The sequence below is a fragment of the Staphylococcus sp. SM3655 genome (assembly GCF_016917315.1).
GTDB lineage: Bacteria > Bacillota > Bacilli > Staphylococcales > Staphylococcaceae > Staphylococcus > Staphylococcus aureus.
This window is the reverse complement of the sequence record NZ_CP070305.1, coordinates 288358-346028: the sequence shown is the minus strand read 5'-3', so window position 1 is coordinate 346028 and position 57671 is coordinate 288358. Positions and strand designations below refer to the sequence as shown.

Sequence of the window (57671 nt, the reverse complement as noted above, 5' to 3'; positions counted from 1 at the left end):
TATTATTTTGAGAAATCGCCAGTATTTAAAGCGATGATGCATTTCTCATTGCCAATGATGATAGGGACTTTATTAAGCGTTATTTATGGCATATTAAATATTTACTTTATAGGATTTTTAGAAGATAGCCACATGATTTCTGCTATCTCTCTAACACTGCCAGTATTTGCTATCTTAATGGGGTTGGGTAATTTATTTGGCGTTGGTGCAGGAACTTATATTTCACGTTTATTAGGTGCGAAAGACTATAGTAAGAGTAAATTTGTAAGTAGTTTCTCTATTTATGGTGGTATTGCACTAGGACTTATCGTGATTTTAGTTACTTTACCATTCAGTGATCAAATCGCAGCAATTTTAGGAGCGAGAGGTGAAACGTTAGCTTTAACAAGTAATTATTTGAAAGTAATGTTTTTAAGTGCACCTTTTGTAATTTTGTTCTTCATATTAGAACAATTTGCACGTGCAATTGGGGCACCAATGGTTTCTATGATTGGTATGTTAGCTAGTGTAGGCTTAAATATTATTTTAGATCCAATTTTAATTTTTGGTTTTGATTTAAACGTTGTTGGTGCAGCTTTGGGTACTGCAATCAGTAATGTTGCTGCTGCTCTGTTCTTTATCATTTATTTTATGAAAAATAGTGACGTTGTGTCAGTTAATATTAAACTTGCGAAACCTAATAAAGAAATGCTTTCTGAAATCTTTAAAATAGGTATTCCTGCATTTTTAATGAGTATCTTAATGGGATTCACAGGATTAGTTTTAAATTTATTTTTAGCACATTATGGAAACTTCGCGATTGCAAGTTATGGTATCTCATTTAGACTTGTGCAATTTCCAGAACTTATTATCATGGGATTATGTGAAGGTGTTGTACCACTAATTGCATATAACTTTATGGCAAATAAAGGCCGTATGAAAGACGTTATCAAAGCAGTTATCATGTCTATCGGCGTTATCTTTGTTGTATGTATGATTGCTGTATTTACAATTGGACATCATATGGTCGGACTATTTACTACTGATCAAGCCATTGTTGAGATGGCGACATTTATTTTGAAAGTAACAATGGCATCATTATTATTAAATGGTATAGGTTTCTTGTTTACTGGTATGCTTCAAGCGACTGGGCAAGGTCGTGGTGCTACAATAATGGCCATTTTACAAGGTGCGATTATCATTCCAGTATTATTTATTATGAATGCTTTGTTTGGACTAACAGGTGTCATTTGGTCATTATTAATTGCTGAGTCACTTTGTGCTTTAGCAGCAATGTTAATCGTTTATTTATTACGTGATCGTTTGACAGTTGATACATCTGAATTAATAGAAGGTTAAATATTTCGTACACTTCTGGCTGAGTATATTTCGGTCGGAAGGGTATTTTTCGAAAAAAATAAATATATGATACGATTATGAAAAAATAAAGTGAGATTGGCATATGTACAAATCTAAAATACTGTTGAAATATATTTTTAGTGAAGAATCAGAAGTTAAAGATTTAACTGAAGAAAAATATAATCAAGATTACGAAGCATTAACATTTAGCTTTAAAGAGGAAACATATCAAAGTAGGTTAGCTAAGAAAACACCGACTAAAGCAGGGTATTTTGTTACATGTTGGACGAAAGACGAGAACAATTGTAATCAACCATACTCGAAAGAGGCATTTGCAGATTACTTAATGATTATAGTTATTGATGAAGAATTAAGCGGTTATTTTTTATTTCCTAGGGAATTATTGGTAGAAAAAGGTATCTTAACTACATTTGAACATAAAGGTAAGATGGCTTTTAGAGTTTATCCTAAGTGGTGTAATCAATTGAATAAAACAGCAGGGCAAACACAAAAGTGGCAATGTAAATATTTTTTTGAATACTAATAAAAAGTCATATGGTTGAACTTATAAGAGATGAATATATCATCTTTCGATAAGATAACCATATGACTTTATTTTTTATCATTTAATGATGAACGGTTTCTTGTCCTACTTTATTCCAAGTGAGGATAAAGCTCAACATTGCAAACACACTGATTGCTGTTAATAAAATAAAACCGACATCCCATCCGAATTTATCAACTACAGCACCTAAGACGATGTTGGCCATTACAGCACCAAACAGATAACCAAATAATCCTGTTAATCCAGCTGCTGTGCCAGCTGCTTTTTTAGGTACATAATCTAATGCTTGTAAACCAATTAACATAACTGGTCCATATATTAAGAAACCAATGGCAATTAATGAGACATTGTCTAACCAAGCATTGCCTGGAGGATTTAACCAATAAATTAATACAAATACTGTGACACCTAACATAAAGAAGAAACCTGCAGGTCCACGACGACCTTTGAATAATTTATCAGAAATGTAACCACATAATAATGTACCAGGAATTCCAGCCCATTCGTATAAGAAGTATGCCCAACCTGATGCTTTTAAGTCGAAATGCTTTTCTTCACTTAAGTAGACTGGCGCCCAATCAAGTACACCATAACGCACGAAATAAACAAATATATTTGCAAAGGCAATTGCCCATACCCATTTATTGTTTAGTACATATTTAAATAAAATTTCTTTTGTAGTTAATTCTGTTTCTAATGTTTTCTTATCGCTTGTAGCAAAGTCATTTTTATAAATTTCGATTGGAGGTAAACCTTGAGATTGAGGTGTGTCTCTAATCAATACGTATGAAATTGCGGCAATGATAAGTGCTAAGAGTGCAGGGTAAATGAATACACCTTCGAAACCTTTTAAATAACCAAAGTTGATAAATGCTGTTGTTGTAATACCCCAAGCAGCAATAGGTGCCATAATACCTCCACCAACATTATGCGCAACGTTCCAAAGGGCAGTCTTACTTCCGCGTTCACTTACACTAAACCAGTGAACGAGAACACGGCCTGAAGGTGGCCAGCCCATACCTTGAAACCATCCATTTAAGAATAATAGGACAAACATAATACCGATACCTGATGTAAAGAACGGTACAAATCCCATTAACAAATTGACGATAGCAGTGAGTGCTAATCCAAGAACTAAGAATATCCGAGCATTGCTCCGATCACTTACAGTACCCATAAAGAACTTACTAAATCCATATGCGATGGAAACAGCAGAAAGTGCAAAACCTAGTTCCGCTTTTGTAAAACCTTGCTCTTGCAATGCTGGCATCGCTAATGAAAAGTTTTTACGTAATAAATAGTACCCAGCGTAACCGATGAAAATACCAAGAAATACTTGGAGACGTAATCGTTTATAGGTATCATCTATCTGATTTTCTGGCAAAGGCTTAATATGCTTTGCAGGTTTAAGAAAATTCATAAAATCCTCCTTAATATGTATTTATATGCATTTTGTGCGATAAACTTATATTAGACATGTATGAAAGCGTTGTCAATATACTTTTGTGAAATCTTGCATATTTAGTTATTGAAGTATTTTATAAACATTTAGAAAAAATAAATTGCTACACATAAATTTATAATTATGCAATTATTATGTCGTTATACATACTAGCTGTGTATCTACGAATGAGTACAAACATATTTTTATTTGCAGAAAAGGGGTAAATGGCATATAACTATCTTTTTTATATAAGTTAGTATAAAATTTATACTAATAGGAGGGATAGTATGAATATAGTAGGGCATCATCACATATCCATGTATACAAAAGATGCAAAACGTAATAAGGATTTTTACACAAATGTCCTTGGATTACGATTAGTTGAAAAGTCGGTTAATCAAGACAATCCTTCAATGTATCATTTGTTTTATGGGGACGAAGTAGGTACAGCCGGAACAATTTTAAGCTTTTTTGAAATTCCCAATGCGGGTCATAAGCAGCCAGGTACTGAAACGATTTATCGATTTTCATTATTAGTACCAAATCAAGCGGCACTTCATTATTTTGAAAAACGTCTTGAGAATAATGGTATTAAGTCTGAACGTTTGTACTATCTTGGACAAGAAGGTATTGTCTTTAAAGATGAAGACGACTTAGAAATCATATTGCTTGTTAATGATAGTTTTGAAGTACCACATCAATGGCAACATAACGCTTATAGTGAAATACCTCAAGCATATCAAATTTTAGGAATAGGGCCAGTCGAATTAAGAGTTAGAAATGCAGCGCGTACGGTAGAATTTTTGGAAAATGTCTTAGGTTATCGTAAAAGAGATAATAAATCATTCGATGTGCTGACATTAGCACCACAAGGTTTATATTCGGATTTTGTAGTTATTGAGCAACAGGGACAACGTGAAAGACCTGGACGAGGTTATATCCATCATATTGCAGTTAATACATCACTAATGAGTGATTTAGATACAATTTACAAGAAATTACAACAACAACCACAAAGTAATTCAGGTATAATTGATCGCTATTTCTTTAAATCATTATACTATCGCCATAATTCAATTATGTATGAATTTGCGACTGAAGCGCCTGGATTTACTATTGATACACCTGTTGAACAATTAGGAAGTCAATTGAACTTGCCTGACTTTTTAGAAGCAGAACGTGAACAAATTGAAAGTAAGTTACACGAAATATAAAGGAGAATGTTTAATGGCCAAATTAGAAATGAATAAAAATACGCCTCTTGAGTTTGGTTTGTATTCCTTAGGTGATCATTTATTGAATCCATTTAAAGGTGAAAAAATTAGTTATGAGAAACGTATTAATGAAATTATTGAAGCAAGTAAATTAGCAGATGAAGCAGGTATTGATGTTTTTGCAGTTGGTGAAAGTCATCAGGAGCATTTTACAACACAGGCACATACGGTTGTGTTAGGTGCAATTGCCCAAGCGACAAAGCATATCAAAGTTTCAAGTTCTTCAACGATTATTAGTGCAACAGATCCTGTAAGAGTATTTGAAGACTTCGCGACATTAGATTTGATTTCTCATGGTAGAGCCGAAATTGTAGCTGGCAGAGCATCAAGAACAGGTATTTTTGACTTGTTTGGCTATGATTTAAAAGACTATGATGAATTGTTTGAAGAAAAATTAGGTTTACTTTTAGAGTTAAATAAAACTGAGCGTATTACTTGGTCTGGAAAATATCGTTCAGAACTTAGAAATATGAAAATATTCCCAAGACCAATCGATAATACATTGCCAATATGGCGTGCTGTTGGTGGTCCACCTGCAAGTGCTATTAAAGCGGGAAAACAAGGTGTGCCAATGATGATTACAACCCTTGGTGGCCCAGCAATGAACTTTAAAGGTTCTATAGATGCTTATCGTCAAGCAGCAACTGAAGCAGGTTTCGATGCTTCGCCTAAGTCTTTACCAGTAAGTACAGCGAGTCTGTTTTATACAGCTGAAACAACTCAGGATGCTATGAGAGAATTTTATCCACATTTGAATACAGGGATGTCATTTATTCGTGGCGTTGGTTATCCGAAACAGCAATTTGCTAATTCACCAGATTATAGAGAAGCGCTAATGGTTGGAAGCCCGCAACAAATTATTGAAAAGATATTGTATCAACACGAGTTGTATGGTCATCAACGTTTTATGGCACAGCTTGATTTTGGCGGTGTGCCATTTGAAAATGTTATGAAGAATATAGAGTTAATTGGCAACGACATTATACCGGCGATTAAAAAGCATTTATCAAAATAGGAGGGGCGTCATCATGAATATTGTATTATTGTCAGGTTCCACAGTAGGTTCTAAAACGAGAATTGCTATGGATGATTTAAAAAATGAACTAGAAGTCATCAATGAGGGACATCAAATAGAGTTGATGGATTTACGAGAACTTGAATTAGAATTTAGCGTTGGAAAGAATTATCTAGATACTACAGGAGATGTATATAAATTAACGACGTCGTTAATGCAGGCTGATGTGATTTTTATTGGTTTTCCAATTTTTCAAGCTTCCATCCCTGGTGCTTTGAAAAATGTGTTTAATCTACTTCCAGTCAATGCGTTTCGTGACAAGGTAATAGGACTTGTAGCGACAGCAGGTTCTAGTAAACATTATTTAATTCCTGAAATGCATTTAAAACCAATATTGAGTTACATGAAAGCACATACGATGCAAACGTATGTATTTATTGAAGAGAAAGATTTTTCAAATCAACAAATTGTCAATGATGATGTTGTATTTCGGTTAAAAGCGTTGGCACAATCCACAATGCGAACTGCCAAAGTACAACAACAAGTGTTTGAAGAAGAAAACAACCAATACGACTTTTAAAGTATAAAAATAAGACGCTCGGCACACTAAATTTGTAAGTGTTTGAGCGTCTTTTCATATTAACTATATAGCCAATGAACGACGATAAAGGCAAGTGATGACAAGCATATTGAGGTAATAATGATTGTCATAAGCGGTTTAAGTGCGCGATTTTTAAGATCTTTAAATGCAACATTTAACCCTAAAGCAACCATGGCCATTAATAAGCAAATTGTTGATACAGTATTTAAAATATTTAGCAATGCTGACGGAATAGTTACATATGTATTCACTAAGGCCATAATGACAAATCCAATTAAAAAGTATGGAATGCTTATTCGACCCTTGCTAGATGATTCTGATGAACGGAAACGCATAATTAAAATAAGTACGATGGTTAATGGAATCAGTAAGAATACTCTGCCAAGTTTACCAAGAAGTGCAATTTTAAGTGCATCACTACCACCAAAGCCACCAGCTAGGACAACGTGTGCAATTTCATGAAGACTAACGCCAGACCAAGCGCCATAAACAGTTGTCGTCATTGAAAAGATAGCGTAGATAGCTGTATATATAAGTGAGAATATCGTACCAATCAATGCGATGATACCGATACTAATAGCTGTATCCTTTTCACGTGATTTGAATATTGGAGCGACTGCGGCAATAGCAGCAGCACCACAAACGCCTGTGCCGACACCTAGTAATAATGCGATGTTTTTGTCACCATGCAACAGTTTGTTGACAAAGAGCATCATTACAATACTGAAAATAACGACACCTACATCGATGGCTAATAGTTTACTACCTTGACCGATAATATCGAATATATTGAGTTTAAGTCCATATAGGATGATTGCAAATCTTAATAAATATTTAGATGAAAACGTAATACCTGAGCTATATTGTTCAGGATATCCTCTAAAGTGACGAAATAGAATAGCGATTAATATCGCGATAGTTAATGCGCCAACCTTATCTAAGATTGGCAATTTAGCTGCTAAAAAGCTAAATAATGCGACTATAAATGTTAGTGTTAGTCCAATCATAAAATGCTTATTTTTCAATGATGCCATGAGCAGTGCCTCCTTTAATAGCATTTTAGCACTGTTTTGTCGTATTTTTAAATATAAATTTGGAATGGTTAATAAAGTAGAGATTAAATTAAGTTGTGTGATAGGTATCAAGGACATCAATCAAAGTAATAGGCACTACAACGCTTATTGGCGGGGCCCCAACAAAGAAGCTGACGAAAAGTCAGCTTACAATAATGTGCAAGTTGGGGATGGGCCCCAACATAGAGAAATTGGGTCCGTAATTTCTACAGACAATGCAAGTTGGCGGGGCCCCAACATAGAGAATTTCGAAAAGAAATTCTACAAGCAATGCAAGTTGGCGGGGCCCCAACAAAGAGAATTTCGAAAAGAAATTCTACAAGCAATGCAAGTTGGGGAAGGACAACAAATTTAAGATACAAGGCGTAATATTAATATGTTATTATTATGATAATTTACAAAATTATATGAAAAATAAATGAGGGTGTGATGGTATGTTTGGAATGAAAGTGAATGAACAAATAATATTAAAAATTTTAGAAGCCCATGACACAGAAGCGCTTTTCAATTTAGTCAATCGTTCAAGAAATTCACTTAGGGAATGGTTACCTTGGGTAGATGCAACTGAGCAACCATCAGATACGCGTGCGTTTATTAAAAGAGGACTTTTGCAATTTTCTGATGGTAATGGATTTCAGTGTGGCATTTGGTATGAAGGAACGCTAGTTGGTGTCATCGGTTTACATGAAATTAATCACATGCACAGAAAAACTTCATTAGGATATTATTTAGATAAACAATTTGAGGGTCATGGGATTATGACACAAGCAGTTGAGGCATTGATAAAGTATTGTTTCGAAGAGCTTGACTTAAACCGAATTGAGATTAGTGCCGCAGTTAATAATGAAAAAAGCCGAGCTATTCCTGAAAGGCTGGGATTTACTAGAGAAGGTATGTTACGTGACAATGAATTACTAAATGGTATTTATTCATCGAGTTACATCTATAGTTTATTAAAATCAGAATACGACCAAAAATGACAAATTAGACTTACAAAAGAGTGATGACATTTAAAATGGCATCGCTCTTTTATTTAATTTTTGAAAATAAAAGGTTGTTGACAGTATTATTTTATAACAATATAATGATTTTGATAATTATTATCAACTAGATAATGTTCATGGGAGGATGCCTTAAAATCATCATTTTAAGAGCCACGTATTATCTTGGCATTTAGGGAGTGTGAGATAGTACGAATGAGGGCATGTCTATGGGGATAATAGAATTTCTATAATGAGGTGTCAAAATGAAAAAGTTAACAACGCTATTATTAGCATCAACGTTATTAATTGCTGCATGTGGGAACGACGATAGTAAGAAGGATGATTCAAAGACATCGAAAAAAGATGATGGTGTTAAAGCAGAATTAAAACAAGCAACAAAAGCATATGATAAATATACTGATGAACAGTTAAATGAATTTTTAAAAGGTACAGAAAAATTTGTTAAAGCGATTGAAAATAATGATATGGCCCAAGCAAAAGCGTTATATCCAAAAGTTCGTATGTATTATGAACGCTCTGAACCAGTTGCAGAAGCATTTGGAGATTTAGATCCTAAAATTGATGCACGTCTTGCAGATATGAAAGAAGAGAAAAAGGAAAAAGAATGGTCAGGATATCATAAGATTGAAAAAGCATTATACGAAGATCAGAAAATTGATGATGTGACTAAAAAAGATGCACAACAATTATTGAAAGATGCAAAAGAATTGCATGCCAAAGCTGATACATTAGATATCACACCAAAATTAATGTTACAAGGTTCTGTTGACCTATTAAATGAAGTTGCAACTTCTAAAATCACAGGTGAAGAAGAAATTTATTCACATACAGATTTATATGATTTTAAAGCGAACGTTGAAGGCGCACAAAAAATTTATGACTTATTTAAACCTATTTTAGAGAAAAAAGATAAAAAATTAAGTGATGATATTCAAATGAACTTCGATAAAGTGAATCAATTATTGGATAAATATAAAGATAACAACGGCGGTTATGAGTCATTTGAAAAAGTATCGAAGAAAGACCGTAAAGCATTTGCGGATGCTGTTAATGCATTAGGAGAGCCACTAAGTAAAATGGCTGTGATTACTGAATGACAAATTATGAACAAGTTAACGATAGTACGCAATTTTCAAGACGTACATTTTTGAAAATGTTAGGTATTGGCGGTGCCGGTGTTGCAATTGGCGCAAGTGGTGTTGGTAGCATGTGGTCTTTCAAATCAATGTTCAATACACCAGAAGATCCGGAAAAAGATGCGTATGAATTTTATGGTAAAGTGCAACCAGGCATTACCACACCCACGCAAAAAACATGCAATTTCGTTGCGTTAGATTTGAAGTCAAAAGATAGAGATGCAATTAAGGCAATGTTTAAAAAGTGGACGGTTATGGCTGATCGTATGATGGATGGTGATACAGTTGGCAAGCCGAGTAACAATCCTTTAATGCCACCAGTAGATACCGGTGAATCGATAGGATTAGGTGCAAGCAAGTTAACGATTACCTTTGGGATTAGTAAGTCTTTGATGAAGAAAATTGGGTTATCTAGTAAAATTCCCGATGCCTTTAAAGATTTACCGCATTTTCCGAATGATCAGTTAATAGACGATTACAGCGATGGTGATATTATGATTCAAGCATGCTCAAATGATTCGCAAGTATCCTTTCATGCGGTTCATAATTTAGTTCGTCCATTTCGAGATATTGTTAAGGTACGTTGGGCGCAATCTGGTTTTATCTCTGCTAAAGGTAAGGAAACACCTAGAAATTTAATGGCATTTAAAGATGGAACAATTAATCCTAGAAAGAGTAATCAACTTAAAGATTATGTGTTTATTGATTACGGATGGGCGAAACATGGAACTTATTGTGTTGTCAGACGTATTCAAATACACATTGAAACGTGGGATCGTACTGCACTGGAAGAACAAGAGGCTACATTTGGTCGGAAACGACATAGTGGTGCGCCGTTAACAGGCGGGAAAGAGTTTGATGAAATTGACTTAAAAGCGAAAGATAGTCATGGCGAGTATATTATTGATAAAGATGCCCATACGAGACTAGCGAAAGAAGCAAATACGTCAATTTTACGTAGAGCCTTTAATTATGTTGATGGCACGGATGACCGCACAGGTAACTTCGAAACAGGCTTGTTGTTCATTGCTTTTCAAAAAGCGACAAAACAATTTATCGATATACAAAATAATTTAGGTAGTAATGATAAATTAAATGAATATATTACACATAGAGGTTCTGCTTCATTTTTAGTATTACCAGGTGTTAGTAAGGGAGGATACCTTGGTGAAACATTATTTGACTAAATTTGTAGCAATGCTAATAACTGCTGCTATGGTGTGTAGCTTTGGGTTACTGAAAAGTCAGGCAGCAGAACAACAAAGTATTAGTGATGTATATAGTGTGATAACGGATGCGAAATCTGCACTTTCTAATAATTCGATATCGAATGACAATAAGCAGAAAGCAATTGAGCAAGTGGTAAGTGCAGTTAAGAAATTATCGCTTGAAGATAATAGTGAAAGTAATGCTGTCAAATCAGATGTGAGAAAGCTTGAAGATGCAAAAGCGAATGATGATCAAAAAGATACACTTTCGCAATTAACGAAGTCATTAATTGCTTATGAAGAGAAATTGGCTAGTAAAGATGCGGGTTCTAAAATTAAACTATTACAACAGCAAGTCGATGCCAAAGATGCTGCGATGACAAAAGCGATTAAAGATAAAAATAAAGCGGAATTAGAATCTTTGAACAATAGTTTGAATCAGATTTGGACAAGTAATGAAACAGTGATTCGCAATTATGACGCAAATCAATATGGACAAATTGAAGTCGCATTATTACAACTTAGAATTGCAATTCATAAATCACCATTAGATACGGCAAAAGTGTCACATGCTTGGACAACTTTTAAATCAAATATTGATCATATCGATAAAAAAAGTGATACGTCTGCAAATGATCAATACCATGTATCACAATTAAATGATGAGTTAGAGAAGGCGATTAAAGCTATCGACGACAATCAATTGTCGGATGCTGATGCTGCGCTTACACATTTTATAGAAATTTGGCCGTATGTTGAAGGTCAAATTCAAACTAAAGACGGTGCTTTGTATACGAAAATTGAAGATAAAATACCATATTATCAAAGTGTATTAGACGAACATAATAAAGCACATGTGAAAGATGGTTTAGTAGATTTAAATAACCAAATTAAAAAGGTTGTTGGCCATAGTTATAGCTTCGTCGATGTGATGATTATCTTTTTACGTGAAGGGCTAGAAGTGTTATTAATTGTAATGACATTGACTACTATGACGCGTAATGTCAAAGATAAGAAGGGTACTGCAAGTGTGATTGGTGGTGCAATTGCCGGACTTGTACTGAGTATTATCTTAGCAATTACGTTTGTAGAAACTTTAGGGAATAGTGGCATTCTTCGTGAAAGTATGGAAGCGGGATTAGGTATCGTTGCGGTCATATTAATGTTTATCGTTGGTGTTTGGATGCACAAACGTTCAAATGCAAAACGTTGGAATGACATGATTAAAAATATGTATGCTAATGCGATTAGTAATGGTAATTTGGTATTGTTAGCGACGATTGGTTTAATATCTGTGTTGCGTGAAGGTGTCGAGGTTATCATTTTCTATATGGGGATGATAGGTGAGCTAGCGACCAAAGATTTTATTATTGGTATTGCTTTAGCTATCGTTATTTTAATCATCTTTGCATTATTATTTAGATTTATAGTTAAATTAATACCTATTTTCTATATATTTAGAGTGTTGTCGATCTTTATTTTTATTATGGGATTCAAAATGCTTGGCGTAAGTATTCAAAAGTTACAATTATTAGGTGCGATGCCAAGACATGTTATTGAAGGATTCCCAACGATTAACTGGTTGGGCTTCTATCCAAGTTATGAACCATTGATAGCACAAGCTGCTTATATTATGGTAGTTGCTATCTTAATCTTTAAATTTAAAAAATAAAAAACAGGCCGAGTGCCTGTTTTTTTTGTTGCGATGTTGGAAATATTCGGTATTGCAGTATAACGATAATCACAGCATTAATTCTTATAAGATTAATGTGTTGGCGGTTTGCCTCGGTATGTAAATTTAACGATGAACGTACTGAACTCAAAGAGCAATATGAGTGGCAATGTAAGTAATATATTTAATGTTAAATCGGGTGGTGCAATGATACTTGCCAGCACAAAGCAAGCGAAATAAATATATTTTCGATAATGCTTCAATGATGTGATATCTATAAGACCGAATTTTGCAAGTCCTATGAATAATATTGGCAATTGGAATAAAATGCCAAAAGTGAAAAGCCAACGGATAAGTTCAACTAAATACGCTTTAAAGCCAATGACAGGCGAAATGTTTAAAGTTAATGATAATTTTAACGCGAATTGAATGATTATTGGAAAGCCAACATAAAATGCAAAAGCGACGCCAGCACAGAATAATAACACGCTGAAAAAACTATATTTATAAATAAATTGACGTTCATTATTATGTAATCCAGGTGCAATGAATGCCCACAATTGATAAAACATGACTGGTGAAATGAAACAAAACGCGATGAAAAATATAATCATCACGTATATTTGGATCATTTCTGTGAATGAAAATGCATGTAAGGACACATGTGCACGGGTAATATACGTTATGAATGGTGTCATCCACCAAAATGATGAAACATATACGACGATGACTGTGACGACGAACGACAATAGTATTTTAACTAAACGATGACGTAGCTCGCTAAAATGAACTAGTAAGGTGTGGTCAGTGCTATTGCTCTCGCTGTTGTTTCGATTTCTTACTGGGTGTGTCGTGAGACTCTTTGTCTAAATCTTCTGTTGCAGATTTAAATTCTTTTAAAGTAGAACCGATAGCACGACCAAATTGTGGTAATTTTTTCGGACCAAAAATAATTAAAGCGATAATGCTAATGACGACAAGACTTGTTGGGCCTGTGATGCCTAAAATAAAAGTGTTAGTTATCATGATAATCAACCTCACTCATAAGTAGTATATAGTATTTACTTTATACCGAACGATAATGATTATCAATAAAATTTTATGAAATAATTAAAATATTGCTATAAATACAAATTGCTGAGGTATTAATTCTGAAATAACAGCTTGGTCTTGCAAGTCGATATAAGTACAAGTGCCCGCTTGAATATCGATATGCCATTTATAAATGCCAGCTTCAGCCATTTCATCACAAAATGTTTCAAAATCTGTTTGCCCTTGTTGATGTCTTGTTAAGACGTCTTGAACTATTGTTTTGTTTGATTTTTGAGCAACAGGAATCGTACTTTTCACAGATGACGTAACGATATCATCTTCTGATTGATGTACGTATGTTGCAGTGCCATCTTGAATGTTGACGATATTGTAAGTCATCCCCATATCTTTAAAAGCTTTGAATAGTTTTGGAAAGTCAACACCAGTAAATTGTTGATGTGCTTGTTGAATTGCAGATAATGTAAATGCCATAATAATCTCCTTTGAATGGTTTGATTTAGTGAAAATGCGTGCATCATACTAAAATTAGAATGCTGTTAATTATGAAGGAAGGTGTAACGAAAGTAAACAATTATGACTTGTAAGCGTTGAGGTGTTGTTTCAAAATGTCATACATAGGTGGACAATCATATTTTTTTGTGTAGATTTGACAAATATAGTTGTCAAAAAGACGCATATCATTTACAGTGTAATTAAGGAGTTGATGCGATGTGCGTAATCGATTGAAAGAATTACGAGCACGAGATGGCTTAAACCAAACGCAACTTGCTAAACAAGCGGGCGTTTCAAGACAAACCATATCGCTAATTGAGCGAAACAATTTTATGCCATCAGTATTAACGGCAATAAAAATTGCTCGCATTTTCAATGAAACGGTGGAAACGGTTTTTATTATTGAGGAGGATGAAGCATGAAAATACTAAGATATATCGGATATCTTTTACTAGGTGGAATTGTAGGGGGTATCATTGGTGGAATTTTAGGTAACTTTGATGGATTTGGTATTGAGAACTTGACGTTTGCGACATATAACAATGTCGTTGTAATATCGATAGTTGCGACGATTATCATCATATTGGTAGAAGGCATTATTTTGATGAATCAAAGACGTGCATTGAAGTATAAGCAACTTGTAGATAAAGAGGTAGATATCGATGCAACAGATCAATATGAGTTGCTTGCTAATCGTTATGTTTTAAATGGAAGTATATTAAGTATTCTGCAGACAGTTATTGCTTTTTTAGTATTGCTTATTTTTGTGGTAGGGCACGCTGCAGCAAATGCAATACTATTCTTTTTAATACCATTTTTTGCTAGTGCTATTTTCAATACACAATTTACGCTGTTTAATAGAAGATTTGATGATAGAATGCCAAAAATTGCTGATAAGAATTACACTGAAAAGCGATTGGAAATATTGGATGAGGGTGAACGCCATATAGAATTAATTGCATTATTTAAAACATATGCGATCAACTTATCCATATTGATACTAGCCATTATTTTTATAGGGTCTTATTCAATTGCTACAGGAATTAATCAAAGCTTTAGTTTGCTACTTATCATTGCTATTTTCATATATAACGCCTTTAGTTATTTATTGAAGAGAAGACGTTTTTATTAAAATTAAACAAAGAGGAGCATGGATATGACAACATTGTTAAACGTAGATCGTGTGAACAAACAATACAAAGATTCGGATTTTAAATTACAAGATGCATCTTTAACGATTGCTACTAATGAGACAGTAGGATTAATCGGGAAAAATGGCTCGGGTAAATCGACATTAATTAATATTTTAGTAGGCAATCGACTTAAAGATAACGGTAGTATTGCATTTTTTGGAGAAGAACATGCTATGGATGATGTAGAATATAAAGAACACATAGGTGTTGTGTTTGATGATCTGAGAGTACCTAATAAATTGACTATTAAAGATATTGATAAAGTATTTCAATCTATTTATACGACTTGGAATAGTCAAAAATTCTTTGATTTAATCAAATATTTCGAGTTGCCACTACAAACTAAAATTAAAACTTTTTCAAGAGGAATGCGAATGAAGATAGCTTTAACGATTGCGCTTTCTCATGATGTGAAGTTACTAATCTTAGATGAAGCAACTGCGGGTATGGATGTTTCTGGACGAGAAGAAGTAATGGAACTATTAGAAGATTTTGTCACACAAGGTGGAGGTATCTTAATATCATCGCATATTTCTGAAGATATAGAACAATTAGCGGATAAATTAGTGTTTATGAAAGATGGACGAATGATTTTAACTGAACAGAAAGATATACTTTTAGCACAATATGGAATTGTTACGACAGGAGATAAAGATGTTGAAATTCCTAAGCATTTAATCATTGCTTCTAGATTGTCAAAGGGGAAATATCAAATTTTAGTTAAAGATTATGCAGAATTTGAAAATGCAGAACCTTTAAAACACATTGATGACGCTACGAAAATCATAATGCGAGGTGAAGTATAATGAAAGGTATGTTCCTAAGTAGTTTTTATGCAACGAGAAAGCAAACATATATTTATTTTATAGTCGCTATCATAGCTGCGGGATACTTTGCAGTATTTAATCCGTTGATGAGTTCGGCAATGGCTGGGGTTATGTTAATCACACCCATTACTGATAATATTAAACATGAAAAAGACTCAAGATGGATGTATTATGTATCTACTTTACCGGTTAAACGTAATGATTATATTAAGTCATACTTTGCCTTTTATTTAATCTTATTCGGTGCAAGTTTAATGATTGGATTAGTTGTGACTACAATCGTGACCCAAAGTGTGATGATTGGTATTATGTCAGGTTTAATGAGTTTTGGTATCATAGGGGCATACTCTATCATTTTCCCATTGACATTTAAATTTGGCGCTGAAAACTCCAATGTCATTATGATATGTGCATCTATACTACTACTTATTTCTTTCGTGGTCTTTTTCTTTATATATGGTATGGTTAGTGGTGCATCTGCATTAGAATTTGAAAAAATTAGCACTGAAGGATGGCTAGTTGTCATAGCATATGCGGTCATTGGTATAGTTATAACGAGCGTTTCTTATATATTGTCTATTAAAATTTTTAACAAACAAGAACTATAATCAATATTCTTGGTGTGAAGCTAGTCCTTGAAATAATATTTAGAGCAGGTGATAAATCAATACGATTATCATCTGCTCTTTTTGGTGTGGAATGAAATGCAGGGTGATAAGTATAGGTGACATATCTAGATTGATTCATTTGTTTTGAGGTGGTTATGTTGTGTGGGAATTATTTCCTTTTATAGTGAGGATTAACGTGTATATATTATTTAGTATGTTGCTGAAATTTATTTGTGTGTATCAATTGATGATGGTATATGCCAATGATTTCCTTGGAAATATTTAAAAACCTCGATCATGTAGCATAACTGAATCCAAAAGTATAATGTGAAGTTCGACACTTTTGGATTCAGTTCAAATACTTTGACCGAGGTGAATACTATTTATTCATTTTTATTACGTAGACGTTGATTTTTAAAATAAATCAGCATGATGCAGAAAGTCGCAACGGATACCGAGATAATCATTACTTGGTCATGCCCTTTAAAGATAAGGCTGATGATATATGATACTACAAGTATGCCAAGTGAAGAAGAAATATATTTTGCGTTTGTCAGTTCATTATGGAAATAAGGGGTGATTAACCATAATCCAATATAGAATATTAAAACACTGATATACATCATATTAATTTCAAACAAGTCATTTAGTTTATTGTTATTACTAAAAACAATTGCAGCATTAATCACACCTAAAGCGATATTGATTAATAGATGCGTATACGATAAACGGAAACCGATAGATGACAATTTATGATTAATGTAATTTTCAGTAATGATCCAATATACACCGAAAAGACTAATTAAAATCATAAATTGGAATATATAAATGTAACTAAAATGATCAATGCTAAATGATGACGAAGCTAAACCAACCAGTACCTCGCCAAAGATAATAATTGTTAGTAACGAAAAACGTTCTACTAAATGCATCATATTAACAGGTGATAATACAAGATATTTCTGAAATGGAATAAGTCCTGTCGCTGCAATGAATACGCCTAAAAATCCAGGGATGTAATGGATACTTTGTGGTAGTACTAATGATAGAAATGATAAAAATGAAATCACAAAGGCTACGCTCGCAAAAGCTTGACATGTACGCTTATCGCCATAATCTAACCCTGTACGTATATGTAATAAATACTGTAATCCGATACTTAAATACATAATTGCCACGCATAAGAAGAATGGGAAGAATGTCTTTTCAAAGTCCGGATATAGGCTGTTAGATAGGAAGACCATGATGAACATATTAAACATCATAAACGAGACGTCTTTGAATGTAACTTGACCAAATCGATTTGTAAAAAATGTTTGATGAGACCACATTAACCATAAGAACAAACTCATGGAATCCTGCACGCTTTTCAGCTAAATGTTTTGGTGTTAATGCATTAACCATAAAATTTTAACTCCTTTAAGATGTGTAATTAATTTACTAAGTATACTATTTATTTTTTCTAGTGAATAGGGGCAGATTTGGCGATGAAGTGGAAGGAGAGGTGACTGCAAGGTAATTGTGGAATTAACAATCATCAGCGATTTAATATTTGACTGGAGATGTAATGGTAAGAAAAAGTTGATGAGAAATTGATGGTGAAACCAGCTGTGAATAGCGATGCAATGATAGATAGCATTTAATTAGAGTCATTACGCGAAATGATTAATGATAATTTGTGGTAAATCAAAGCATAATTTTGTACTATAGATGAGGATGATAGAGCATATTTAAGAGTGTGAAATGTTATAGTGAAACCGTTTACGTTTCCGATTGCCCAAACAAATTACATCATTGTATAATATGATTTGTTAAATGCATAACAAGAATGAAAATGTAACATACGTAGCAATTGGTTTCATAAATTGGATGTTAGTGGCGTATTGGTTCATTAGACGTATTAGTAATAAAATTGTATATATCATAAGGAGATGAATATGACATGACGAGAGTCGTATTAGCAGCAGCATACAGGACACCTATTGGCGTTTTTGGAGGTGCGTTTAAAGACGTGCCAGCCTATGATTTAGGTGCGACTTTAATAGAACATATTATTAAAGAGACGGGTTTGAATCCAAGTGAGATTGATGAAGTTATCATCGGTAACGTACTACAAGCAGGACAAGGACAAAATCCAGCACGAATTGCTGCTATGAAAGGTGGCTTGCCAGAAACAGTACCTGCATTTACGGTGAATAAAGTATGTGGTTCTGGGTTAAAGTCGATTCAATTAGCATATCAATCTATTGTGACTGGTGAAAATGACATCGTGCTAGCTGGCGGTATGGAGAATATGTCTCAATCACCAATGCTTGTCAACAACAGTCGCTTTGGTTTTAAAATGGGACATCAATCAATGGTTGATAGCATGGTATATGATGGTTTAACAGATGTATTTAATCAATATCATATGGGTATTACTGCTGAAAATTTAGTAGAGCAATATGGTATTTCAAGAGAAGAACAAGATACATTTGCTGTAAACTCACAACAAAAAGCAGTACGTGCACAGCAAAATGGTGAATTTGATAGTGAAATAGTTCCAGTATCGATTCCTCAACGTAAAGGTGAACCAATCGTAGTCACTAAGGATGAAGGTGTACGTGAAAATGTATCAGTCGAAAAATTAAGTCGATTAAGACCAGCTTTCAAAAAAGACGGTACAGTTACAGCAGGTAATGCATCAGGAATCAATGATGGTGCTGCGATGATGTTAGTCATGTCAGAAGACAAAGCTAAAGAATTAAATATCGAACCATTGGCAATGCTTGATGGCTTTGGAACTCATGGTGTAGATCCTTCTATTATGGGTATTGCACCAGTTGGCGCTGTAGAAAAGGCTTTGAAACGTAGTAAAAAAGAATTAAGCGATATTGATGTATTTGAATTAAATGAAGCATTTGCAGCACAATCATTAGCTGTTGATCGTGAATTAAAATTACCTCCTGAAAAGGTGAATGTTAAAGGTGGCGCTATTGCATTAGGACACCCTATTGGTGCATCTGGTGCTAGAGTATTAGTGACATTATTGCATCAACTGAATGATGAAGTTGAAACTGGTTTAACATCATTGTGTATTGGTGGCGGTCAAGCTATCGCTGCAGTTGTATCAAAATATAAATAATAAGAAAACAGGTTATCACAACAGTATTAATTACATGTTGGCATAACCTGTTTTTATTTGTTTATGGATTTATTGGGTAATATTAGTCATTTGATGGTTTAATTGCAAATGCTCTAACAGGGAACCCAGGTGCATCTTTTGGTTTAGGGCTGATAGCGTAAATGATGGCGCCACGAGTTGGTAATTGATCTAAATTAGTTAATAACTCGACTTGGTATTTATCCTGACCAAGAATATAACGTTCGCCAACTAAATCGCCATTTTTTACAACGTCCACAGATGCATCGGTATCGAATGTTTCATGACCAACAGCTTCAACACGGCGTTCTTCAATTAAGTACTTCAAAGCATCTAATCCCCAACCCGGTGCATGTTGTTGTCCGTTCGCATCTTTGTTTTCAAACTTTTCAATATTAGGCCAACGTTTTGACCAATCGGTACGAAGTGCAACAAAAGTGCCAGGTTCAATAGTACCATGCTCTTTTTCCCATGCTTCTATATGCGCACGTGTTACGATGAAATCATTGTTGTTCGCTACTTCTGTTGAAAAGTCTAATACAATTAACGGCAATACCAATTCTTTTAAATCAATGTCTTCTAAATAACGTTTATTCTCGACAAAGTGAATTGGTGCATCAATGTGAGTACCATATTGCGTTACAATATTCCAACGTTGCACATAGAAACCATGATCTTTAACCGTGAATAAAGTTGAAACTTCGCCTTTTTCAAACTCACTAAAACGTGGTATTTCCGGATCAAATGTATGCGTTAAATCAACCCAAGTTGCTTGTTTTAAAGTATTTAATTGTTGCCATAAAGGATATTGTGTCATAAAATCACCCGTTTTTAGTTTATTATATGATAAATGCTGCGATTATTCTTGGCGTTTAGCTTTAACAGCATTCACAAGCACAGTCAATGCATCTTTAACTTCTTCTTCTTTTCGCGTTTTCAAACCACAGTCAGGGTTTACCCAGAATAATGAGCGGTCGATTTGTTGTAGTGAACGATTGATTGCTGTAGTAATTTCTTCTTTTGTTGGAATACGTGGACTATGAATATCATATACACCTAGACCGATACCTAAATCATAATTAATATCTTCAAAGTCTTTAATTAAATCACCATGGCTACGAGATGTTTCAATTGAAATAACATCAGCATCTAAGTCATGAATAGCATGAATGATTTGACCGAATTGAGAATAACACATATGTGTATGGATTTGAGTTTCATCACGAACTGAAGACGTTGCAAGTTTAAATGATAAAACAGCATCTTTAAGATATTGTTCGTGATATTCAGAGCGTAATGGTAAGCCTTCACGTAATGCAGGTTCGTCAACTTGGATAACTTTGATTCCTGCAGCTTCAAGTGCTAATACTTCTTCGTTGATTGCTAAAGCAATTTGATCTTGAACGACTTTACGTGGTAAATCAACACGTTCAAATGACCAGTTTAGAATTGTTACAGGTCCAGTTAACATACCTTTAACTGGTTTATCTGTTAAGCTTTGTGCATAAACTGTTTCATCAACAGTTAAAGGCGCTGTCCATTTTACATCACCATAAATGATTGGTGGTTTTACGGCGCGTGAACCATATGATTGCACCCAACCGAATTTAGTTACTAAGAAACCTTGTAATTTTTCTCCGAAGAATTCAACCATGTCATTACGTTCAAATTCACCGTGAACTAATACATCTAAGCCGATGTCTTCTTGAATTTTAATCCATCGAGCAATTTCATTTTTTAAGAATGTTTCATATGCTTCGTCTGTAATGCGTTTGTTCTTCCAATCTGCACGGTATTTTCGAACTTCTCGGCTTTGTGGGAATGATCCAATAGTTGTTGTTGGTAAATCCGGTAAGTTCAAACGTTTTTGTTGTTGTTCAATACGTTGCGCGAATGGTGATTGTCTTGAAGTACGCACGCTTTCGAAATCATAATCTAAGTTTTTGAATGATTGATTTTGGAAACGCTCATAACGTGCTTTTAATTTATCATATTTAACACTATCGTTTTGATTCAATAGGCGACGCAATGCATCTAATTCGTCTAATTTTTCAGTTGCAAAGCTTAAGCCTTCGCCAACACTTGTATCTAATGTTTCATCATCTAAAGATACTGGAACATGTAATAATGAAGATGATGGTTGAATGACAAGCTCATTAGTGTGTGCTAACAATTTGTCGATTAAGACTTTTTTAGCTTCAATATCACTTGCCCATACATTACGACCATCAATAATTCCAGCGTATAATGTTTTTGATTTATCAAAATCTCCTGCTTCAATTTGTTTAAGGTTATAGCCATTATCATGGACAAAGTCTAAACCTAAACCACCAACAGGTAAAGAACTTAAGAATTTAAGATGTGCACGTTCAAAGTATGTTTGAATGACTAATTTTTTAGCAACACCAGCTTTTTCGAAATAGTCATAAGCTTCACGTGTAATATTTTCATAGCTTTCGCTGTCGTCTGTAACTAAGATTGGCTCATCAACTTGAATGTACTCAGCACCTGCATCAATTAATGATTCAAACACTTCTTTATAAAGTGGTAATAACGTTTTAACTTTTTCTTCAAAAGTTTGGTGACCGCCTTTTGATAATTTAACAAAAGTAATCGGACCAACAATGACAGGGTGAGCGTTAACGTTTAAAGATTGGGCATATTTAAAGCGATCTAATAATACATTGCGACTCACTTTAGGCTCAACATTGTCCCATTCAGGTACGATGTAATGATAGTTAGTGTTAAACCATTTTATAAGTGCACTTGCAACATGGTCTTTATTACCGCGAGCAATATCAAATAATAAATCATCATCAATAGTTCTTCCTTGGAAACGTTCAGGGATGATGTTGAATAATAATGACGTATCTAATATATGGTCATATAAAGAGAAATCACCAACTGGGATGCTATCTAAGTGATAGTACTTTTGTAATAATAAATTTTCTTTATGTAGATCAGTTAATGTTTGATCTAATTCTTCTTTAGAAATCTTCTTTGCCCAATAACTTTCGATGGCTTTTTTCCATTCTCTTTTTCTACCTAATCTTGGGAATCCTAAGTTTGATGTTTTAATTGTTGTCATAATATTGCCTCCTTGTGAGCAGTAATAGATTTTGAGTATGCTGCAAGTTCTAATGAATCTTCGACATTTTGAAACGGTGTGATAATGTATAAACCATTAAAATATTCATGAACAGTATCGATTAAATCCTTTGAAAGCTTAAGACTTAGTTCTCGTGTTTTGGCTTTATCATCTTTAACTGCTTCAAATTGTTGTAAAATTTCATCTGACATCTTGATTCCTGGCACTTCATTATGCAAAAAGAGTGCGTTTTTGTAACTTGCGATAGGCATAATGCCTATGAAAAATGGTTTGTTCAAGTGCTTAGTGGCATGGTAAATTTCAATGATTTTCTCTTTGCTGTACACGGGTTGTGTTATAAAATAAGACATTCCGCTTTCTATCTTTTTCTCTAATCTTTTGACGGCACCATCTAATTTACGAACATTAGGGTTAAAGGCGCCAGCGATGTTGAAGTGTGTACGTTTCTTCAGCGCATCACCGTCAGTGTTAATACCTTGATTAAATCTTAGAGCGAGTTCAGTTAATCCTTTAGAATTAACATCATAGACATTGGTTGCACCTGGTAAGTGACCAACTTTTGAAGGATCACCAGTTATGGCTAATATTTCGTTAACGCCAATGAGCGATAATCCAAGTAAATGGGACTGCAAGCCGATTAAGTTTCGGTCTCGACATGTAATATGTACGAGTGGTTCAATATTGTAATATTGCTTAATTAAGCTAGCAGCAGCAATATTGCTAATTCTGACAGTTGCCAATGAATTATCTGCGAGTGTTACCGCATCTACTTTAGCTTTATCAAGTTTAGCGATATTTTCAAAAAATCTATCCGTGTCTAAATGTTTCGGTGTATCCAATTCGATAATAACGGTTGGACGTTCTTGAACCTTAGATGTTAATGATTGTCTAACTTTATTTTGAGATGGATTGAAAAGTGCTTTCGTTGGTATCGGAATCACTTTTTTGTCATTAACAGGTTTAAGTGTCTGAATAGATTCTTTAATAAATTTGATGTGCTCTGGCGTTGTACCACAGCAACCACCAATTAAACGAACACCTTCGCGAATTAGATTTTGAGCAACTTGACCGAAATATTGTGCATTGTCACTATACTTAAATTCACTATTTTCAATATCTAATAAGCTGGCATTTGGATAACAAGATAAGAATGCGTGCTCTGGTAATTCAATATGTGTGAAAGACTCTTGCATATGGTGCGGGCCATGATGACAATTGAGTCCCACGATGTTTGCACCACATTGAACGAGTTGTTTTAATCCTTCATTGATTGCCTGACCATTAACTAAGTAATTTGTGTTTGAAGCGGTTAATTGAGCAATGATTGGAATGTCGTATTTCTTTCTCGTTCGTAAAATGACATTTGTTAACTCTTCTAGGTCGTAATACGTTTCGAAAAGTAGCGCGTCAACGCCTTCTTCAATTAAGGTGTCTATTTGAATTTCAGTATGATAAAGAATAGTTTGTAAGCTGATATCCTCTTGTTTGATACCTCTAAACCCACCAACTGTGCCTAATATATACGTATCTTTATTTGCTGCTTTTTTTGCGATGCGAACGGCGGCTTGATGTATTGCTTTAACTTTATCTTCAAGACCGAATCGTTTTAACTTTTCAAAATTTGCACCATAAGTATTGGTTTGAATGACATCAGCACCGGCTTCAATATATGAACGATGGATGCGTTCAACTTTATCTGGATGGCTAAGATTATATGCTTCTGGACAGGTGTCTAATCCTTCAGAGTATAAAATGGTTCCTATAGCGCCATCAGCTACTAAAACATTATCTTTCAATTGTGTGAGGAATTGACTCATTGAATGCCTCCTTTAATGCGTATTTGATGTCTGCAATGAGTTCATCAGGATCTTCGAGACCAACACTTAATCGGAATAGACCGAAAGTGATACCACGTTCTTGCCTCACTTCTTCAGGTAGTGTTGCGTGAGACATTGTTGCTGGGTGCGAAAGTATTGTTTCCACACCACCTAGACTCACTGAAACGAGTGGTAATGTCAGTGCATCGACAAATTGTTGTGCTTTAGACTCATCAGCTAAACGTAAGCCAATAACGGCACCGCCATTTTTAGCTTGTTCTAAATGAGATGCAGTAAGTCCCGGATAATAAACTTCTGAAATTTCATCTTGCTTTATTAAAAATGACACGATTTTTTGCGCGTTTTCGACAGATTGTTTAAATCTGATTGGAAATGTTTTTAAATGTTTAGCAAGTGTCCAGCTATCTTGAGCAGATAACATATTGCCTGTACCATTTTGTATTAAATAAAGAGCTTCACTAATTGCCTCATTATTAGTAATGACAGCACCAGCAATTAAATCGCTATGTCCACTTAAAAATTTTGTAGCACTATGAATGACAATATCAGCGCCAAGTAATAAAGGTGATTGACCTAACGGTGTCATGAATGTATTGTCCACAGCTACCAGTAGTTCATGCTTTTCGGCTATTTTAGAAACAGCTTTGATATCAGTAATTTTAAAACAGGGATTCGATGGTGTTTCGATATAAATTAATTTTGTGTTTGATTGAATGGCACCCTCGATTTGTTCGAGCTTGGTAGTATCTACGGTTGTAAATTCAATATTAAATCGATTCAAAATTTGCTCAGTGAGGCGAAAAGTACCGCCATATACATCATCGGGTAAGATGACATGATCACCAGATTTGAAAGTCAAAAGTACTGCTGAAATCGCAGCAATACCTGATGCAAAAGCAAAAGCGAATTTCCCCTGTTCTAATCGTGCTAACTTCTCTTCTAAAAGTTCACGGTTAGGGTTGCCACTTCGTGCATAATCATATTTAACATCGCCACCAAGACTTGTTTGATGGAATGTTGAAGAATCATAGAGTGGTGGGTTAGCTGAATGATATTCCACACCTCTACGCCAATCGAATATCACTTCTGTCTCTTTTGAAAGTGTCATACAATCTCTCCAATCTGAGCTTTATCTAATGCTTGGATGATATCGCGTTCGATGTCTTCATAATTTTCAACACCTAGTGATAAGCGGATTAAATACTCATCAATGCCACGTTTATCTTTTTCAGCATCTGGCATATCAACATGTGTTTGGGTGTAAGGGAAGGTCACTAATGTTTCAGTACCTCCTAAACTTTCTGCAAAAATGCAAATGTCTAAATTTTCTAATAATTTAGCGACGCTATAGGCCTTGTTAAGTCTTAAACTAAGCATGCCAGTTTGCCCGCTATATAGTACTTCGTCAATTGCTTGAAGTGACTGACATTTTTTAGCAAGTTTTCTAGCGTTTGATTGCGCACGCTCAATGCGTAAATGCAAAGTTTTAAGTCCACGTAACAACAAATAACTATCTATTGGTGAAAGTGTTGCGCCAGTCATGTTGTGAAAATCAAACAACTGTTGCGCGAGTGATTCACCTTTGACGGTTACGACACCTGCTAGTACATCATTATGTCCACCAATATATTTCGTAGCTGAATGTAAGACTATATCAGCACCTTCTGCTAATGGTGTTGAAAGATAAGGTGTTAAAAATGTATTGTCGATAATTGACAATAAGCCTTTAGCTTTACAAAGTTGATAGTACGGCTTTACATCAATAGCAATCATTTGTGGGTTAGATATTGGTTCAATGAATAATGCAACTGTTTTATCAGTGATTTCTTTTTCAACTTGTTCATAATCTGTAAAATCAACGTACTTAAATTTGATATTGTATTGTTGCTCATAAAATTCAAATAATCTAAATGTGCCGCCGTATAAATCGAATGAAACTAAAATTTCATCGTGTGGTTTAAATAAATTACATATTAATTGAATGGCTGACATTCCACTTGATGTAGCGAATGATGCAATACCATGTTCGAGTTTGGCAAAACAGGTTTCAAATGTTGAGCGTGTAGGATTTTTAGTACGTGTATAATCAAAACCTGTCGATTGTCCTAGTTTTGGATGCTTGTAGGCAGTAGATAAATGGATTGGATTCGCTATAGCACCGGTTGAATCATCGGTTAATGTGATTTGGGCTAACTGTGTATCCTTCATATTAAGACCCTCCTATAAGAAAAAATAAAAAAAGCTTCCGTCCTTCGTACCCGAATGAATCGGATAAAAAGGACGAAAGCTTATGTTTCGCGGTACCACCTTTATTTGTTATTCCATCGCTGAAATAACCTTATTCAGTACGCATTAAAAGTAAATATGCTTACTGAACAATTATCACAATTAAAGTCAGTAAGTAAGGATATAGTAATGTGCTATCCCATACTTATTAACAAAAAATCGTGCGTAAAGAATCCAGTACGCCATTTAACATCAATGTTAATACTGTATCGCTATAACGGGCGAACCCGTAGACACCTCATATTGGCATCAACACTCCAAGGCCATTTTCAAACACGCTTTCAAAATCTTCTCTCAGCTACTAAAGACTCTCTGTATAAGCAGGGTGTGTTTTACTTTCCTCTTTATTGTGTTTACGTTTCATTAAACTGTTATAAGATATTAATTAGCTTACAGAGTAAAAAAAGATTTGTCAACAATTATTCAGAAAATTTTGATTTAAAAGTTAATTTGTTTGTGAAATTGTAATTGGTATCTTGAAGTTGAAAAATGAATTATTTTTTAAATAAAGTGTGGTTAATGGTTGTCTGACTCATTTAGAATACATAAAATATATTTAACTGTTGTTATCAAATAAAAAGTGATGTGAGTGAATTGTCAAAAAGTGAAGATCAACGTATTACTAAAACAAAAGATGAACAAATTAAGCAAATAGATATATCGGATATCAAACCGAATCCGTATCAGCCCCGAAAAACTTTCGATGAAAATCATTTAAATGATTTGGCAGATTCAATTAAGCAATATGGAATTTTGCAACCAATTGTGCTTAGAAAAACAGTTCAAGGTTATTACATTGTAGTTGGTGAAAGAAGGTTTAGAGCTTCGAAAATTGCTGGTCTAAAATACGTATCAGCGATTATCAAAGATTTAACAGATGAAGATATGATGGAACTGGCGGTCATCGAAAATTTACAACGAGAAGACTTAAATGCGATTGAAGAAGCTGAAAGTTATCAACGTTTGATGACAGATTTGAAAATTACACAACAAGAAGTAGCGAAGCGATTGAGTAAGTCGCGCCCGTATATAGCGAATATGTTGAGGTTATTACATTTGCCGAAAAAGATTGCTGACATGGTAAAAGATGGGCGACTGACAAGTGCACATGGACGAACGTTATTGGCAATTAAAGATGAACAACAAATGCTTAGGTTAGCGAAACGGGTTGTTAAAGAAAAGTGGAGTGTTAGATATTTAGAAAACCATGTTAATGAATTAAAAAATGTTTCGTCAAAGTCGGAAACAGACAAAGTAGATATAACTAAGCCTAAATTTATAAAGCAACAAGAACGACAGTTGCGAGAACAGTATGGTACCAAAGTAGATATATCAATAAAAAAATCGGTTGGTAAAATCTCATTTGAGTTTGATTCACAAGAAGATTTTCTAAGAATAATTGAACAATTAAATCGTAGGTATGGTAAATAGTTACACAATTTTATATAATAACTCTTTGTGCAAGTGTAAATAAATTGTAATCAGTGAACATTTGATTCTAGATATATTGAGACTTTCGTAGGTTGGAAGTATATAAAAATATGAATACAATATTGATATATCATATAGAAGGGAGTAACGCTTATCATGAATCAAGTCATGAATATTATTTCATCTCTATTTGAGCCATTAACAAAAATAGAAACATATGAAAACATTGCAACTAAAATCGCTATGATTGTTATTTATATTATCGTAGCCCTCATAGTTATTAAAATACTGAATAAAATGATTGAACAGGGATTTAAGATTCAAAATAAGAGTAAAAAGAGTAACAAAAAGCGCTCTAAAACTTTAATATCTCTTGTTCAAAATGTAGTGAAGTATATCGTTTGGTTTATAGTTATTACGACGATTTTAAGTAAATTTGGCATTAGTGTTGAAGGTGTTATTGCAAGTGCTGGTGTCGTAGGTTTAGCAGTAGGTTTTGGTGCTCAAACCATTGTTAAAGACGTTATTACTGGATTTTTCATTATATTTGAAAGTCAATTTGATGTAGGTGATTATGTTAAAATAAACAATGGTGGTACGACTGTGGCAGAGGGAACGGTTAAATCAATAGGACTTCGTTCAACACGAATCAATACAATTTCAGGAGAATTAACAATTTTACCAAATAGTAGTATGGGTGAAATAACGAACTACTCAATTACAAATGGTACAGCTATCGTTAAAATTCCAGTGTCTGTCGAAGAAAACATTGATAATGTTGATAAAAAACTAAACAAACTATTTACTTCTTTACGTAGTAAATATTACTTATTTGTTAGTGATCCGGTTGTTATTGGTATTGATGCTATTGAAGATACAAGAGTAATATTGAGAATATCTGCAGAAACAATTCCAGGTGAAGGATTTGCTGGAGCTCGAATTATTCGCAAAGAAGTACAAAAAATGTTTTTACAAGAAGGTATTAAAACACCTCAACCAATTATGACTGCTTATAATCATAGTGAAAACGGTGTTTAGTAGTTTATAATACATGGAGGTCATATTTAATGGCGTCAAAATATGGAATAAATGATATAGTAGAAATGAAAAAACAACATGCGTGTGGAACAAACCGTTTTAAGATTATTAGAATGGGTGCAGACATAAGAATTAAATGTGAAAATTGTCAAAGAAGTATTATGATTCCACGTCAAACGTTTGATAAAAAACTTAAAAAAATCATCGAATCTCATGATGATACACAAAGATAGGAGAATGATTAATGGCTTTAACAGCAGGTATCGTTGGATTGCCAAACGTTGGTAAATCAACATTATTTAATGCAATAACAAAAGCAGGTGCTTTAGCAGCGAACTATCCATTCGCTACGATTGATCCTAATGTAGGGATAGTAGAAGTGCCAGATGCTAGATTACTTAAATTAGAAGAAATGGTTCAACCTAAAAAGACATTGCCGACTACATTTGAATTTACAGATATCGCTGGTATTGTGAAAGGTGCTTCAAAGGGAGAAGGGTTAGGTAATAAATTCTTATCACATATTAGAGAAGTAGATGCGATTTGTCAGGTCGTTCGTGCATTTGATGATGATAACGTAACTCATGTTGCTGGTCGAGTAGACCCTATTGATGATATTGAAGTTATTAATATGGAATTAGTACTAGCGGACTTAGAATCTGTTGAGAAACGTTTGCCTAGAATTGAAAAATTAGCACGTCAAAAAGATAAGACTGCTGAAATGGAAGTACGTATTTTAACAACTATTAAAGAAGCTTTAGAAAATGGTAAACCCGCTCGTAGTATTGACTTTAATGAAGAAGATCAAAAATGGGTGAATCAAGCGCAATTACTGACTTCTAAAAAAATGCTTTATATCGCTAATGTTGGTGAAGATGAAATTGGTGATGATGATAATGATAAAGTAAAAGCGATTCGTGAATATGCAGCGCAAGAAGACTCTGAAGTGATTGTTATTAGTGCAAAAATTGAAGAAGAAATTGCTACATTAGATGATGAAGATAAAGAAATGTTCTTAGAAGATTTAGGTATCGAAGAACCAGGATTAGATCGATTAATTAGAACAACTTATGAATTATTAGGATTATCAACATATTTTACTGCTGGTGTGCAAGAAGTACGTGCTTGGACATTTAAACAAGGTATGACTGCACCTCAATGTGCTGGTATCATTCATACTGATTTTGAACGTGGATTTATCCGTGCCGAAGTAACAAGTTATGACGACTATGTACAATATGGTGGCGAAAGTGGCGCTAAAGAAGCGGGCAGACAACGATTAGAAGGTAAAGAATATATTATGCAAGATGGCGATATCGTTCATTTCAGATTTAATGTATAAACGATAGAGTGAAGTTAATTAAATAGTATATATGGAGAAGAGGCGGAATCAATTGTTCGCCTCTTTTAATTATGCGTATAATTTATTAAAAGAATGGAATAATTTTACTCGCGTTAATAATATCTTGAGTGCTGAAAAATTGTTTGCCTTCGCCAGTATAAGCAGGCTCTAAAACAAGATTAGCCTTTGCACAATAAAGCCATTCAGGATGAATGCCACTATTAAGTATCTCTTGGAATTCTTGAAAATCTTTAGACCAATCAATATTTAAATTCATTCCTTACCACCTCACAACTATTATAGAACACGTGTTCGCTTTTGTGAAGTGTATTTTTAAAAATATCATAGAAAATTTCAAATGAATTAATGTCAAAAATGATATGAAGAGTAGTTTGAATTATTATTGTAAAAAGTAATGGCGCATGATATAATTCTTTATTGTGAGTAATGAAAATTATTCCTTGCTTATCTGTTTTAAGATTGATAAGCCGTATAGACCACAAGGAGGTGCAAATATAAAATGAGAACATATGAAGTTATGTACATCGTACGCCCAAACATTGAGGAAGATGCTAAAAAAGCGTTAGTTGAACGTTTCAACGGCATCTTAGCTACTGAAGGTGCAGAAGTTTTAGAAGCAAAAGACTGGGGTAAACGTCGCCTAGCTTATGAAATCAATGATTTCAAAGATGGCTTCTACAACATCGTACGTGTTAAATCTGATAACAACAAAGCTACTGACGAATTCCAACGTCTAGCTAAAATCAGTGACGATATCATTCGTTACATGGTTATTCGTGAAGACGAAGACAAGTAATAATTAGAGGGGGCGTTTAAATGCTAAATAGAGTTGTATTAGTAGGTCGTTTAACGAAAGATCCGGAATACAGAACCACTCCCTCAGGTGTGAGTGTAGCGACATTCACTCTTGCAGTAAATCGTACGTTCACGAATGCTCAAGGGGAGCGCGAAGCAGATTTTATTAACTGTGTTGTTTTTAGAAGACAAGCAGATAATGTAAATAACTATTTATCTAAAGGTAGTTTAGCTGGTGTAGATGGTCGCTTACAATCCCGTAATTATGAAAATCAAGAAGGTCGTCGTGTGTTTGTTACTGAAGTTGTGTGTGATAGCGTTCAATTCCTTGAACCTAAAAATGCGCAACAAAATGGTGGCCAACGTCAACAAAATGAATTCCAAGATTACGGTCAAGGATTCGGTGGTCAACAATCAGGACAAAACAATTCGTACAATAATTCATCAAACACGAAACAATCTGATAATCCATTTGCAAATGCAAACGGACCGATTGATATAAGTGATGATGACTTACCATTCTAAGAAAAATTAACGAAATTAAAGCGAAAAAATTATCAAAGGAGGCACACAATCATGGCAGGTGGACCAAGAAGAGGCGGACGTCGTCGTAAAAAAGTATGCTATTTCACAGCAAATGGTATTACACATATCGACTACAAAGACACTGAATTATTAAAACGTTTTATCTCAGAACGCGGTAAAATTTTACCACGTTGTGTAACTGGTACTTCAGCTAAATATCAACGTATGTTGACTACAGCTATCAAACGTTCTCGTCATATGGCATTATTACCATATGTTAAAGAAGAACAATAATATATAATTTATTGTCAAACCCCGTAGGCATAGGCTTACGGGGCTTTTTGTGTTTTGGGGTATAGACAAAGGGCAAAAAAGGATGATGTGAATGTTTTGTGTTCGGAATTTGCACAAAGATATATTTATATTGCAAAAATAATATGAATTTAGATGCATAAAAAAAGAACTACGCATTTTAAATAAAATGCATAGCTCTTCTTTTTCTTGCATACGAATTAAAATAACTCGCGAGACCTATAAGTCTCTTTCCTCACTAGATAGTTTATACTTTTGGTCTGTTGAAGTCAATAATTTTATCTAAAGCTATAAAAAATCTTTTGATAGCTAATGCATTATTATAATAGCTTTCGTTTCTTTTATATCGCTTTTGAAGTTGGTCCAAATCGTGATATCTTGCTTGGATAATTGCATTACTACAAACTTGATTATGTAATTCTAGCGTAGCGAAAGTATCTATGAAATTTTTTATTCCGAACATGTTTCTAGATATGCCTATATTATTCCCTTTTTCAAATAAATATTGAGGAGATCTACTGTCATAATTTAGATTTGCTATGATGGGTTGGTTATGAGCTGATTTGTTTCTTATATTTTTAACTAAAGGCATTAAAATATTAGCAACTCTCAATTCTTCGTCATTGTACTTCTTGTAATAGAAGTTGAGAAACGAAACGAATTGACCTAGTTGCATGAATTCAATGCAAACCCATGCGGGTGGATTTTGATAGTATTTATTCAACTTCTCGGGTAGTTGTCCTCGTTTATTCATATGCTTGAATATTTCGTTTTTATTTTTGATTTTGGTTTCCATAACTTCTTCTGGTGTTCTTGAATTTGTGTCAAAATTTGAATTGCTATATGATTTATCAATACATAAGAACTCATCTATTATTTTATAACCATCTTCTTGGTTATTTTCTGTTATTAGTTTTAAGACTAGACACTTTAAACTATGTTCAATATCTAAAGTTAAATGCAACATTGTGTATCTTAATTTCATATCTATAGTTGCTAAATCTGATAAATAAGCAAATTCTATGAAATAGCCGCCATTCTTTTTTTCGAAATTTTTTCGGAAATAAGCTAGTTTGAAAAAGTAATTATTTTTTCTAAGAATTTCATTTGCTTTTTCGGTGTCAATAATATTAAAAAATATATTCATCTGTTTTAATTTCGCTATTTGCTCATCAAAATTGAGCATAGGCTTAATTTCTGCTAGTGTATCATCTTTTTCCAATTTTAACTCCCCAATCGTTCAAATTTATTCATCATATCTTTCGCCATCTGATTAGTAACATGTGTGTATATCTCTAGATTTTTTTATAATCTGAATGACCTACATGCTCTTGCATTGCTTTTAAGTTAATTCCTAATTGAGCAAGTGTAGATATATGCGAATGATGTAATGTATGCGTTGTTATAGGTTTCTTAATAGGACTAATATCAGCGCCCCCCTTTAATAATGTGGCTAATTTTGTTCGAGTCGATAGGGCTACCAGCCGTATTTGTGAATATGTACTCTCTATCAATAAACTTATCATTCCAAGCATAAGTGTTCTTAGTAAGTCGATGCTTTGGGTAGTGAGCCCTATGGCCTTATAGCTATTACTTCTTTCAGTTGTCTCCTTTACTCCGAATGCTCCCGTCTTTTTTCAGTTTCCCAATTAACTTTACCGTCGATATCTAGCTTTTTATCTTCATAGTTTATATTTACTCTCTTTATTGCAAGTAGCTCACCGATACGCATGTCATTAGCAATTTGAAACTGTACCATAGCTTTTACAATTTTATAATTACGTTTTGTCGTTGGATATTTTTATGCTGAATTAGATAGTCGAAACAATCCAGTAACTCCTTAACTTCATTATCTTCTAAAGTGTTATTATGTTTAGCTAGTAACGCATCACTATAGGGATATCTATTTTATCTATTACACATATAACTTTGAATTGCTTGCTATTTTAAATTAACAAATTTTATTCTCTTAGATTTAGTCCAATTATGTGTAGACGATTTATAGTTATTAAAGACAAAGTGATAGAAAATTAAAGTTAATCAAGAGTTAAGATGAATTTAATTCATGAACACGTCTATTATTTTTATAATTGTAGCAAATAAAGCTTTACATCAAGGAGGTAGTTAAATATGTTCAAAAAACATCATTCGAAAAATTCAATCGTATTAAAATCTATTCTATCGCTAGGTATCATCTATGGGGGAACATTTGGAATATATCCAAAAGCAGACGCGTCAACACAAAATTCCTCAAGTGTACAAGATAAACAATTACAAAAAGTTGAAGAAGTACCAAATAATTCAGAAAAAGCTTTGGTTAAAAAACTTTACGATAGATACAGCAAGGATACAATAAATGGAAAATCTAATAAATCTAGGAATTGGGTTTATTCAGAGAGACCTTTAAATGAAAACCAAGTTCGTATACATTTAGAAGGAACATACAGAGTTGCTGATAGAGTGTATACACCTAAGAGGAACATTACTCTTAATAAAGAAGTTGTCACTTTAAAAGAATTGGATCATATCATAAGATTTGCTCATATTTCTTATGGCTTATATATGGGAGAACATTTGCCTAAAGGTAACATCGTCATAAATACAAAGAATGGTGGTAAATATACATTAGAGTCGCATAAAGAGCTACAAAAAGATAGGGAAAATGTAAAAATTAATACTGATGATATAAAAAATGTAACTTTCGAACTTGTGAAAAGTGTTAATGACATTGAACAAGTTTGAAATTAAGTTAAATTAGTATATATAGTGTTTTATCGCTAATACTTTGAAAGTTAGGTATCTAAAGGTGCCTAGCTTTCTTTGTTATGATTAGCACCATCATATAGAAAATTCTTTAATGACTTTTATGCCGAAATCTACAAAAATAATTTCTCTTTTATGGTTAATCAATATGTTTTTACATTCGACAACCTTAAAATTAACTTCTTTCAATTCCATAATAAAGTCTCTATAAAATAACTTATTTTAAAAACGATTCGTATCTTTCAGATTCAAATACCATCATTTTCTCCTAATACTTACACTTTAATTACAATTATGTAAGTTGTTTTCAGAGGCATCCTATTTTATATTTTGTCAGAGGTGATCTTTTGAAAACGATTTTAAAAACAATAACATATCTTGCACTTACTATCATTGGCGCTTATGCTGCTTTATTCATTTTAAAAACAATAGACTCTCATGGTATAACAGATCAATTTAACCCATTAGTAAAGGAAGATGATTCTTATGTTAAAACGACAGAGGTGTCTACTAGAATGGATGATCAACTCCGAAGTTATACTCAAAGTGCTTTTAATAAAGAAGGGAAAGAGACGCAATTAATGTATACTGCTACATTTGATGTTAAACCGCATAGATACTTGAAAATTACACATAAAGGTCATCATGTAGAAACTTTTGAAGAAGTTGAAAAGGAAGAAGTACCTAAAAAAGCATTAGACAAACTGAGTCGATAATAGCATGCTTATATTACATGGTTCAATTATAAAATGAGTACGAACGAAAGTAACACATGATGATTAATTTAAAAATATTTGTAATAATTATGAATAAAATTAAAAACAAGGGGTAATACAATCTATATAGCATATAAGCTTTTGTTATGAGTTTCAAAAATAGGAAGAGAGAGTGATATTATGAAATTAAAATCATTAGCAGTGTTATCAATGTCAGCGGTGGTGCTTACTGCATGTGGCAATGATACTCCAAAAGATGAAACAAAATCAACAGAGTCAAATACTAATCAAGACACTAATACAACAAAAGATGTTATTGCTTTAAAAGATGTTAAAACAAGCCCAGAAGATGCTGTGAAAAAAGCTGAAGAAACTTACAAAGGCCAAAAGTTGAAAGGAATTTCATTTGAAAATTCTAATGGTGAATGGGCTTATAAAGTGACGCAACAAAAATCTGGTGAAGAGTCAGAAGTACTTGTTGCTGATAAAAATAAAAAAGTGATTAATAAAAAGACTGAAAAAGAAGATACAGTGAATGAAAATGATAACTTTAAATATAGCGATGCTATAGATTACAAAAAAGCCATTAAAGAAGGACAAAAAGAATTTGATGGTGATATTAAAGAATGGTCACTTGAAAAAGATGATGGCAAACTTGTTTACAATATCGATTTGAAAAAAGGTAATAAAAAACAAGAAGTTACTGTTGATGCTAAGAACGGTAAAGTATTAAAGAGTGAGCAAGATCACTAAAAAGATTCGTTGCATTAACGCTTGTAAAATGTCTTAATTTATATTAATTAATAAAATACCCTCACAACGTAATGTAATATATCCAGTATAGATTTGAAAGGATATATGCCAAACGTGTTGTGAGGGTTTATTTGCATCTATTTATCCATGCGAATATCGACTTCTTCTAAATGTTTCTGATATTCTTTAACCTTACTTTCTAAAAACATTTCATATGGTGCATCAAAGAAGTCAGCTAAATGCATGGCATCTTTAAATTTAGGTTCATGGTGATGATTCTCCCATTCCCAAATTTGATGTGCTTCATATTTAGTACCATATTTCTCATTTAATTGCTGTGCTAATTCGTCAATTTCTAAATTATGTTTAGTTCGTAAGTTATATAAAATATGCATATTCATTGTTCATTAACCTCGCTTCTTGATTTAAAATTCAAAGATGCTCTAATAATATGTGTATATTCTAGTCCTATAACATAAAATAATCAAGCTATGAATTCGGCAGAAAAAATAATGTAAATGTATATGATATTACCGGTACAGAGACTTTAAATAACGATAGCTACATTGAATAAAATTGATATTCAATTACTACTTTTAAAAATATTTGGATAAAAATAATTTGAATTTGTTTTAGAATTGTAAATAAGGGGTACTACTTAGAATAACGCAAAATAAATAGAAAAAGGAGACTGAAAATTATGTTTGGATTTATTGGAATGTTAATTGTCGGTGGCTTAATTGGATGGGCTGCTGGTGCTATTATGGGTAAAGATATCCCAGGTGGTATTTTAGGTAATATTATCGCGGGTATTATTGGATCATGGGTAGGTGGCAAACTATTCGGACAATGGGGTCCTGAATTAGGAAGTATTTACATCTTACCAGCTTTAATTGGTTCAATTATCTTTATTGCAATTGTAACGTTAATTTTAAGAGCTGTTCGTAAAAAATAAAATATTCAACTTAGGTTGAATTGAAATAAAGATGGCATTCAGTTGTCATCTTTTTTATTTGCGTGAAAATGGTCAATATGTATTATAATATTTGAAAATGTAGGTAAGATAGGATTAAAAAGTAATAAATTAACATGAGGAGAGGTTGGAAATAAAAAAGCGAGTATTTGACAAATAAAAAAAGGATGACGTTGGGTTGCGCCATCCAGGAGTATTATGTTCATGAATATAAAAGACTGTGTAGTCATTTAAGAACTACACCCATATAGTAACACATCACTTGATTAAAGACAATACTATTTTTAGAGTCATTAATTTAAAATATGAATTAATTCTTTTTTAGAAAAGACTATTAAGATTGATGCCGATTAAGTGGTCAAAGTGTTATGGTAGATATGAAATACATAAGGTAAGGAGTAATAGCATGACGATTTATTTAGTTAGACATGGTGAATCACAATCGAATTATGATAATAAACATTTTAGATCTTATTTTTGTGGACAATTAGATGTGCCGTTAACGGATAGTGGCACAAAAAGTGCAGACGATTTATGTGATTATTTTAAAGAGAAACAGATTAAACATGTATATGTTTCAGACTTATTAAGAACACAGCAAACGTTTGAACATATTTTTCCATATGACATTGCATCAACGACTACGCCTCTATTAAGAGAACGTTCACTTGGCGTATTTGAGGGTGAATATAAAGATGAAATCAGTGCGAATCCGAAATATGAAAAATATTTCAATGATCCAAACTTTAAAGACTTTCGTCATAGTTTTTCACAAAAAGCGCCTGAAGGAGAAAGTTATGAAGATGTATATCAACGCGTCGAACATTTTATGAATCATGTTGTCAATGAAGATACACAAAAAGATGATATCGTCATTGTTGCACATCAAGTTGTCATTCGTTGTTTAATGGTTTATTTTAATAACGTTTCACGGGAAGAAGCTGTGGATTTAAAAGTTGAAAATTGCAAACCATATATCATTGAATAGAAGTATAGAGGTTCTGAAAAGCTGTGTTTTATAGCTGCCTTCAGAACCTTTTTTGTATTTGGAATTTAATGGGAATCATTCTTATCAACAGACTTACCACCAATAGATAATGTGATAATTGTGCTTGCGAACAAAATAATTGAAGTTATAAATGACGCTAATGTAAAAGGTGTAAATTGAGTGAGCGATAATATCAATGATAAAAAGAACCAAGAGATAGCCCCTAGAAATTGTAAAATAGCAGAAGAAATTCTAAAACTCATATAATCATATATAGCTAAAACAATTGAAGGTAATGCGACTAATACCATTATAATGATGTTGAGGGTGAATAAATATGGCTGTTCAAAAGTTACTGTGTTTGGACCTGTTGGATGCATGGCTGCTAAAAATAAGCAAACAATCGTTGATAAAATTGATAAGATAATAAAAGTAATTCGAACTTTCATCATGACCATCCTTTGTTTATAGAGTCAATATAAGTATGAAATATGTTAGATATATAGTCAAATGCGTCAACTAATGGGAATTTTGGCATAGATAGAGAATTTAAGACCAATAAAAAAGCATCAAACAGTAAAAAGCTGCTTGATGCAAAATGGTATGGTTTTGGTTAAAATGTATTGGCACAAAGATTAGTCACTTTTAAAGATAAAGAATTGTCATGAATTAAAGCACATGTAATGATGTGTTACATGTCGCAATGATGGCTTTCAGTTATTTATCGATAACATCACTCTTGATACCTTTAGATTTTAAGAAATCTTTAATTTTATCTTGTTGCTTTTTATTAACATCACCGGCATATTTTGTTGGCACGTCGACAACATTGATTTTATTTTGCGGTTGATAGCTAAGCTTTTCAATATCTTCATCAACATTGGCGATTGTACTATTTAAAGCTTTGAAGTAATTCATCATTAATTCAACGGGTTTCTTATATTCTTTAGGAATATTGTTTTCAGTGACAAATTTCTTGAAATGCAAATCGTTTTTAACAGCTAAGTTAGATAAGTGGCTAAGTGTTTCTGCTTGTTTTTCAGTCACTTTTGTTTGACTGTCAATTTGTTTATCTAGTTTATGTTGCATAATATATTTGTTATCAAGTATATCGCTATTTACAGACAAATACTTTTCTATAGCTTGCTTCATCTCTGCATCACTAATATCACTATTTTTCTTATCTGAGTTAAAGATATCTTTTGTTTCTAATTTTTTAGCGCTTTTAGGTGCATGGATGCCAGTACTTGTATGATGATCTTCGTTATCAGATTGATCGGACGCGCAACCTGTAAGAATTAATGTCGATGCTAAAAATGTACTTAGTAGTAATCTCTTTTTCATAATGTAATATAACTCCTTAGTTTATCTTTAATTGAAAAAATATGTATTCATGTTTAATAGAGTAACATTGAATTAGTTTGGAATGTCACGATGACCTTGCAATGACCATAGACGCAAATGATTACGTGCATGAGTTACTTTTTCTATCAATAATGCGTCGTTTTGAACATTGTTAAGGATAGCATTATCTATAAATAACTGCATAATTGGTTGTATCAATTTAGATGTAGGTATCGTACGTAAAAGCATAATGATTTCGTTCACATACTTTTCCTTCTCAATATCATTTTTCATATTGATTTGTTTGCGTAGATAACTGGTAAACTCTTTAATTGCTTGATCAGATTTCAAATAGTGATGTCTATCATAATAGATTAATTCTTCAACCGAAGCTGGTACATAATATCCATCATCAGAAATATCAATGCCAGACGCCTCAGACTCGACAACATCAAATAACACAGGGTGAAACACGAAGTCATCTTCAATATAATATAGCTCAGTACCAGCTAAAGTATCTAAGCTATATTGCAACTCTTCTTTACTAAAAGTAGCGTCATAAAATCTTTGTGTGAGATATAGTAGATGATTAGTTGATAAAATACCATACAAGTTTACAGAACCAAGTATAATACGAAGAGGTAAAATATCTTTTTTATCTATTAATCCTTTCTTAATCTCAGAAATCAATTGAGTGATTGCATCACTTCTTAAGCTATCGGTTGTACCAAAATCTTCAAAGTCATCATCTTTAAGTAACATATCTAAGTCAACTTCGTCGTCCATAAATGATAACTCTAACGCGTTTTCAAACTCTGCTAAACTTTTCTCAATTGTTTGCTCATCAACAAACTGATTTACAGCTTTCTCAAAATCACCATTGCCGACTTGATTCACGAAATTTTCAATATGTTTACGCACATCATTTGGCAAAATAAGACAATCATATTCAAAGTCGTAATAATAATAAAAATGACTAGTTAAAAAGTTGTCAAAATTTATTAATTGTAGCTTTTCAAATTTAGTTAGTTCATTGTTTAATCGGTAGTTAGCATCACTTTCAAGTATGCTAGAAAGAATGTCAAACTCAAATAGAGTAGTATTAGAAAACACTTGTTCAATGATGTGATTATTATTGAAAAATGCTGTCATAATTAATTCAACAAGATTTTGTTTGTTTTTATTTGAGAATCCTTTGATACCATACTGCCTGCATATTGTTTTTAGCTCGTCATTAGTTTTTAACAGTAAAGCATGTTCTAATGTGACATCGTTTAAGCGCGTATGTTGTCTTACACGTAACACTTCTTCATTTAAATTCATATGGTTTATTGTATCTAACGATTCGAATTCACCATATGCATTATCTAGTACCTCTGAATTGATATATCTTAAAAAGAAATTATTTACAAAGAACTCATCTTCGTTAAGTTGATAAACAAAACCTAGGTGATTTGTTAGCTTTAAAATATTAACATCACGGCTATTTACGATTGTGACAGGGTTACCCTTAGATATTAATGTTTCTATAAATCTTTGTTCTGAATTATCCATATCATGATAAATTTTATGTATATTTTCAGGGCGTAAAGCATGCATCGTGACTTCAAATCCTTCTTTTTGGGTCGGTAAATTAAAATATTCGCATGCGTTTTGTAATTTTCTTGGGTATATAAAATGAACATCAAGCATTTTTGCACACCTCGTTGTATATATTAAGTTTATCATAACATGATTTTATGTCGGGATAAAAAAATAACAGCATCTTAACAAATGTAAGATACTGTCAGTGAAATGAATGAAACTTTAGTTTCTGATAATATAGTCAAAGGCATTTAATGCTGCATTTGCACCAGCGCCCATTGAAATGATAATTTGTTTGTTCTTCTGATCTGTGACATCGCCAGCAGCAAATATTCCAGGAACATTCGTATTATTGTTACGATCAATCACAATTTCACCACGTTCGTTTAATTCAACAGCATCTTTTAACCATGATGTGTTTGGAAGTAAACCAATTTGAACAAAGATACCATCTAAGTTAAGTAGATGTTCTTCGCCGGTGCTCATGTCTTCGTAACGTATACCTGTAACATGGTCTTCTCCGACAACTTCAGTAGTTTTGGCATTTGTTTTGATATCAACATTTGATAAAGAACGTAAACGATCTTGTAACACGTTGTCTGCTTTTAATTCGCTAGCGAATTCGAATAATGTAACATGATTAACGATACCAGCAAGGTCAATTGCTGCTTCAACCCCAGAGTTACCGCCACCGATAACTGCTACGTCTTTATTTTCGAATAGAGGTCCGTCACAGTGAGGGCAGAATGCAACACCTTTATTAATCAATTGCTCTTCACCTGGAATGTTTAGCTTACGCCAACCTGCACCAGTAGCAATAATGACTGTTTTACTTTCTAAGACAGCACCGTTTTCTAACGTAACTTTAATTGCTTCGTCAGTCTTTTCGATATCTGTAGCACGTATACCTGTCATTGCATCAATGTCATATTGATCAATGTGCGCTGCTAAGTTAGAAGAAAATTCAGAACCAGTTGTTTCTTTAACAGTAATGAAGTTCTCAATACCAGCAGTATCATTAACTTGGCCACCGATACGATCAGCAACTATACCAGTACGTAAACCTTTACGTGCTGTGTAAATCGCTGCACTACCACTAGCAGGACCACCACCAACGATTAAGACATCATAAGGTTCTTTATTTTCAAACTCAGATGCATCTGCCGTACTGCCTAGTTTCGAAAGAATATCTTGGATTGTCATACGACCATTGCCAAATTCTTCGCCATTTAAAAAGACAGCAGGGACTGCCATGATGTTTTCAGATTCTTCACGGAACACTGCACCATCAATCATAGAATGCGTGATGTTAGGGTTGATCACACTCATTAAGTTAAGTGCTTGAACGACATCAGGACATTTTTGACACGTTAAACTAATGAATGTTTCAAAATGGAATGAACCTTCTAAGTTTTTAATTTGGTCAATGATTGACTGTTTTTCTTTAGGTGCACGACCACTAACCTGTAAAATTGCTAAAACAAGTGAGTTAAACTCGTGACCTAATGGAATACCTGCAAATGTTACACCTGTTTCTTCGCCAGGACGATTGACTGAGAAACTTGGTGTACGCTTTAAAGACTTTTCAGAAAGTGAAAGTCTAGGTGACATATCAGAAATTTCTGTTAATAATTCTTTGAGTTCCTTAGATTTTTCATCTGAACCAAGGCTGGCAACGAATTCAACGTTGCCCTCCATTAGTTCTAATAATTGTTTAAGTTGTTGTTTTAAATCAGCATTAAGCATGGTTGTAATGCCTCCTTAGATTTTACCTACTAAATCTAAACCAGGTTGCAATGTTTTAGCGCCTTCTTCCCATTTAGCTGGGCATACTTCGCCAGGGTTTTTACGAACATATTGAGCTGCTTTGATTTTGTGAGCTAATGTACTAGCGTCACGGCCAATTCCGTCAGCGTTAATTTCAGATGCTTGTACAACACCGTCTGGGTCGATAATGAATGTACCACGTTGAGCTAAACCAGTAGCTTCATCTAATACATCAAAATTACGAGTGATTGTTTGTGATGGGTCACCAATCATAGTGTAAGTGATTTTGCTAATTGCATCTGAATGGTCATGCCATGCTTTGTGTACGAAGTGAGTATCAGTTGATACTGAGAATACATTTACGCCTAATTTTTGTAATTCTTCATATTGGTTTTGTAAGTCTTCTAATTCAGTTGGACAAACGAATGAGAAGTCAGCAGGATAGAAGCATACTACGCTCCAAGAACCTTTTAAATCTTCTTGTGTAACTTCTTTAAATTGATCTTTTTTTGGATCGAAAGCTTGCGCTGTAAATGGTAAGATTTCTTTGTTAATTAATGACATAAATATCTTCCTCCTAAGAATTTAAGTATGAATTAGAACTATCAATTGATTGTGCTTAATTATAATAATTCTAATCTCTTAGTTAGCATTATTACATTTTGATCCAGAATAGTCAACTGGATAACTTTGTAAAGTGAATGATTACTTTTAAAATAAAGAAAGATAATATAAAGTGCTTTGATAATGGATTTTGTAGTTGATGATTTAAAAGGTTGTGTCTATATTTAATATCTTGATTTTAATGTAAAAAATGTAAAAAAAGAAGATTTGTATTCTCAACTAAGTCAACCTTATTGATAATGGTGTGAGAATATTTGTTCGAGATGGATGAAGGTAATGAGTGAGAAACTGGATTTTTAAAGTATGAGACAATATTTTTAAAAGTTCAATTATTAACTTATAAGCAAATAATTGCTATAAAAAAGTTTGGACGTGTACAATTGCAATATGAAGATTTTAAATTAATTGTAAAGTATCGAGGAGTGGGTAACGTGTCAGAACATGTATATAATCTTGTGAAAAAGCATCATTCTGTTAGAAAATTTAAGAATAAACCTTTAAGTGAAGACGTTGTTAAGAAATTGGTAGAAGCTGGACAAAGCGCTTCGACGTCAAGTTTCCTGCAAGCATACTCAATTATTGGTATCGACGATGAGAAGATTAAAGAAAATTTACGAGAAGTTTCTGGACAACCTTATGTTGTAGAAAATGGCTATTTATTCGTCTTTGTTATTGATTATTATCGTCATCATTTAGTTGATCAACATGCTGAAACTGATATGGAAAATGCATATGGTTCAACGGAAGGTTTGCTAGTAGGTGCAATCGATGCAGCATTAGTTGCCGAAAATATTGCGGTAACTGCTGAAGATATGGGGTATGGCATTGTCTTTTTAGGATCATTAAGAAATGATGTTGAACGAGTTCGAGAAATTTTAGACTTACCTGACTATGTCTTCCCGGTATTTGGTATGGCAGTAGGGGAACCCGCAGATGATGAAAATGGTGCAGCCAAGCCACGCTTACCATTTGACCATGTCTTCCATCATAATAAGTATCATGCTGATAAGGAAACACAGTATGCACAAATGGCAGATTACGACCAGACAATCAGCGAGTACTATGATCAACGTACAAACGGGAATCGCAAAGAAACATGGTCACAGCAAATTGAGATGTTCCTAGGAAACAAAGCAAGATTAGATATGTTAGAACAATTGCAAAAATCAGGCTTAATACAGCGATAGCAAGATACCAAAATAACCCGCTCCCTCTAGCTTAAAATGATAAGTATAGCTAGAGGGGGCGGGTATTTCTTGCAATGAATTAGTGTGAAGTTAATGCAGCATTATCATTTGATTCGAAAGTATCTTTGTCCCAATGTTTAGTTAACTTGGCGGTACCTGTACCAGCTAGCATTGAATCGTTCACGTTTAATGCTGTTCTACCCATGTCAATCAATGGTTCAACGGAGATGAGCACGCCGGCTAAAGCGACTGGCAAGTTTAACGTTGACAACACCAATATGGATGCAAATGTAGCCCCGCCACCGACGCCAGCAACGCCGAATGAACTAATAATCACGACAGCGATTAACGTTACAATAAATTGTAAATCAATTTCTACATTAGCGACGGGTGCGACCATAATTGCAAGCATTGCAGGGTAAATACCTGCACAACCATTTTGTCCAATCGACAATCCAAATGTTGCAGCGAAATTGGCAATACCCTCCGGCACGCCTAGACGTCTTGTTTGTGTTTGTACATTTAGCGGTAAGGCACCCGCGCTTGAGCGTGATGTGAATGCAAAGATTAATACTTCCAAAGTCTTTTTAACATAGCGAATTGGGCTAATACCTAACAGACTTAAAATAACTAAGTGAATGATATACATCGTAATTAATGCAGCGTACGATGCGATTAAGAATTTTCCTAAAGTCCAAATGGCACCAAAGTCACTTGTCGATAACGTGTTGGCCATAATTGCTAATACACCGTATGGCGTTAAACGTAAGACGAACGTCACAATCGCCATTACTAGTGAATAGATAGCGTCAATCGCACTCTTAAGCAATTCACCATGATCAGGTTGTTTGCGTGCTACGCGTAAATAAGCAAATCCTATAAACGAAGCAAATATCACGACAGCAATCGTGGAAGTTGCACGTTGTCCAGTGAAATCTAAGAATGGATTTTTAGGCAATAATTCCAAAATTTGTTGTGGTAACGTATGTGCTGTTAAATCTTTCGCTTGTTTAGCAATTTCGCTTCCACGTGCTTGTTCAGCGTTACCAAGATTAATTGTTGATGCATCTAAACCAAACACCAAGGCATACACAACACCAACAATTGCAGCAATGGTGACAGTGCCAATTAAAAAGATAAAAATGAGACTACCAATTTTAGCAAACTTTTCTCCGATTTGAATTTTAGTGAATGCAGCGACAATAGAAATGAAAATTAAAGGCATCACAATCATTTGCAACAATGCAACGTAACCTTGTCCGACAATGTTGAACCAGTCACTTGTTGATGTAATAACATTCGAATGTGTTCCATAGACAAGATGTAATAACACGCCAAATACAATGCCGATACCTAAAGCTGTAAACACACGTTTCGCAAAAGATATATGTTTGCGAGCCATCATGTGCAATATTACGATGAAAATCACCAATACGATAATATTAATCAGTGTAAGAAAAGCATTCATGAACGTCACTCCTCAAATTTTTGAATATAATTCCGACTAGTATGCTAAGAATAATATTAATTTTAAAATATTTCAAGAGGGCATTTGCAATTAAATGTAAACATGATGAAATTCGACCGTTGGCATAAGGGAATTTGTAAACAAATCGTTTTGAATTTAGTAGAGAAAGGTGAAAAGGGTTAATAGTGTTATGACCTAGTCGATTAAAGTTGATATTTGAAAATGAAGCAGGGCATTAAATGCAATAAATTAAATAAGTTGTCATTACAGCGTTAATAATAGAAATGATTTTAACAGGAAAAAAGTGATGAATATTTGGAAAAGATATATATCGTGCACTGTCATAAGAGATAAGATATGAGAAAACAAATGCATCCTTGAATCGAGATGTGGCTATGACGGTTTGATAAAAATTGCTAACCTCATATTTATTGAATAAAAAGATAATAAATGATCAACCTTGAAAAGACGCTTCGAACAAACACGTTGTAAAAAATTCTGTCGAATCAAAATTAGCATCTTTTGAGGGTTCGTGTGTGCAGGTGGTAGTTCAAAAGCTACCGTAAACAAATATTTTTGTTTGAGAAAAAAGGCGTTTGTAGTAAATGTGAATATGAGTGTGCCCTTGTGTGATTCGTCATTTACTAACACAGCCAAACATTTAAATTGAATGGGCTTATTAAGATGAATCTATTTAGGAATACACAGGAGCCATCCCATTTAAAAGTAACATACTATAAAAATTTATTCAAAATTCAATATTAATCATAATGAATAATTGAAAAACCTGAAACAAATTAGTTTGATATGCTCTCTTCAAAGTAGATATTGAATGGAGTATATCAGCTTGTTTCAGGTTTTATGAATTGAGTATTAAATTTGTGTTCAAATCACAAGTTTACAGGTTGAATAAACGTGCGAAGAAACCTTTTTTCTCTTCTTGAGGTTTTGGTTCTGACATTTCTGACTGTGAAGCTGTGCTGTCATTTTCTGCTTTCGCTTCCGATGAATCGTTCGAAGTAGCTTGTTTAGAAGCTTCTACATGGGCTTCTGCTACTTGTTGTTCAGCATCATGTTGCGCTTCTGCATCTACTGTAGCTTCTTTATTTGAAGTCTCAGCTGCTTTGTCATTTTTAGACTGCTCAACGCTTGCTTTTTCAATTGCTTCAGTTGCAGAAATTTGATCCTCTTTATCTACTTTAGTAGCAGTGCCATCGCCCGCATTTTCTGCTTTAGTATCCGTCTTGGCGTCTGTTGATGTATTCACTCCAGCAACCTTTGAATCTTTGCTGTCAGCTTTATCTTCAGTAACAGCATTATTTTCAACTTTATTTGTTGATTCAGCCAATACTTTAGCTTGAGATGCTTGTGCTTCTTGGATAGCCTCTTGTGATGTTTGGATGGCTTTTAAGGATTCACTATTTGAATCGATTTTAGTTGTAAGTTGATTTTGAAGTTCTTTTAATTCTTGTTGTTGCTGATGTACTTGATTCATCATTTGACCAAGTAGGTGACGTTCTTCGCGCATTTTCTGGATTTCTAGGCGTAAATCTTCTACTAATTGAGCGACATTTTGATTAGTAGGTAAGTTTTTGTCATCGTTTTTGACAATGACTTGCAGGAAGTCTTTTTCTTTTTCTAATTCATCAAACGCTAGATCATAACTATTTGTTTGTTTTACTTTGTCGGCAATGTCTTTGAAAAGCTCGATATCTTCTTCTTTGAAATCAGTTGCTTCACGACCACGATATTCAGTCTTGCTTAGTTGGTAACCACGTTCTTCTAAATGTTGAACAATTTTACGAACTTGCTTCTCACTTAGTTCTACGCGTTGTGCAAATTCTTTAGTTAACATACTTTAAAGTCCTTTCTGCATATGCTTTATGTATACTGACGTTTGTCTACGGGCAGTGAAACGTCAGTCTTGCTTCATACATAGTTTAAACGTTATTGTTAGTGATTTCAAGTTTGTTTAAAATGGTTTACGTAAATCCATTTCTTCTAATAAAGCATAAATAATTTCACGTGCGATACCATTTGCAAATACATACTTCAAAATATAATTTGATTTAACACTTGTACCGTAGATATCCTTTGTCAGTTTAATATTTTTCTTTAAAAATAGGTCGACTTTTTTAGTGTGACCATCATTAGTTGGATGAATGTAATCAATTTCAGTTTGTCTTTCAAATTGATGTTCGTATAAAAACTGTCTACGGTGTTCAATAATGAGTCCATTATCTTGTGTTAAATCTGCAGGTTCTTTAGGGACTTCCATCATTAAAAAGTTAATACTTCTAGAATGAACAAGGTTTGATAATAAGTTTAGTTCATGTTCAATTTGATGTAATGTTTGCGTCATTAACTCATCATGGTTGGGTAGGTCTTTTGCGAATAAATAAATTAAAAATGCTGAATTGGTTGTGGCTTCATAATGTGCAGTTGCTAGACTGACAACAACATCGTTTTCTAAGCCTACGATAAAGACATAATCGTTTTCGGTTTTGTTGTTTTCTAATGAGCGTTTGATGATACGTTTATCTTCAGTTAAAGATAAATTTAACTTAGTATCGTAAAGTTTAAGTGCTTCGTTGTAATGTGGATCTTTGACAGATTGAATGGTTTTAAATTCCATTAGAACACCTCCCCAATTTAAATAATATTATAGCATAATTGCCTGCTGTAAAAGACTGTTCATAAACTTTTAAATGGTATAAAAAACTGTACTATCTTAAATTAGACAGTACAGTAATCTCATTTTGAATTCAGTGTGATAACTAAGCTTTGGGACCTTTAGATGCTTCAGCAAAATGTGTAATATCAATCTCTTCATAAGCTGAATTATTTTCATGCACTTCTTGATGTGATGATTTGTCACGAACCGCTACAACTAACATTTTATCGTCTAAAATAAGTTGTTTATATTTTTCTAATTCATCAGGCGCTAAGTTGTAGCGTGATAAAACTGCATGTTCACCATCTTCTCCTGTTAACAGTTTAGTCATTCTATCACTAAATGTTCCACTTGTTGAGATAAGGGAGATTTCAGAGTCGTGTAAGTCATTTAGGTGTAATTTACTTTTACTAATAATTGTTAGCTCTGATTCTAAATAACCTTCAGATTTCTTTTGATTGATTACGTTGTATAATTCGCCAGTGTCATTTACTACAGTAATATCTGCCATAGTTGTCGCCCCTTTAAAAATTTGTTTATTTAATCTTTTACCCTTCTTATTATAAAGTAAAACCCTTACATTATTAAGTTATAAGTCTTCATTCGCATTAAACGTCTCTGTACATTTATAAAACTATTAAAAGATTACCTAAGCAGTTATTGAAAAAATGCCGAAAATTTGCTATTATCGTTAAATAATTTACATAAACTCATATAATCTAAAGAATATGGCTTTAGAAGTTTCTACCATGTTGCCTTGAACGACATGACTATGAGTAACAACACAATACTAGGAGTAGCTTCAGCCATTAAATTGTAACCATGGTGGGTGATTTATATCATTTTACATGATGGTCACAGTTTATTTGATGAAACTTCTTTTACATTGATTGCATGACAAATTCGTTATGCATGTTCGTTCACTCATAAACCCTGAAACTATTATTTAGTTTGGGGATTTTTTTGTATCTAGCACCAATTTAAGAGCAAAATGTTTCACACAAATCTGAGGAGGTTTTAAGAGTGGAGTTACTAGGACAAAAAGTAAAGGAAGACGGCGTTGTAATTGATGAGAATATTTTAAAAGTCGATGGATTTTTAAATCATCAAATTGATGCAAAGTTAATGAATGAAGTTGGTCGCACTTTTTACGAGCAATTTAAAGATAAAGGGATTACTAAAATCTTAACCATTGAAGCTTCCGGTATCGCACCTGCAATCATGGCTGCACTGCATTTTGATGTGCCATGTTTATTTGCGAAAAAAGCAAAACCTAGCACTTTGACGGATGGTTATTATGAAACATCTATTCATTCATTTACTAAAAATAAAACAAGTACGGTCATTGTTTCAAAAGAATTTTTATCAGAAGAAGATACTGTACTTATCATCGATGACTTTTTAGCAAATGGTGATGCTTCATTAGGATTATACGATATCGCACAGCAAGCGAATGCTAAGACAGCTGGTATTGGTATTGTTGTTGAAAAGAGTTTCCAAAATGGGCATCAACGTTTAGAAGAAGCAGGTTTAACAGTTTCTTCTCTCTGCAAGGTTGCTTCACTAGAAGGAAACAAAGTGACATTGGTGGGAGAAGAATAATGAAAAATTTAATCCTAAGTGTTCAACATCTTTTAGCTATGTACGCAGGTGCCATCTTAGTTCCAATCATTGTTGGTACAAGTTTGAAGTTTACACCTGAACAAATCGCTTACTTAGTTACAGTAGATATATTTATGTGTGGGGTTGCCACATTTTTACAAGCCAATAAAGTAACAGGAACAGGATTACCAATCGTTCTTGGATGTACATTCACGGCTGTTGCGCCCATGATTTTAATTGGTCAAACGAAAGGAATAGATGTACTTTATGGTTCGCTATTTTTATCAGGGATATTAGTTATTATCATCGCGCCTTTCTTTTCACATCTTGTAAAATTCTTCCCACCAGTAGTAACGGGTAGTGTTGTTACTATCATTGGTATCAATTTAATGCCAGTAGCAATGAATTACTTAGCTGGAGGTCAAGGTGCAAAGGACTATGGAGATGTTAAGAACATTTTGTTAGGTTTAATGACATTAATCATTATTCTTGTTTTACAAAGATTCACAACTGGATTTATTAAGAGTATTGCCATATTAATTGGACTCGTTTTAGGAACGATAGGTGCTGGCTTACTTGGGATGGTCGATATTAATCAAGTCAATCATGCCGGTTGGTTAGGCATCCCAGTGCCGTTTAGATTCTCTGGATTTAGCTTTGATGTGACATCGACGTTAGTGTTCTTTATTGTAGCTATCGTTAGTTTAATTGAGTCGACAGGTGTCTATCATGCGTTAAGTGAAATTACCGGTAAGAAGTTAGAAAGAAAAGATTTTCGTAAAGGTTATACTGCGGAAGGTCTAGCGATAGTGTTAGGTTCTATATTCAATTCATTTCCGTATACAGCCTATTCGCAAAATGTAGGACTTGTTTCTTTATCCGGCGCTAAGAAAAATAATGTTATATACGGCATGGTCGTGTTATTACTTATATGTGGTTGTATACCTAAGCTTGGCGCATTAGCAAATATCATACCGCTACCTGTGTTAGGCGGTGCGATGATAGCTATGTTTGGCATGGTAATGGCATATGGTGTTAGTATATTAGGACATATCGATTTTAAAAATCAAAACAATTTATTAATTATCGCTGTATCAGTAGGAGTAGGTACTGGTATAAGCGCTGTACCACAAGCATTTAAAGGTTTAGGTGAACAATTTGCATGGTTGACTCAAAACGGAATTGTTTTAGGCGCAATCTCTGCAATTATTCTTAATTTCTTTTTTAATGGAATAAAGTATAAACAAACGGAAGAAAATGTGAAATAATATAACTAATTAATTTGAAAAATGGAGGCTGTTTTTAATGTGGGAAAGTAAATTTGCAAAAGAATCATTAACGTTTGATGATGTGTTATTAATTCCAGCACAATCTGATATTTTACCGAAAGACGTTGATTTAAGCGTACAATTATCAGACAAAGTTAAATTAAATATTCCAGTTATTTCTGCTGGTATGGATACTGTAACTGAATCTAAAATGGCGATTGCTATGGCTCGTCAAGGTGGTTTAGGTGTTATTCATAAAAATATGGGCGTTGAAGAACAAGCGGACGAAGTTCAAAAAGTAAAACGCTCAGAAAATGGTGTCATTTCAAATCCATTTTTCTTAACACCAGAAGAAAGTGTTTATGAAGCGGAAGCATTAATGGGTAAATACCGTATTTCAGGTGTACCAATTGTTGATAATAAAGAAGATCGCAACTTAGTAGGTATTTTAACAAACCGTGACTTACGTTTTATTGAAGACTTCTCAATTAAAATTGTAGATGTAATGACGCAAGAAAATTTAATTACAGCTCCAGTGAATACAACACTTGAAGAAGCAGAAAAAATTCTCCAAAAACATAAGATTGAAAAGTTACCATTAGTTAAAGACGGACGTCTAGAAGGTCTTATTACTATTAAAGATATTGAAAAAGTTATCGAATTCCCTAATGCAGCTAAAGATGAACACGGTCGTCTACTTGTAGCAGCAGCAATTGGTATTTCAAAAGACACTGATATTCGTGCTCAAAAATTAGTCGAAGCAGGTGTGGATGTCTTAGTTATCGATACAGCACATGGTCACTCTAAAGGCGTTATCGATCAAGTGAAACATATTAAGAAGACTTACCCAGAAATCACATTAGTAGCAGGTAACGTAGCAACTGCAGAAGCAACAAAAGATTTATTTGAAGCGGGAGCAGATATTGTTAAAGTTGGTATTGGCCCAGGTTCAATTTGTACGACACGTGTTGTAGCAGGTGTTGGTGTACCACAAATTACAGCAATTTATGATTGTGCAACTGAAGCACGCAAACATGGTAAAGCTATCATTGCTGATGGTGGTATTAAATTCTCAGGAGATATCATTAAAGCATTAGCTGCTGGTGGACATGCGGTTATGTTAGGTAGCTTATTAGCAGGTACTGAAGAAAGTCCAGGCGCAACAGAAATTTTCCAAGGTAGACAATATAAAGTATACCGTGGTATGGGCTCTTTAGGTGCGATGGAAAAAGGTTCAAACGACCGTTACTTCCAAGAGGACAAAGCGCCTAAGAAATTTGTTCCTGAAGGTATCGAAGGACGTACGGCATATAAAGGTGCGTTACAAGATACAATTTACCAATTAATGGGCGGTGTGCGTGCTGGTATGGGTTATACTGGTTCACACGATTTAAGAGAATTACGCGAAGAAGCACAATTCACACGTATGGGCCCTGCTGGTTTAGCAGAAAGTCACCCACATAATATTCAAATTACGAAAGAATCACCGAACTACTCATTCTAATTAAGATAAAGGAGAACGACAAATATGGAAATGGCAAAAGAACAAGAGTTAATCCTTGTCTTAGACTTTGGTAGCCAATACAACCAATTAATTACACGCCGAATTCGTGAAATGGGCGTTTATAGTGAATTACACGATCATGAAATTTCAATTGAAGAAATTAAGAAAATGAATCCAAAAGGTATTATCTTATCAGGTGGTCCAAATTCAGTTTATGAAGAAGGTTCATTTACAATTGATCCGGAAATATATAATTTAGGAATTCCAGTACTTGGTATTTGTTACGGCATGCAATTAACTACTAAATTATTAGGTGGTAAAGTTGAACGTGCCAATGAACGTGAATACGGTAAAGCAATCATTAATGCGAAGTCAGATGAGTTATTCGCTGGCTTACCAGCAGAACAAACTGTTTGGATGAGTCATTCTGATAAAGTTATTGAAATTCCAGAAGGCTTTGAAGTTATCGCTGATAGCCCAAGTACAGACTATGCAGCAATCGAAGATAAGAAACGTCGCATTTATGGTGTTCAATTCCATCCAGAAGTACGTCATACAGAATATGGTAATGATTTATTAAATAATTTTGTCCGTCGTGTTTGTGATTGTAAAGGTCAATGGACAATGGAAAACTTTATCGAAATCGAAATTGAAAAGATTCGTCAACGCGTAGGAGACCGTCGTGTATTATGTGCGATGAGTGGCGGCGTAGATTCATCTGTTGTAGCTGTACTATTGCATAAAGCAATAGGTGATCAACTAACATGTATCTTTGTAGACCATGGCTTACTTCGTAAAGGTGAAGGCGACATGGTTATGGAACAATTCGGTGAAGGTTTCAACATGAATATTATTCGTGTTAATGCGAAAGATCGCTTTATGAATAAATTAAAAGGTGTTTCTGATCCTGAACAAAAACGTAAAATCATTGGTAATGAATTTGTATATGTATTTGATGATGAAGCATCAAAACTGAAAGGTGTAGACTTCCTTGCGCAAGGAACACTTTATACAGACGTTATCGAATCAGGTACCAAGACAGCACAAACAATCAAATCACATCACAATGTTGGTGGATTACCAGAAGACATGGAATTCGAATTAATCGAACCAATCAATACATTGTTTAAAGATGAAGTACGTAAATTAGGTATTGAATTAGGTATTCCAGAACATTTAGTGTGGAGACAACCATTCCCAGGACCTGGTCTTGGTATTCGTGTACTTGGAGAAATTACTGAAGATAAACTAGAAATCGTTAGAGAATCAGACGCGATTTTACGCCAAGTGATTAGAGAAGAAGGTCTTGAAAGAGAAATTTGGCAATACTTCACAGTGTTACCAAACATTCAATCAGTAGGTGTTATGGGAGACTACCGTACGTATGATCACACAGTAGGTATTCGTGCAGTAACATCTATCGACGGTATGACAAGTGACTTCGCACGCATCGATTGGGAAGTCTTACAAAAGATTTCTAGTCGTATCGTAAACGAAGTAGATCACGTCAACCGCGTAGTCTATGACATTACATCAAAACCACCAAGCACAATCGAGTGGGAATAATTATATATAATAAAACCACCTGTTTGCACGGGTGGTTTTTAATTTGAGTAGTTGGAAAATTACAATAAGGACGGAAAAGGGGTAAGGTGTTCTAAGTTTGCGTTTTAATTCATCAATAAGGCAATTTTCCGTGTTTATTTTTATATAAAATTTCATATTGTTTAGGATCTTCTTGTTTTAAATCATAAATTATAGTTTCGTCTACTATTTTTTCTAATTCAAGTGTATTAAAGCTCCAGTCATTTGTTGTTATTATAAATATTTTTTGGACTGGGTTGTTATTTATATGATTAATTAGCCTAGGAGTATCTGTTTCTATTATTAGAGCAGATTCTACAGGATAGTAAATAGCAAAGTCTCCGTGATAAATTGTGTTTCTTTCATAGAGGTTAACCTCTAAGGTTAAATTACTCAATTTGAAGATTGTGTTTTGAGTTATATTTTTAGGAATAATTCGATTATCTACTATTTGTTTTAGGTTGCCTATTGAACGAGTGTGTATCGTCCCTTTTGTGTAATCGGAATTATTTAAAGCTCTTAAAACAGTTGTTAATTTATACTCGTTAACATAACCCTTTACTAAAGCCATCCGTTTATCGCTACCTATAAAATCTTTCAGTTTTTTGTTGAATTCATTATTGTTGTGCATAATATTTTATCCTTTCCATTAGTTGATTGTTTTCATTTGTTCAAATCTCTATCCATTTACTCGGTTACAGGGCTGTGTATTTGCAGAGTAATATTATGATTGAAATAACCAACGCGTTCCGTATTCGTTTTGAGTGACGCAGCTAGCTGCGATAATAGTGACATGTGGCTTATAACACATTGTGTAATTTATTGTGTGTTTTGTGATGTCTAATATTGATTGCAGATTGTTGTATATTTCACTTAAAGGGCATTTATATAAAAAAAGAGGCCAGATGACGTATCATCTGACCTTCAGCTAAAACGCTGAGAATATGTCATTCTTCAAGAGAATGAAGCCGGAATGGTTACCGGGAATTTGTAAATCAATTATATCAGATGTAATATTACAATTCAATTAGAAAAGAACTTTATCTTTAATTGCTTTTCGATTTCATTCATGTCATCTTCTGAAATTATTATCGTTCCAGTAGGATCAGAATCATTTATTTTGCTTATACGTCTTTTGCTTATTGTTGTAATTGCTGATATATTAACGTATGTATCTTTCCCTTTGTGCTTGGAATAAACACCTATCACTCTATACAGTTCATTAGCTTTTTGATTTAAGTTAGACAAAAGCTTTTTATCTTCTGTGCTAAGTTTAATGTCAATTTCTCTATATTTTTGGGCTAATGCTTGTACTTTACTACTGATATCGATAATCTGTTTTTTTAAATCTGTTGCTGTTAGATTTAGCACCGATTCGTTTAACTTCAAATAATTTTTATTACCTTTGGAAGAAAGTGGAACTATTGTAACTGTTTCTTTTCCTTTATTGTCTTTGTTATCTAATATTACACAAAAATGATTACCAGAAAACTCACTTCCAATATTACTCCCTAGTTTTACATATACCACTGTTCCTCTACTATATGATTTATAATATCTTTTTTTATTGCTTGTAACATCGCTATGTATAGCAATTGAATAAAACTCTAGCCAATGAGGCATGTATATAACTTTCATGTTTTTACTATCGGATTTTGAATAAGCTTGTTTTAGTTTTTTGTTTGACGTATTTAATTTACTATTTGCTTGATTGATATTTTTAGACATTAAATAGTGTTCTCCTAATCAATTTATTCTTCTTTATATCAGCATTATTAGCACTGAAATTAACATGAATGGTACGAAAATAGATGTTACTATAAAACCAACAATTTTTATTAGGTGGAACTCATCAATTTTGTATTTAGCAAATTTCGCAATGACCTCCTATTTATTCGCTTTTTATAGTTCATGTATGTGTAAAAAAGTCTATATTGAACATCTAATTATAAGCGAATTCCTAATGCTAAAAGCAATCTAACTTACTTAAATATTATTATGAGTTTTTATTGAAATTAAATAAATTTAAACTATTTCTTTTAGTCTCTCCATATCGTTGGAAATTGGTTCTTTATATAATCAGATAAATTAGGATCTTCAAGTAATGTATCTTTAAAAAGTTCAGTTTCTAAATCAACTCTAATATTTGAAGTTAGAAAATTTTCTATTTCATATATAGATTCACAATCAATTTTGTTGCTGTTATATATATAAACACTATATTTAATTAAATCATTTAGTACATTTAAAAGAATTTGGTGAACTTATACAAAAGTTTCAAGAAATAGAAAAAATATCTTCTGATATAAGTTTGGCGACCGAATTAAATGACGCACAAAAATGGATGAAATTAAATTAAAATGCGATATACATGTTTCAGTGGTATTGCTGTGTATGGTGATATTAAAGTCTGTGAAAATAATCATGGCGAATTAATCAAAAAGCACTGCAATTATAAAAATATCATATATATATGTGATTGTATTTTATTACGATGAAGTAAATGATTTAAAGCAGATACATGTTCCAT

58 protein-coding genes, 4 pseudogenes, 1 riboswitch and 1 other annotated feature (1 of these 64 running past the window's edge) are annotated in these 57671 nt (G+C 33.5%); of the genes and pseudogenes, 35 read left to right on the top strand and 27 right to left on the bottom strand.

Translation table 11 applies throughout. The features are described 5' to 3' along the window. Positions 1-1338: the 3' portion of a multidrug efflux MATE transporter MepA gene (mepA, locus tag JQN76_RS01810; protein ID WP_000651058.1), read on the top strand. The gene continues 18 nt to the left of window position 1, outside the view; 1338 of the gene's 1356 nt are visible here — the last part of the coding sequence; its start codon lies off the left edge, out of view; it ends in the stop codon at positions 1336-1338. 103 nt (positions 1339-1441) lie between these two features. Then, on the top strand, positions 1442-1882 hold the full coding sequence (locus tag JQN76_RS01805; protein ID WP_000278312.1) for a MepB family protein: 441 nt from the start codon (positions 1442-1444) through the stop codon (positions 1880-1882). An 82-nt stretch (positions 1883-1964) separates the two neighbouring features. Here the strand turns inward: JQN76_RS01805 and glpT are convergent, their stop codons facing one another. Next, positions 1965-3323 carry a glycerol-3-phosphate transporter gene (gene glpT, locus JQN76_RS01800; protein WP_001010111.1) on the bottom strand — a complete coding sequence of 453 codons (1359 nt, stop codon included), beginning with the start codon at positions 3321-3323 and terminating at the stop codon, positions 1965-1967. Positions 3324-3634: 311 nt separating this feature from the next. On the opposite strand from glpT, the gene JQN76_RS01795 reads away from it, so the two are divergent. From JQN76_RS01795 to JQN76_RS01785, 3 genes are read left to right on the top strand one after another with little or no spacing between them, the layout of a single operon-like run. Continuing rightward, positions 3635-4561, top strand: a complete 927-nt coding sequence (locus JQN76_RS01795; RefSeq protein ID WP_001028213.1) for a VOC family protein — start codon at positions 3635-3637, stop codon at positions 4559-4561. A 13-nt stretch (positions 4562-4574) separates the two neighbouring features. Then, entirely contained in the window at positions 4575-5636 is a 1062-nt protein-coding gene (locus JQN76_RS01790) for an LLM class flavin-dependent oxidoreductase (protein ID WP_001086097.1), read from the top strand. Between the two features lie 13 nt (positions 5637-5649). Next, complete coding sequence (locus JQN76_RS01785; RefSeq protein WP_001028434.1) at positions 5650-6216, top strand: NADPH-dependent FMN reductase; 567 nt, start codon at positions 5650-5652, stop codon at positions 6214-6216. A 59-nt stretch (positions 6217-6275) separates the two neighbouring features. Here JQN76_RS01785 and JQN76_RS01780 read toward each other — a convergent pair whose 3' ends face one another. Next, positions 6276-7271, bottom strand: coding sequence for a YeiH family protein (locus tag JQN76_RS01780; protein ID WP_000157642.1), 996 nt, complete (start codon positions 7269-7271; stop codon positions 6276-6278). 97 nt (positions 7272-7368) lie between these two features. On the opposite strand from JQN76_RS01780, the gene JQN76_RS01775 reads away from it, so the two are divergent. The 5 genes from JQN76_RS01775 (at position 7369) to JQN76_RS01755 (ending at position 12330) form a co-directional block, all read left to right on the top strand. After that, positions 7369-7665: a hypothetical protein gene (locus JQN76_RS01775; protein WP_076079505.1), complete on the top strand. Its 297-nt coding sequence runs from the start codon at positions 7369-7371 to the stop codon at positions 7663-7665. Between the two features lie 79 nt (positions 7666-7744). After that, positions 7745-8290 (top strand): GNAT family N-acetyltransferase, encoded by a 546-nt coding sequence (locus tag JQN76_RS01770; RefSeq protein ID WP_000467633.1) that lies wholly within the window; start codon positions 7745-7747, stop codon positions 8288-8290. Between the two features lie 266 nt (positions 8291-8556). Next, entirely contained in the window at positions 8557-9411 is an 855-nt protein-coding gene (gene efeO / locus JQN76_RS01765) for an iron uptake system protein EfeO (protein ID WP_000737202.1), read from the top strand. Next, a complete protein-coding gene (gene efeB, locus JQN76_RS01760; RefSeq protein ID WP_001836655.1) occupies positions 9408-10637 on the top strand; it encodes an iron uptake transporter deferrochelatase/peroxidase subunit in 1230 nt (409 codons plus the stop codon). Before efeO ends, efeB begins: the two co-directional genes overlap by 4 nt. Beyond that, positions 10618-12330 carry an FTR1 family iron permease gene (locus JQN76_RS01755; protein WP_000683695.1) on the top strand — a complete coding sequence of 571 codons (1713 nt, stop codon included), beginning with the start codon at positions 10618-10620 and terminating at the stop codon, positions 12328-12330. The genes efeB and JQN76_RS01755 overlap by 20 nt, the downstream gene beginning before the upstream one ends. A gap of 92 nt (positions 12331-12422) precedes the next feature. Here the strand turns inward: JQN76_RS01755 and tatC are convergent, their stop codons facing one another. The 3 genes from tatC to JQN76_RS01740 all read right to left on the bottom strand — a co-directional run bounded on the left by tatC (position 12423) and on the right by JQN76_RS01740 (position 13854). After that, positions 12423-13085, bottom strand: a complete 663-nt coding sequence (gene tatC, locus JQN76_RS01750; RefSeq protein WP_072433531.1) for a twin-arginine translocase subunit TatC — start codon at positions 13083-13085, stop codon at positions 12423-12425. A 55-nt stretch (positions 13086-13140) separates the two neighbouring features. Continuing rightward, positions 13141-13365, bottom strand: a complete 225-nt coding sequence (locus JQN76_RS01745; protein ID WP_076079497.1) for a twin-arginine translocase TatA/TatE family subunit — start codon at positions 13363-13365, stop codon at positions 13141-13143. 75 nt (positions 13366-13440) lie between these two features. After that, positions 13441-13854 (bottom strand): DUF1398 domain-containing protein, encoded by a 414-nt coding sequence (locus tag JQN76_RS01740; RefSeq protein ID WP_000886010.1) that lies wholly within the window; start codon positions 13852-13854, stop codon positions 13441-13443. Positions 13855-14093: 239 nt separating this feature from the next. Here JQN76_RS01740 and JQN76_RS01735 point away from each other — a divergent pair, with 239 nt between their 5' ends. Genes JQN76_RS01735 through JQN76_RS01720 form a run of 4 tightly spaced genes read left to right on the top strand, consistent with a single transcriptional unit; the run spans position 14094 to position 16503 of the window. Further along, positions 14094-14297, top strand: coding sequence for a helix-turn-helix transcriptional regulator (locus JQN76_RS01735; protein ID WP_001246013.1), 204 nt, complete (start codon positions 14094-14096; stop codon positions 14295-14297). Next, positions 14294-15007, top strand: coding sequence for a DUF3169 family protein (locus tag JQN76_RS01730; protein ID WP_000698747.1), 714 nt, complete (start codon positions 14294-14296; stop codon positions 15005-15007). Before JQN76_RS01735 ends, JQN76_RS01730 begins: the two co-directional genes overlap by 4 nt. 24 nt (positions 15008-15031) lie before the next feature. Next, the gene (locus JQN76_RS01725; RefSeq protein ID WP_000209549.1) at positions 15032-15874 is read left to right on the top strand and encodes an ABC transporter ATP-binding protein; all 843 of its coding nucleotides are present in this window, start codon (positions 15032-15034) and stop codon (positions 15872-15874) included. Further along, positions 15874-16503 carry an ABC-2 transporter permease gene (locus JQN76_RS01720; RefSeq protein WP_000677710.1) on the top strand — a complete coding sequence of 210 codons (630 nt, stop codon included), beginning with the start codon at positions 15874-15876 and terminating at the stop codon, positions 16501-16503. Before JQN76_RS01725 ends, JQN76_RS01720 begins: the two co-directional genes overlap by 1 nt. A 383-nt stretch (positions 16504-16886) precedes the next feature. On the opposite strand, the pseudogene JQN76_RS01715 reads toward JQN76_RS01720, so the two are convergent. Next, positions 16887-17907, bottom strand: a pseudogene (locus tag JQN76_RS01715) (low temperature requirement protein A). 538 nt (positions 17908-18445) lie between these two features. On the opposite strand from JQN76_RS01715, the gene JQN76_RS01710 reads away from it, so the two are divergent. Continuing rightward, positions 18446-19627, top strand: coding sequence for an acetyl-CoA C-acetyltransferase (locus tag JQN76_RS01710; protein WP_001836650.1), 1182 nt, complete (start codon positions 18446-18448; stop codon positions 19625-19627). 82 nt (positions 19628-19709) lie between these two features. On the opposite strand, the gene JQN76_RS01705 is transcribed toward JQN76_RS01710, so the two are convergent. The 5 genes from JQN76_RS01705 to JQN76_RS01685 are packed head-to-tail and all read right to left on the bottom strand — an operon-like array spanning position 19710 to position 26800. Beyond that, complete coding sequence (locus JQN76_RS01705) at positions 19710-20462, bottom strand: cyclase family protein (RefSeq protein ID WP_000195907.1); 753 nt, start codon at positions 20460-20462, stop codon at positions 19710-19712. Between the two features lie 42 nt (positions 20463-20504). Further along, positions 20505-22733, bottom strand: a complete 2229-nt coding sequence (metE, locus tag JQN76_RS01700; protein ID WP_000207623.1) for a 5-methyltetrahydropteroyltriglutamate--homocysteine S-methyltransferase — start codon at positions 22731-22733, stop codon at positions 20505-20507. After that, the gene (locus JQN76_RS01695) at positions 22730-24571 is read right to left on the bottom strand and encodes a bifunctional homocysteine S-methyltransferase/methylenetetrahydrofolate reductase (RefSeq protein ID WP_001836639.1); all 1842 of its coding nucleotides are present in this window, start codon (positions 24569-24571) and stop codon (positions 22730-22732) included. Before JQN76_RS01695 ends, metE begins: the two co-directional genes overlap by 4 nt. Further along, complete coding sequence (gene metC, locus JQN76_RS01690; protein ID WP_000175852.1) at positions 24540-25700, bottom strand: cystathionine beta-lyase MetC; 1161 nt, start codon at positions 25698-25700, stop codon at positions 24540-24542. The genes JQN76_RS01695 and metC overlap by 32 nt, the downstream gene beginning before the upstream one ends. After that, on the bottom strand, positions 25697-26800 hold the full coding sequence (locus JQN76_RS01685) for a PLP-dependent transferase (protein WP_000655707.1): 1104 nt from the start codon (positions 26798-26800) through the stop codon (positions 25697-25699). Before JQN76_RS01685 ends, metC begins: the two co-directional genes overlap by 4 nt. 65 nt (positions 26801-26865) lie before the next feature. Next, positions 26866-27235 (bottom strand) — a binding site (T-box leader). A gap of 228 nt (positions 27236-27463) precedes the next feature. On the opposite strand from JQN76_RS01685, the gene JQN76_RS01680 reads away from it, so the two are divergent. From JQN76_RS01680 to ychF, 4 genes are all read left to right on the top strand, one after another. Next, a complete protein-coding gene (locus JQN76_RS01680) occupies positions 27464-28309 on the top strand; it encodes a ParB/RepB/Spo0J family partition protein (RefSeq protein WP_001566903.1) in 846 nt (281 codons plus the stop codon). Between the two features lie 156 nt (positions 28310-28465). Next, positions 28466-29347, top strand: coding sequence for a mechanosensitive ion channel family protein (locus tag JQN76_RS01675; protein WP_001077602.1), 882 nt, complete (start codon positions 28466-28468; stop codon positions 29345-29347). A 29-nt stretch (positions 29348-29376) separates the two neighbouring features. Further along, positions 29377-29580 carry a DUF951 domain-containing protein gene (locus JQN76_RS01670; RefSeq protein ID WP_000157345.1) on the top strand — a complete coding sequence of 68 codons (204 nt, stop codon included), beginning with the start codon at positions 29377-29379 and terminating at the stop codon, positions 29578-29580. An 11-nt stretch (positions 29581-29591) separates the two neighbouring features. Then, on the top strand, positions 29592-30689 hold the full coding sequence (gene ychF / locus JQN76_RS01665) for a redox-regulated ATPase YchF (protein WP_001218732.1): 1098 nt from the start codon (positions 29592-29594) through the stop codon (positions 30687-30689). A gap of 85 nt (positions 30690-30774) precedes the next feature. Here the strand turns inward: ychF and JQN76_RS01660 are convergent, their stop codons facing one another. Then, positions 30775-30966 (bottom strand): hypothetical protein, encoded by a 192-nt coding sequence (locus tag JQN76_RS01660; RefSeq protein ID WP_001052483.1) that lies wholly within the window; start codon positions 30964-30966, stop codon positions 30775-30777. 243 nt (positions 30967-31209) lie between these two features. Here JQN76_RS01660 and rpsF point away from each other — a divergent pair, with 243 nt between their 5' ends. Genes rpsF through rpsR form a run of 3 tightly spaced genes read left to right on the top strand, consistent with a single transcriptional unit; the run spans position 31210 to position 32324 of the window. Further along, positions 31210-31506, top strand: a complete 297-nt coding sequence (gene rpsF, locus JQN76_RS01655) for a 30S ribosomal protein S6 (protein WP_001261460.1) — start codon at positions 31210-31212, stop codon at positions 31504-31506. A gap of 20 nt (positions 31507-31526) precedes the next feature. Next, the gene (ssb, locus tag JQN76_RS01650) at positions 31527-32030 is read left to right on the top strand and encodes a single-stranded DNA-binding protein (protein WP_000934799.1); all 504 of its coding nucleotides are present in this window, start codon (positions 31527-31529) and stop codon (positions 32028-32030) included. A 51-nt stretch (positions 32031-32081) separates the two neighbouring features. Continuing rightward, positions 32082-32324: a 30S ribosomal protein S18 gene (rpsR, locus tag JQN76_RS01645; RefSeq protein WP_001836640.1), complete on the top strand. Its 243-nt coding sequence runs from the start codon at positions 32082-32084 to the stop codon at positions 32322-32324. A 265-nt stretch (positions 32325-32589) separates the two neighbouring features. Here the strand turns inward: rpsR and JQN76_RS01640 are convergent, their stop codons facing one another. Both JQN76_RS01640 and JQN76_RS14120 read right to left on the bottom strand, forming a co-directional pair. Then, the gene (locus JQN76_RS01640; RefSeq protein ID WP_001817700.1) at positions 32590-33528 is read right to left on the bottom strand and encodes an Abi family protein; all 939 of its coding nucleotides are present in this window, start codon (positions 33526-33528) and stop codon (positions 32590-32592) included. 38 nt (positions 33529-33566) lie between these two features. Next, positions 33567-34267 (bottom strand): annotated as a pseudogene (locus JQN76_RS14120) (tyrosine-type recombinase/integrase); the annotation flags it as partial. Positions 34268-34472: 205 nt separating this feature from the next. On the opposite strand from JQN76_RS14120, the gene selX reads away from it, so the two are divergent. The 3 genes from selX to JQN76_RS01625 all read left to right on the top strand — a co-directional run bounded on the left by selX (position 34473) and on the right by JQN76_RS01625 (position 36574). After that, positions 34473-35084 (top strand): staphylococcal enterotoxin-like toxin X, encoded by a 612-nt coding sequence (gene selX, locus JQN76_RS01635; RefSeq protein ID WP_000473143.1) that lies wholly within the window; start codon positions 34473-34475, stop codon positions 35082-35084. Between the two features lie 368 nt (positions 35085-35452). Then, on the top strand, positions 35453-35821 hold the full coding sequence (locus JQN76_RS01630) for a YxeA family protein (protein ID WP_000849163.1): 369 nt from the start codon (positions 35453-35455) through the stop codon (positions 35819-35821). Between the two features lie 180 nt (positions 35822-36001). After that, on the top strand, positions 36002-36574 hold the full coding sequence (locus JQN76_RS01625) for a PepSY domain-containing protein (protein ID WP_000769722.1): 573 nt from the start codon (positions 36002-36004) through the stop codon (positions 36572-36574). A 137-nt stretch (positions 36575-36711) separates the two neighbouring features. On the opposite strand, the gene JQN76_RS01620 is transcribed toward JQN76_RS01625, so the two are convergent. Then, positions 36712-36975, bottom strand: a complete 264-nt coding sequence (locus JQN76_RS01620; RefSeq protein WP_001055897.1) for a helix-turn-helix domain-containing protein — start codon at positions 36973-36975, stop codon at positions 36712-36714. 299 nt (positions 36976-37274) lie between these two features. Between JQN76_RS01620 and JQN76_RS01615 the strand changes: the two genes are divergently transcribed. Continuing rightward, a complete protein-coding gene (locus JQN76_RS01615) occupies positions 37275-37529 on the top strand; it encodes a GlsB/YeaQ/YmgE family stress response membrane protein (RefSeq protein WP_000466746.1) in 255 nt (84 codons plus the stop codon). 38 nt (positions 37530-37567) lie between these two features. On the opposite strand, the gene JQN76_RS01610 is transcribed toward JQN76_RS01615, so the two are convergent. After that, positions 37568-37777 (bottom strand): hypothetical protein, encoded by a 210-nt coding sequence (locus JQN76_RS01610; RefSeq protein ID WP_000211679.1) that lies wholly within the window; start codon positions 37775-37777, stop codon positions 37568-37570. A 176-nt stretch (positions 37778-37953) separates the two neighbouring features. On the opposite strand from JQN76_RS01610, the gene JQN76_RS01605 reads away from it, so the two are divergent. Further along, positions 37954-38535: a histidine phosphatase family protein gene (locus JQN76_RS01605; RefSeq protein ID WP_000158388.1), complete on the top strand. Its 582-nt coding sequence runs from the start codon at positions 37954-37956 to the stop codon at positions 38533-38535. Between the two features lie 65 nt (positions 38536-38600). Here JQN76_RS01605 and JQN76_RS01600 read toward each other — a convergent pair whose 3' ends face one another. The 5 genes from JQN76_RS01600 to ahpC all read right to left on the bottom strand — a co-directional run bounded on the left by JQN76_RS01600 (position 38601) and on the right by ahpC (position 43794). Beyond that, positions 38601-38984, bottom strand: coding sequence for a hypothetical protein (locus tag JQN76_RS01600; protein ID WP_000868262.1), 384 nt, complete (start codon positions 38982-38984; stop codon positions 38601-38603). Between the two features lie 268 nt (positions 38985-39252). After that, positions 39253-39879: an NDxxF motif lipoprotein gene (locus JQN76_RS01595; RefSeq protein ID WP_000746687.1), complete on the bottom strand. Its 627-nt coding sequence runs from the start codon at positions 39877-39879 to the stop codon at positions 39253-39255. Between the two features lie 72 nt (positions 39880-39951). Next, the gene (locus JQN76_RS01590; protein ID WP_001836654.1) at positions 39952-41571 is read right to left on the bottom strand and encodes a hypothetical protein; all 1620 of its coding nucleotides are present in this window, start codon (positions 41569-41571) and stop codon (positions 39952-39954) included. Positions 41572-41685: 114 nt separating this feature from the next. Beyond that, a complete protein-coding gene (gene ahpF / locus JQN76_RS01585; protein WP_000930514.1) occupies positions 41686-43209 on the bottom strand; it encodes an alkyl hydroperoxide reductase subunit F in 1524 nt (507 codons plus the stop codon). Positions 43210-43224: 15 nt separating this feature from the next. After that, positions 43225-43794: an alkyl hydroperoxide reductase subunit C gene (ahpC, locus tag JQN76_RS01580; protein WP_000052781.1), complete on the bottom strand. Its 570-nt coding sequence runs from the start codon at positions 43792-43794 to the stop codon at positions 43225-43227. A gap of 491 nt (positions 43795-44285) precedes the next feature. On the opposite strand from ahpC, the gene nfsA reads away from it, so the two are divergent. Then, complete coding sequence (nfsA, locus tag JQN76_RS01575) at positions 44286-45041, top strand: oxygen-insensitive NADPH nitroreductase (RefSeq protein ID WP_001289311.1); 756 nt, start codon at positions 44286-44288, stop codon at positions 45039-45041. A 79-nt stretch (positions 45042-45120) separates the two neighbouring features. Here the strand turns inward: nfsA and JQN76_RS01570 are convergent, their stop codons facing one another. Next, positions 45121-46509: an L-cystine transporter gene (locus JQN76_RS01570; protein WP_000991021.1), complete on the bottom strand. Its 1389-nt coding sequence runs from the start codon at positions 46507-46509 to the stop codon at positions 45121-45123. 84 nt (positions 46510-46593) lie between these two features. Between JQN76_RS01570 and JQN76_RS01565 the strand changes: the two genes are divergently transcribed. Beyond that, positions 46594-46692, top strand: a complete 99-nt coding sequence (locus JQN76_RS01565) for a hypothetical protein (protein WP_001792089.1) — start codon at positions 46594-46596, stop codon at positions 46690-46692. A gap of 715 nt (positions 46693-47407) precedes the next feature. Here JQN76_RS01565 and JQN76_RS01560 read toward each other — a convergent pair. The 3 genes from JQN76_RS01560 to JQN76_RS01550 form a co-directional block, all read right to left on the bottom strand. Further along, positions 47408-48364 (bottom strand): prolipoprotein diacylglyceryl transferase, encoded by a 957-nt coding sequence (locus JQN76_RS01560; protein ID WP_000956153.1) that lies wholly within the window; start codon positions 48362-48364, stop codon positions 47408-47410. Between the two features lie 117 nt (positions 48365-48481). Further along, a complete protein-coding gene (locus tag JQN76_RS01555; RefSeq protein ID WP_000394698.1) occupies positions 48482-49144 on the bottom strand; it encodes a hypothetical protein in 663 nt (220 codons plus the stop codon). A 142-nt stretch (positions 49145-49286) separates the two neighbouring features. Then, positions 49287-49694: a general stress protein gene (locus JQN76_RS01550; RefSeq protein ID WP_000763768.1), complete on the bottom strand. Its 408-nt coding sequence runs from the start codon at positions 49692-49694 to the stop codon at positions 49287-49289. Positions 49695-49873: 179 nt separating this feature from the next. Then, a riboswitch (purine riboswitch) is annotated at positions 49874-49976 on the top strand. 230 nt (positions 49977-50206) lie between these two features. Here JQN76_RS01550 and xpt point away from each other — a divergent pair. Genes xpt through guaA form a run of 4 tightly spaced genes read left to right on the top strand, consistent with a single transcriptional unit; the run spans position 50207 to position 55123 of the window. Next, positions 50207-50785, top strand: coding sequence for a xanthine phosphoribosyltransferase (xpt, locus tag JQN76_RS01545; RefSeq protein ID WP_000421415.1), 579 nt, complete (start codon positions 50207-50209; stop codon positions 50783-50785). Continuing rightward, the gene (gene pbuX / locus JQN76_RS01540; protein ID WP_000793026.1) at positions 50785-52053 is read left to right on the top strand and encodes a xanthine permease PbuX; all 1269 of its coding nucleotides are present in this window, start codon (positions 50785-50787) and stop codon (positions 52051-52053) included. The genes xpt and pbuX overlap by 1 nt, the downstream gene beginning before the upstream one ends. Before the next feature lie 37 nt (positions 52054-52090). After that, positions 52091-53557, top strand: a complete 1467-nt coding sequence (guaB, locus tag JQN76_RS01535) for an IMP dehydrogenase (protein ID WP_000264071.1) — start codon at positions 52091-52093, stop codon at positions 53555-53557. Between the two features lie 24 nt (positions 53558-53581). After that, positions 53582-55123 carry a glutamine-hydrolyzing GMP synthase gene (gene guaA / locus JQN76_RS01530; RefSeq protein ID WP_000424963.1) on the top strand — a complete coding sequence of 514 codons (1542 nt, stop codon included), beginning with the start codon at positions 53582-53584 and terminating at the stop codon, positions 55121-55123. 112 nt (positions 55124-55235) lie between these two features. Here guaA and JQN76_RS01525 read toward each other — a convergent pair whose 3' ends face one another. Further along, positions 55236-55772: a hypothetical protein gene (locus tag JQN76_RS01525; RefSeq protein ID WP_000551776.1), complete on the bottom strand. Its 537-nt coding sequence runs from the start codon at positions 55770-55772 to the stop codon at positions 55236-55238. 392 nt (positions 55773-56164) lie between these two features. After that, positions 56165-56869 carry a type II toxin-antitoxin system PemK/MazF family toxin gene (locus JQN76_RS01520; protein ID WP_000041883.1) on the bottom strand — a complete coding sequence of 235 codons (705 nt, stop codon included), beginning with the start codon at positions 56867-56869 and terminating at the stop codon, positions 56165-56167. Between the two features lie 511 nt (positions 56870-57380). Here JQN76_RS01520 and JQN76_RS14115 point away from each other — a divergent pair. Then, positions 57381-57500, top strand: a pseudogene (locus JQN76_RS14115) (type II toxin-antitoxin system toxin TscT); the annotation flags it as partial. A 22-nt stretch (positions 57501-57522) separates the two neighbouring features. After that, positions 57523-57664: pseudogene (locus JQN76_RS14110) on the top strand (primase alpha helix C-terminal domain-containing protein); the annotation flags it as partial. Positions 57665-57671 lie beyond the last annotated feature (7 nt).

What these genes read in the sequence shown, in the direction of transcription:
- JQN76_RS01805 (WP_000278312.1), top strand. Translation starts at nt 1,442, where the DNA reads ATGTACAAATCTAAAATACTGTTGAAATATATTTTTAGTGAAGAATCA.
- glpT (WP_001010111.1), bottom strand. Translation starts at nt 3,323, where the DNA reads ATGAATTTTCTTAAACCTGCAAAGCATATTAAGCCTTTGCCAGAAAAT.
- JQN76_RS01795 (WP_001028213.1), top strand. Translation starts at nt 3,635, where the DNA reads ATGAATATAGTAGGGCATCATCACATATCCATGTATACAAAAGATGCA.
- JQN76_RS01790 (WP_001086097.1), top strand. Translation starts at nt 4,575, where the DNA reads ATGGCCAAATTAGAAATGAATAAAAATACGCCTCTTGAGTTTGGTTTG.
- JQN76_RS01785 (WP_001028434.1), top strand. Translation starts at nt 5,650, where the DNA reads ATGAATATTGTATTATTGTCAGGTTCCACAGTAGGTTCTAAAACGAGA.
- JQN76_RS01780 (WP_000157642.1), bottom strand. Translation starts at nt 7,271, where the DNA reads ATGGCATCATTGAAAAATAAGCATTTTATGATTGGACTAACACTAACA.
- JQN76_RS01770 (WP_000467633.1), top strand. Translation starts at nt 7,745, where the DNA reads ATGTTTGGAATGAAAGTGAATGAACAAATAATATTAAAAATTTTAGAA.
- efeO (WP_000737202.1), top strand. Translation starts at nt 8,557, where the DNA reads ATGAAAAAGTTAACAACGCTATTATTAGCATCAACGTTATTAATTGCT.
- efeB (WP_001836655.1), top strand. Translation starts at nt 9,408, where the DNA reads ATGACAAATTATGAACAAGTTAACGATAGTACGCAATTTTCAAGACGT.
- JQN76_RS01740 (WP_000886010.1), bottom strand. Translation starts at nt 13,854, where the DNA reads ATGGCATTTACATTATCTGCAATTCAACAAGCACATCAACAATTTACT.
- JQN76_RS01730 (WP_000698747.1), top strand. Translation starts at nt 14,294, where the DNA reads ATGAAAATACTAAGATATATCGGATATCTTTTACTAGGTGGAATTGTA.
- JQN76_RS01725 (WP_000209549.1), top strand. Translation starts at nt 15,032, where the DNA reads ATGACAACATTGTTAAACGTAGATCGTGTGAACAAACAATACAAAGAT.
- JQN76_RS01720 (WP_000677710.1), top strand. Translation starts at nt 15,874, where the DNA reads ATGAAAGGTATGTTCCTAAGTAGTTTTTATGCAACGAGAAAGCAAACA.
- JQN76_RS01710 (WP_001836650.1), top strand. Translation starts at nt 18,446, where the DNA reads ATGACGAGAGTCGTATTAGCAGCAGCATACAGGACACCTATTGGCGTT.
- JQN76_RS01705 (WP_000195907.1), bottom strand. Translation starts at nt 20,462, where the DNA reads ATGACACAATATCCTTTATGGCAACAATTAAATACTTTAAAACAAGCA.
- metE (WP_000207623.1), bottom strand. Translation starts at nt 22,733, where the DNA reads ATGACAACAATTAAAACATCAAACTTAGGATTCCCAAGATTAGGTAGA.
- JQN76_RS01695 (WP_001836639.1), bottom strand. Translation starts at nt 24,571, where the DNA reads ATGAGTCAATTCCTCACACAATTGAAAGATAATGTTTTAGTAGCTGAT.
- metC (WP_000175852.1), bottom strand. Translation starts at nt 25,700, where the DNA reads ATGACACTTTCAAAAGAGACAGAAGTGATATTCGATTGGCGTAGAGGT.
- JQN76_RS01685 (WP_000655707.1), bottom strand. Translation starts at nt 26,800, where the DNA reads ATGAAGGATACACAGTTAGCCCAAATCACATTAACCGATGATTCAACC.
- JQN76_RS01675 (WP_001077602.1), top strand. Translation starts at nt 28,466, where the DNA reads ATGAATCAAGTCATGAATATTATTTCATCTCTATTTGAGCCATTAACA.
- JQN76_RS01670 (WP_000157345.1), top strand. Translation starts at nt 29,377, where the DNA reads ATGGCGTCAAAATATGGAATAAATGATATAGTAGAAATGAAAAAACAA.
- ychF (WP_001218732.1), top strand. Translation starts at nt 29,592, where the DNA reads ATGGCTTTAACAGCAGGTATCGTTGGATTGCCAAACGTTGGTAAATCA.
- JQN76_RS01660 (WP_001052483.1), bottom strand. Translation starts at nt 30,966, where the DNA reads ATGAATTTAAATATTGATTGGTCTAAAGATTTTCAAGAATTCCAAGAG.
- rpsF (WP_001261460.1), top strand. Translation starts at nt 31,210, where the DNA reads ATGAGAACATATGAAGTTATGTACATCGTACGCCCAAACATTGAGGAA.
- ssb (WP_000934799.1), top strand. Translation starts at nt 31,527, where the DNA reads ATGCTAAATAGAGTTGTATTAGTAGGTCGTTTAACGAAAGATCCGGAA.
- rpsR (WP_001836640.1), top strand. Translation starts at nt 32,082, where the DNA reads ATGGCAGGTGGACCAAGAAGAGGCGGACGTCGTCGTAAAAAAGTATGC.
- JQN76_RS01640 (WP_001817700.1), bottom strand. Translation starts at nt 33,528, where the DNA reads ATGCTCAATTTTGATGAGCAAATAGCGAAATTAAAACAGATGAATATA.
- selX (WP_000473143.1), top strand. Translation starts at nt 34,473, where the DNA reads ATGTTCAAAAAACATCATTCGAAAAATTCAATCGTATTAAAATCTATT.
- JQN76_RS01625 (WP_000769722.1), top strand. Translation starts at nt 36,002, where the DNA reads ATGAAATTAAAATCATTAGCAGTGTTATCAATGTCAGCGGTGGTGCTT.
- JQN76_RS01620 (WP_001055897.1), bottom strand. Translation starts at nt 36,975, where the DNA reads ATGAATATGCATATTTTATATAACTTACGAACTAAACATAATTTAGAA.
- JQN76_RS01615 (WP_000466746.1), top strand. Translation starts at nt 37,275, where the DNA reads ATGTTTGGATTTATTGGAATGTTAATTGTCGGTGGCTTAATTGGATGG.
- JQN76_RS01610 (WP_000211679.1), bottom strand. Translation starts at nt 37,777, where the DNA reads ATGACTACACAGTCTTTTATATTCATGAACATAATACTCCTGGATGGC.
- JQN76_RS01605 (WP_000158388.1), top strand. Translation starts at nt 37,954, where the DNA reads ATGACGATTTATTTAGTTAGACATGGTGAATCACAATCGAATTATGAT.
- JQN76_RS01600 (WP_000868262.1), bottom strand. Translation starts at nt 38,984, where the DNA reads ATGAAAGTTCGAATTACTTTTATTATCTTATCAATTTTATCAACGATT.
- JQN76_RS01595 (WP_000746687.1), bottom strand. Translation starts at nt 39,879, where the DNA reads ATGAAAAAGAGATTACTACTAAGTACATTTTTAGCATCGACATTAATT.
- JQN76_RS01590 (WP_001836654.1), bottom strand. Translation starts at nt 41,571, where the DNA reads ATGCTTGATGTTCATTTTATATACCCAAGAAAATTACAAAACGCATGC.
- ahpF (WP_000930514.1), bottom strand. Translation starts at nt 43,209, where the DNA reads ATGCTTAATGCTGATTTAAAACAACAACTTAAACAATTATTAGAACTA.
- ahpC (WP_000052781.1), bottom strand. Translation starts at nt 43,794, where the DNA reads ATGTCATTAATTAACAAAGAAATCTTACCATTTACAGCGCAAGCTTTC.
- JQN76_RS01570 (WP_000991021.1), bottom strand. Translation starts at nt 46,509, where the DNA reads ATGAATGCTTTTCTTACACTGATTAATATTATCGTATTGGTGATTTTC.
- JQN76_RS01560 (WP_000956153.1), bottom strand. Translation starts at nt 48,364, where the DNA reads ATGTTAACTAAAGAATTTGCACAACGCGTAGAACTAAGTGAGAAGCAA.
- JQN76_RS01555 (WP_000394698.1), bottom strand. Translation starts at nt 49,144, where the DNA reads ATGGAATTTAAAACCATTCAATCTGTCAAAGATCCACATTACAACGAA.
- JQN76_RS01550 (WP_000763768.1), bottom strand. Translation starts at nt 49,694, where the DNA reads ATGGCAGATATTACTGTAGTAAATGACACTGGCGAATTATACAACGTA.
- pbuX (WP_000793026.1), top strand. Translation starts at nt 50,785, where the DNA reads ATGAAAAATTTAATCCTAAGTGTTCAACATCTTTTAGCTATGTACGCA.
- guaB (WP_000264071.1), top strand. Translation starts at nt 52,091, where the DNA reads ATGTGGGAAAGTAAATTTGCAAAAGAATCATTAACGTTTGATGATGTG.
- guaA (WP_000424963.1), top strand. Translation starts at nt 53,582, where the DNA reads ATGGAAATGGCAAAAGAACAAGAGTTAATCCTTGTCTTAGACTTTGGT.
- JQN76_RS01525 (WP_000551776.1), bottom strand. Translation starts at nt 55,772, where the DNA reads ATGCACAACAATAATGAATTCAACAAAAAACTGAAAGATTTTATAGGT.
- JQN76_RS01520 (WP_000041883.1), bottom strand. Translation starts at nt 56,869, where the DNA reads ATGTCTAAAAATATCAATCAAGCAAATAGTAAATTAAATACGTCAAAC.